Source organism: Nitratireductor aquibiodomus NL21 = JCM 21793 (genome assembly GCF_000615975.1).
Lineage (GTDB): Bacteria > Pseudomonadota > Alphaproteobacteria > Rhizobiales > Rhizobiaceae > Nitratireductor > Nitratireductor aquibiodomus.
Genome location: NZ_BAMP01000017.1, coordinates 1 through 57671 on the forward strand (window position 1 = coordinate 1; position 57671 = coordinate 57671).

Consider the following 57671-nt stretch of genomic DNA (forward strand, 5'->3'; position numbering starts at 1 on the left):
TATGGCAATGCCGAGCAATGCCCTTCGCCTCGCAACCTGAGCAATGCCAGGCGTAACCGCCCCGATGTTATCAATCATCCCCTGGACCTAGCACGCAATGCGCTCCGCATTCAGCTCACCCGGGGACCGGCGCCGAGCGGGCTTGTGAGCGTGTGGCGGAGAACCTGCCGTGGTGGGCGCCGGATCGCGCGAGCGCCGCTGAAATATCTTCCACAATGCAAAAGAAATGCCTCAACGCACGGGAAGATATTCCACCGTGGCACATGAAGCTGTGCAGCATGCCCGGAAAGCATTCCGCCTGAGCCTCCACGCCGGCTTCAATGAGGCATGTCGCGAAAGCGAGGCCCATATCGCGCAGGGGATCGCATTCAGCGTTGTAAATTCGCGTGGGCGGCAGCAGATGCAGGTCCGGCTGGAAAAAAAGCGTGTTTTCCGGCAACACGCCTTCGTCACGCACTTTCAGGTAGGTCTCACAGAACCAACGCATCTCGTCCGCATCCAGGTTCATGCCTTTCGCATAGGTCTCGACGGAGGGGTAGATCTGATCCGCGCCTGTAAAAGGACGCATGTCGGTGACGGGATAGATCAGTGCGAGGCTGCGAAGGGAAAGGCAATTGGTGCGATGCGCATGGAGAGCCGCGTTGACCGCAAGATTGCCGCCGGCGCTTTCTCCCATCAAAACGAACCTGTCCGGATCGAGACCGAGGGTTTCAGTGCGCTCCGCCAGCCACTCCATCGCATCTGCCGCGTCTTCCACGGCGGCCGGGAACGGATGTTCCGGCGCCAGACGGTAGCCGATGAAGACCACCACGGCCTGCGTGAGATGCGCCAGAGCGCGCGAATGCACATCGTAGGTTTCCGCATCGCCGAGCACGAAGCCGCCGCCGTGAAAATAGACGATGGCCGGTTGCGGCCCTTCTGTTCCTTCGGGTCGGTAGAGGTGGATATCGAACGTGCCCCGGCAGTCTGATGCCGCGATATGAACCGCTTCGACCTCGTGGCGGGTCGGATAGCCATTGTTGCGGAACATGGTGCGCATGGCCGAGCGCGCATCTTCCACCGCCATGTCCTGGAGCGGAGGTCCGCCCGCTGCCTGGGAGCGGTCGAGCATACGGCGGAGTGCCGGATCAAGCGTCATCGGTTTTCTCTTCCTGCCGCCGCTCACCGGCGATATGGGCCATGATGCGGCGGCGCAGCAAATTCAGATCCCTCTGCTCGATCGCATCGACTATGTCGAAATGGTCCTGTGTCGCGCGCTGCAACTGGGCAAGCGTCTGCCATTGCCCCACGGGAGCGGCAGGCCCCTGCTGACGCATGTCCAGCATCAGTTCGCGCAACACGGCGTTGCGGCAGAAACCATAGAGAACCGCGTGAAACGCATAGTTGGCCTCGATCTGCGAAAACGAGGTGCCATTGAATGCGGCCTCGCGAAAGGCCTCGGCGAGCTCGCGCAGACGGGCGACATCGCCATCGGTCGCCTGATCGATCACATCGGCGGCCGCATGGGCTTCAAGAAGTGCGCGAACCTCGCCGATCTCACTTTCGCGGACGGCGTCCGGCTCGGGCACACGATAGCCTCGGTTGGGAATGTGCTCCACCAGCCGCTTGGAATGCAGATAGGCCAGCGCATCGCGCACCTTGATCCGCGTGCAGTCGTAACGGCGCTCGAGATCAATCTGCTTCAGCCACTCTCCTGCGCAGGACGCCGGCATTGATGTCCGCCATGATGCGCTGGGAAATTTCGTCAGGCCGGGTCTTCTCGCCATTTGGATCTTGTTTTCGCGCCATCGCCCAGCCGGCCCCCACGTTTCTTTCGTGGCGAACATAATCGGGAAAAATCGGCGAAGCAATATCATCTTCAAAATTGGCGCCAATTTGTAAAATTATTTTGACACCAAAAAATCCCGCGGTTAACGTCCCCTACGAATGAGTTCAGGAGGCTTTCCACATGCTGCCACGCGTGCAGGACAGTCCGCAGGAGCGGGCCCGCGCATTGTATTTGACCGGTGAGACGACGATCATCGCCTGCCGGCAGGATCCGCGGTTTTCGTTCATGCTCTACGTTCCTGAAAGCGCCTGGAGCGAGCCGGAGCGCACGCTTGACCTGCTGGTCTCCGTGCATGGGACCATGCGGCTGCAGTCGCTTTATCGCGGCGCGTTTTCCGGCTTCGGCCGTTTCAACAACTGCGTGATTCTTGCGCCGCTGTTTCCCGTTGGCGTGCGGGGCGACATGGAAGCCGGCGGCTACAAATACATGATCGAGGGCGACATTCGCTATGATGAGGTTCTGCTGGCCATGGTCGAGCAAGCGGGCGAACTCATCAATCGCAGGTTCGAGAAATTCATGCTCTTCGGCTTTTCCGGCGGAGGGCACTTCACGCATCGCTTCCTTTATCTGCATCCCGAGCGGCTCAAGGCCGTCTCGATTGGCGCCCCTGGATCGGTGACGCTGCTCGATGAAACGATGGACTGGTGGCCGGGTATTCGCAATTTCGGGGAGGTGTTCGGGCGCGGCATCGACTTCACGGCCTTGAAAGATGTCAGGGTGCACATGTCGGTCGGAGCGCTGGATACCGAGGAATGGGAAATCACCTTTCCCGAGAATTCACCCAAATTCATTCCCGGTGCGAACAGCGCAGGCCGCAACCGCAACCACCGCCTGCACGCCCTGCGCGAAAGCCTGGAGGCGCGCGGCGTGGATGTCTGGCATGACACCGTGCCCGGTGTCACACACGATATGATGGGCGTTTTTCCCTATGTCGAGAGCTTCTTCACCGGCGTGTTGCGGGATCGACTGCCCGCTCCGGGAACGCGCTGATGGTGGCCGCTCCCAAGCTCGTCGAGATCGAAGGGCCGGCCTTCGAACGTGGCCTTTCCTACGGGCGGCAGGCCGATGTGCAACTGCGTCACGGGCTCGCCGTCTATCAGGATCTGTTCCGGCAGCACGAACTCGGCTGGGACAGTGTGCTCGGCTATTCCGCACGCTTGCGCGAGGCGCTGGCCGTTCAGGTTCCAGACGCGGTTGAGGAACTGCGCGGCATTGCCGAGGGCGCGGGGGTAAAGCTTGAGGAAGTTCTGGTCATCAATGGCCGGAGCGAAATCATCAACCTTCATGCGCAGGCCCCCAAGGACACCGCTTCGCTCGATGACGGATGCACGGCTGCCGTCGTGCTCCCCGGTCTCTCCGAAAACGGCCGCCTTCTGCACGTTCAGAACTGGGACTGGCTGCCGGAATGCGCCGAAAGCACGGTTGTTTTGAAGATCCGCTCAGACCGGCACCCGGATATTCTCACCTATGTCGAAGCCGGAGGCCTCGCGCGCGCCGGGTTCAACGATCAGGGCGTGGCCATAACAGGAAACAATCTGGTCAGTGCGCAGGATGGAACCCGCCCTTATGGGATTCCCCTCTCCGTCATCCGGCGGCGTGTTCTGGAGGCAGGCGGCTATTCCCAGGCCCTGACCGAGCTTTATCGCCTGCCGCGCACGGTTTCCAACAACATGACAATCAGTTGCGCTCGCAGCGGCGACTGCCTGAACTTCGAAACCACTCCGGACGAAATTTACTGGCAGGCGCCGGACGGAGCGTGTCTGACTCACTCCAATCATTTCGTCACGCCTCAGGCGCGGATACGGGAGCGCGACAGGGGCATTGCCCGTGGTGCCGACACGCTTTTCCGGGACAGGCGCCTGCGCCAGCTCATCGAGAAAGATGGGCACAGGCACGACCTCGACAGCCTGAGCCGCGCGCTTGACGACCGCTTCGGTTCGCCGCGCGGCATCATCCGCACGCCGGAGGGCAATGAAGGCGAGACCAACGCCTACCTCTCCGCCACCGTGGCGATGATCCTGATGGACGCCGGCGCCGGGGAAATGCGTGTGCGCCAGTTGCCCTACACGTCCGACGAAACGGTGCGCTATCAGCTCCACTGACAATAAAAACCATAATGAAAACAAGAGGGAACAGCATATGAGACAGAGAACGACAAACTTCCGTTCAATTGCGCTTGCGGCAGCAGTCGGCCTCGGCGGCGTCGCGCCGGCCATGGCCGACAGCATGGTGAGGACATCGCTCAATGCCGACATTCGCGGCACCAATCCGGGTGTGACGCGCGACGGCAACACCGATGAAGTGCACGGTCACATGATCGAAGGGCTCGTAACCTATGCGAGCGATTTCAGCATCATCCCCATGCTGGCCGAGAGCTATGAGATTTCCGAGGACGGACGCACCTACACATTCAAGCTCCGAAAGGGCGTGAAGTTTCACAATGGCGAAGAAATGACCGCCAGTGATGTGGAATGGTCCTGGAACCGGCTCGCAGGAGAGGCTTCCGAATCCCACTGCAAGAACTTCTTCAATGGCGAGAACAACATCAAGGTGACGTCCGCCAAGGCACAGGCCGACGACACTTTCGTCATCACGCTTGCCGAACCCTATGCGGTGTTTCTGGCGACAATGGCACGTTTCGACTGCGGTTCGATGGCGGTGCTGCATCCCGATTCCGTCAACGCCGACGGCAGCTGGAACAAACCAATCGGCACCGGCCCCTACATGATGGGAGACCACGCTCCGGGGCGCTATGTCGAGCTGAATCGCTTCGAGGACTATTCCAGCCGCGACGGGGCGCCCGATGGCTATGGCGGCGGCAAGAACCCTACGGTCGACGTGCTGCGCTGGGAGATTGTGGGCGAAGGCGCGGTGTCGAAGACGGCGCTGCTCGCCGGGGATCTCGATCTGGTCGATATTGACGCCATGACTGCGGCCGAGCTCAAGGACCAGCCGAACTTCAGCGTTGACGCTGCGGAGTCGGCCGTCTGGGACACCTATCTCCTCAACTCCGACGACCCGGTCCTTTCGGATGTCCGCATCCGCCGCGCCATGGCGCATGCGATCGACCCGCAGCGCATCATGGCGGCCATCACCGAGGGTTTCGGCAAGGCGTCGCCATCGCCGGTGCCGCCGATGTCGGCCAATTACACCGACGTGCAGGCGAAGTATCTGACCTATGACGTGGAGAAAGCCAAGGCACTGCTCGAAGAAGCCGGTTACAACGGAGAAGAGATCACCATCCTCGCAACCCGCCGCAACGGCGCCTATTACGAACGGGCCCTGATGGCGCAGGCGATGATGATGGATGCGGGCATCAATGCCAGGCTCGAAGTGGTCGAATGGGGCAGTCAGCTCGAAGCCTATCGCAACGGCTCCGGCTACCAGATGCAGAGCTTCACCTTCTCGCCGCGCCTGCACGCCGGGCTAAGCTTCGAGATGTTCACCGGAGACGCTGACCGCAAGGCATGGAAGAACCCGGATGCAGTGGCGATGATGAACGAATCCCTGCGGACGGGCGATCCAGAAGAACTGCAGGCGATCATCGACAGACTGCACGAAGCCTTCATCGCGGAAGTTCCGGCGATCGGCCTTGGGCACCGCACCCTTTTCACCGGCATGTCGAGCAAGATCGACGGGTTTGAAAACTGGGGCGCTGGGCTGCTGCGCGGCTGGATGCTCAAGGTGAAAGACTGACCGCAGGCCAGGGAGGCGACCATGCCCATCTTCGTGCTCAAGCGCGTGCTGATGTCCATCCCCACTTTCGTGATCGTGGCGGTGATCATCTTCGCGCTGGTGCGGGCGCTGCCCGGAGACCCGGCATTGATGATGCTGGGCGGCAATATCGACGACGAGGCGACGCTGGAGCAGATGCGCAGCCAGTTGGGGCTCGACCAGCCAATGCCGGTGCAGTTCATTGTCTGGCTGCGCGAGGTTTTCTCCGGCAATCTGGGAACCTCCATCATGACCGGGCAGGAGGTGGGCAGCCTCCTGTGGCAGCGCTTCGGTGTGACGGCGACGGTCGTGCTCCTGGCTATGGGATCGGCACTTCTGGTGTCGATCCCCGCCGGGCTTCTGGCTGCGCACCGCCATAACAGCCGCACGGACTACGCCATCGTCTTCTTGACCATCCTCAAACTCTCGATGCCGAGCTTCTGGGTCGGGCTGATGCTTCTTGTCCTCTTCGGGGCGATACTGGGCTGGCTACCGACCGTCGGCTTCGTTTCGATCAGCGACGATCTGGGCCGGGGCATGCTCTATCTCATTCTGCCGGTCACATCGCTGGCCCTTTCGGAGATAGCGGTTCTTACCCGCATGATGCGGGCTGGAAGCCTCGAGATCATGGGCCGGGATTACATCACGCATGCCCGCGCCAAGGGCCTGCCGGAGCGCAAGGTCCTGTGGCGCCATGTCTTTCCGAACGCTTTCGCGCCAACCCTCACAATGGTGGGCGTGATGCTTGCGGGACTGCTGGCCGGCGCAGCGGTGACTGAGACGGTGTTCACGCTGCCCGGCCTCGGCAAGCTTCTGGTCGATTCGATCTACGCCCGTGACTATCCGGTGCTGCAGGGCGCACTTCTGTTCATCGCCGCGGTCTATGTGCTGACCAATCTCCTTGTCGACATAGCCTATTCCTTCTTCGACCCAAGGGTGCGTCTTTCATGAGTTTCGCGAACCGTATTCTGGGCAAGGCCAACGGACTGGCCGGCGTCATTCTCGTCAGCCTCGTTCTGGGTGTGGCAGTGCTGGGCAACGTCTATACGCCCCATGACCCGCTCAAATCCGACCTGTTGAACCGCTTCGCCGGAAGCTCCCTGTCGCATCCGCTGGGCACCGACATGTTCGGCCGGGATATTCTGTCGCGCCTCATGCGTGGCGCGTGGGTTTCCGTTTCGATCGGTCTTTCCACCCTACTGATCCCGGTGGTTCTGGGAACACTGCTCGGTGCGGCGGCGGGCTATTTTCGCGGTTGGTTCGACCGGGTGCTGATCGTCGTTCTGGATGCGCTGATGGCCTTTCCGGGGTTGCTTATCGCGCTTGGGCTGATGGCGATCATCGGCCCGAACCGCTACGGCGTCATCCTCGCGCTTTCCGTGGCCTACCTGCCGCCGTTACGCGCGTGGTGCGCGGCTCCGTCCTCTCCGTGAGCCAGTCGGAATTCGTCGAGGCTTCGACGACCATGGGAAACTCGCGCTTCTATACGCTCCTGGTGCATGTGCTCCCCAACTGCATTGCGCCGCTCATCGTGCTGACCACGATGATGTTTGGCTGGGTACTTCTGGCAGAAAGCGCCCTGAGCTTTCTCGGCCTCGGCGTACCGCCACCGGAGCCGAGCTGGGGCAACATTCTCGCTGAAGCAAAGGCGCATCTGATGCGCTACCCGATGCTGGGGCTCTTGCCGGGGCTTTGCATCTCGGTTGCGCTCCTTGGCGTGAATTTCCTCGGCGACGCCCTCCGTGACGAGCTGGATCCGAAGTCCACCACCTCGAAGGAGGTTATCTGACATGGCAGAAAGCACTGAACACACGCCCGTTCTTTCAGTCGATGATCTGGAAATCTCCTTCGGCGCGCGGCCGGTGGTGAAGGGCGTAAGCTTTCAACTCGCCCCCGGAGAGATCATGGCGCTGGTCGGCGAGAGCGGCAGCGGCAAGAGCATGCTCGGGCGGGCTATCATGGGGCTTTTGCCGGGCGGGGGAGCGGTCACCCGCGGGCGCATTCTGTTCCAGAACCAGGAGGTGACGTCACAGGGATCGCAGGAAGAGCTCCGGCTGATGCGTGGCAGGCAGGTCGGGCTGATTTTTCAGGAGCCCCTCTCCTCGCTCAATCCGAGCATGCGGATCGGTGAGCAGATGTATGAGGCGATGCGAGAGCATACGGACCTGACCGAGGCGCAGATCCGCGAACGCGCACTGGAGATGCTGCGGCAGGTGAAGCTGCGAAACCCGGAAGCGCTTCTGAAGCGCTATCCGCACGAGTTCTCCGGCGGAATGCGGCAGCGGATCATGATCGCCTCGGTGATGATGCTGAAACCGGCGCTGCTGATCGCCGATGAGCCGACCACGGCGCTTGATGCCGTCGTGCAGAAGGAGGTTCTCGACATCATGGCCGAGGTTGCCCGCGCCAATGGCACGGCGGTCATACTGATCTCGCACGATCTGGCGGTCGTGGCGGCCTATGCGGCACGGATTGCGGTCATGGAGCGGGGCATCCTTGTCGAGGCGGGCACCACGCAATCCGTGCTCGCGCGCCTGTGCACGACTATACCCGCAGACTTCTTGCCGCCACGCAGCTTGGGGAGCCCAGTCCGGTCAAAGGTGAGGAAGGTCCTCCCCTGCTTGCCGTCGAGGGGTTGCGGGTGGAGTTCCGGGAAAAGCGCTTCTTCGGCCTTATGGCAGACACGACGACCCATGCGGTGCGCGATGTGTCCCTGACGGTGCAACCCGGCGAGTTCGTGGGGCTCGTGGGCGAGAGCGGCAGCGGGAAAAGCACCATAGGCCGCGCGGTCGGCAAGCTGGTCTCCAAGGCCGGGGGCCGGATTGTCTTTGACGGGCAGGACATGGATGACTGCCCGCCGGCGCTGGAGCGCCGGCTTCGCCGCCGCATCCGCTTCGTGTTTCAAGACCCCTATTCCTCCCTCAATCCGCGCATGCGGATCGGGCGCATCGTGCGCGAGGGCCTGCGGCAGGACAAGACCATGTCCGAAGCGGCCAAACAGGCAAAAGCCGAAGAGATGCTGGAGGCGGTGGGGCTGCCGCGTGAAATGGCGCAGCGCTTTCCGCACGCACTTTCCGGCGGCCAACGCCAGCGCGTGGCCATCGCCCGGGCCCTTATCAGCAAGCCTGACCTCGTCATCGCGGACGAACCCGTCTCGGCGCTCGACGTCACGATCCAGGCGCAGATACTGGCGCTCTTCAAACAGCTGCAGAGCGAGTTCGGCTTCGCCTGCCTTTTCATCAGCCACGACCTCCATATCGTCGAGCAGCTTTGCGCGCGCCTCTATGTGCTCAACAAGGGGCGCATCATGGAACAGGCGGAAACCGGTGCGCTCTTCGATCTACCGCGCCACCCCTATACACGGCAGCTGCTGTCGGCTTCACCACGGCTGGAACGGGCGCAGGACGGGGTGCGGCTGGCATCAAGCGACGACATTTGCGGTGCCGCGATGGACAAGCTCCCCTATTACGACGCGGCTGGCGCCGAGGCCCCGTATCATCTCACCGAGGCAGCCCCCGGGCACTACGTTGCACTGCGTGGTGCGGTGGCCCAGAAGGAATGGCAATGACAGGGAAAATCCAGCGGCCCTACGTACCGCCTCTCTATCGAGCGAGTGACGCGGAGACACGGGACCTTGTGCGCGCGTATCCGCTCGCAACGATCATGACCTCCCGCCGCGGCACGATGGAAGCAACACAGACACCGCTTTTCTTCGAAAGCGACGCAGACGATTGCAGCACCGTTATCGGCCATATCGCGCGGATCAACCCACAGGCCGAAGACGTCATGGAACCGGGGCCGATGCTGGCGGTGTTCAACGGCCCGTCAGCCTATGTATCACCAGAGTGGTATGTGGAAGACGAGGACGTGCCCACCTGGATCTATCAGGCGGTGCATCTGCGCGGGGAAATAGAGCCGGTGAGCGGTGCGGATATGCGCTCCCTGATGGAAGACATCGTTCGCCTGTCCGAGCGCCGCATCGGCGGCACTTGGCGGCTCGACAGGATTTCTGAAGCGGACATCGCCCGCATGATGCCGAGAATCGTGGGCTTCCGCGTTCACATTGAAGCGCTGACCGGAATCTCCAAAATGGAGCAGACACGGTCATTGAAAAATCGCGACGGTGTGGCCGGAGCACTGGAACGCGGACGAGAGATCGGGCGCGACGTCCTGGCTGGATTGCTGTCAAAGTCCGTCTGAAGACCTTTTCAACCTCCCAGAACTGACAAAGCGGTTGACCATAAGTCCAACCTGGGCAGTGCTGTACACCCCAGGTAGATGGGCCAGTCGCGCACGGGCTTTGGCTGGCGGCACGAATCAGTCGTGCACCGGCCGCGCTCATCGCCTCCTATCTGACGACCGCGCGGTCCTTAAGACGCAAGGCGAAGCCAACAATTGCGTCTCGGCTGGCAACGGGCGACGGTGAAAGAGCGAACGCAATTGCATCAATAACTGCCCAAACTCCCTGTTGAAGCGGTTGGTCAAGGCCTGAGCGGAAACCGCAGTAAGGAAAACCCAAGCAATGCTGGAAACCCGGCGCTGGCGACAACAGGCGTCAGGCTTTCATGCAGGTCGCAGCCACGGTCGGCTTCAGTCAATGTTCTTTAGCTATTGACTCTTTCAATACGATCATTAACGATCAAAGAAAGGGAGGCAGTATGCACCACCGGTTTCCGCAAAAGCGACAGCAGCAGATGATTGACGTCATCATCGAGCGCAAGCGCGTGAGCAATGCGGACCTATCCGCCATTCTGGACATCTCCCTCCCCACCGTGCGCCGCGATCTTGCCGTGCTCGAACAGGCGGGCGTGGTGACGCGAACCCATGGCGGCGTTGTCGCGCGCGGTGTTGGTGAGGATGCTACCGAGCCGCTGTTTTTGGAGAAGGTCCGACAGAACCAGAATCTCAAGCAACGCATCGGTCAGGCCGCTGCCGCAAAGGTTCTTGACGGCCAGGTGGTGCTTCTCGATTCCGGCACCACCGCGCTCGCAACCGCACACGCGCTTGCAGGCAGGCGTGTCACGATCGTGGCGATCGATCTCAAGGTGGCGGAGGCAGCCTCGGTGGGGGCGACAGAGGTGCACATTGTCGGCGGTCGGGTGAGAAATGGCTATTTCAGCCTTGTCGGCAATTGGGCCAAGGAGGCGCTTTCCAGCATCAGGGCAGACATCTGTTTCCTTGCCGCAGACGCAGTCGACCATGACGGCATCACCACCGCCACATTTGAAGAAGCCGAAACCAAGCAGAAGGCCATTCAACGCGCGAAGCGCATTGTCGTGATCACGGATCACGGCAAGTTCGGCAAACGCGCCTTTGCGCAAGTTTGCGGGCTCGATGCCATCGACGAATTGATCACCGACAGAGGCGGCGCGGATCTCGTCGCATCCTATCGACCACTGATACCGGCCATCACCCTCGTCTGAGGGGATGGCCCAAACAAAGAAAGAAAGGCACGGAATGTCAAAGTTCAAGCAGCTCTTCGGCGACAAGAAACCCATCATCTCGATGGTGCATCTTCTGCCGATGCCCGGCTCGCCGCTCTATGATGCGGATGCGGGCATTGACGGCATTGTCGCCGCAGCGCGCAAGGATCTCACCGCCCTGCAGGAAGCCGATGTCGACGCGGTGATGTTCGGCAATGAGAACGACCGCCCCTATGAGCTGAAGGTCGATATCGCCTCCACCGCCGCCATGGCCTATGTGATCGGCCAGCTGCGCAACGAGATCAAGAAGCCTTTCGGCGTGAACGTTCTGTGGGATCCGATGAGCACCGTCGCGCTTGCAACGGCAACCGGCGCTTCCTTCGTCCGCGAAATTTTCACTGGCACCTATGCCTCCGACATGGGCCCGTGGACGCCGAATGCCGGCGAGGCGCTGCGCTACCGCAACCGCCTTGGCCGCGACGATCTGGTGATGCTCTACAACGTGTCGGCCGAGTTCGCCGATTCCATGGACAAGCGCCCGCTGGCCGATCGCGCCCGCTCTGCCGTCTTCTCCTCCATTCCCGATGCCGTGCTCGTTTCTGGCGCCATCACCGGCGAGGCCGCCGAGATGACCGATCTCAAATCGGTCAAGGAAAAGGTCACCGGCACACCGGTTCTGGCCAATACGGGCGTGCGCCACAACACCGTGGCCGACATTCTCAAGATCGCCGATGGCTGCATCGTGGGCTCGTCGCTCAAGGTCGACGGCAACACCTGGAACCCGGTCGATCCAGAGCGGGCCAAGGAGTTCATGCAGATCGTAAAAGCCGCCCGCGGCGGCTAACCATCGGGACCTGGGGAGGAAGACCATGGACGCAAGACAGGACACCACAGGCTCACACTTACGAAGCCTTGGTATTTTGACGGCGCTGATTTTCGTTGCGCTCGCAATCGCCAGCCCGACATTCCTGTCATCGTCAAATCTGCAGTCCATGGGCTTCCAGTTCCCCGAGTTTGGGCTTCTGTCGCTGGCAGTCCTGCCGACGATGATTTCCGGCGGCATCGACCTTTCGGTGGTCGCCATCGCCAATCTGGCCTCCATCGTGGCCGCAGTGACCATGAAAGCCGGACCGGAAGTGGCATGGCTCGCCATCCCTGCCGGTCTCGCTGTGGGGCTCGTCTGCGGCGCGTTCAACGGCTTTCTCATCGCCTATCTGCGGCTGCCACCCATCCTCGCGACGCTCGGCAGCATGCAGCTCTTCGCCGGCATCGGCATCATCATCACGCGCGGCCCGGCCATCACCGGTCTTCCCGACTGGTACACGGCGTTCGGCAACTGGACGATCGGCGGCGTGCTCCCGCTTCCGCTCGTGCTGTTTGCGCTCGTTGCATCGGGCCTCGCCTTTCTTCTGCGCCGCACGCCGGTGGGCATGCGCCTGCGCCTGTTCGGCGCAAACCCGGTCGCCGCCGATTTCGCCGGTGTGCCCGGAAAGAAGCTGATCATCCAGATCTACGCAATCGCCGGCTTTATCGCCGCACTTGCCGGTCTGGTGGTTCTGGCACGCGTCAACTCGGCCAATGCGGACTATGGCAGCTCCTATCTGCTGCTCGTCATCCTCATCAACATCCTTGCCGGCGTCAGCCCGGCCGGCGGCTTCGGCACCGTCACCGGCGTGGCCCTGGCCGTGATCTGCCTGCAGTTCATCTCCAGCGGGCTCAACATCCTCTCCTTCAGCGCCTTCTCCCGCGACCTCTTCTTCGGCGGCCTGCTCATTGCCGTCATGTCCTATCGCGCGGCTTTCGGTTCCTTCGATGTGAAGGCGTTCTTCAAACGAAAGGCTCACCAATCATGAAAGAGCGTCTCCGCTCCCTGCTCAAAACCCTGATGCTGACGCCGGGCCTGTCCGGTCATGAAGACCGCGTGCGCCGCCGCATCGAGAAAGAGCTCGCCGATCTGCCGCTTGTCCTTCGCACGGATCGCCTCGGCAACCTGATCGCCACACTGGAAGGTGACGAAGGTGCGCCCTCCGTCATGCTGTTCGCCCACACCGACCAGCTCGGCTTCATGGTGCGCAAGATCGAGGATAACGGTCTGGTGCGCATCGAGCGGCTGGGCGGCATCCCGGAAAAGGCCCTGCCCGCGCAGGCCGTTCTGTTCTGCGTCGGCGAGGGTCGCGACGTGCAGGGCGTCATCGCCAACAAGAGCCATCACGCCACGCCGCCGGACGAGAAATACAAGGTTACGCCCTATCAGGACGTGTTCATCGATGTGGGCGCGGAAGACGCTGCGGGCGTCAAGGCGCTGGGCATCGAGATCGGCACGCCGGTGGTCTATGACCCGCGTGTCATTGAACTCAATGAAAACCGCCTGATCGGCACCTCGGTCGATGACCGCGCCGGCTGTGCTGTCATCGTCGAGGTCGCCCGCGCACTCGCCGCAGAAGGCCCGCGCCCCACGGTGCATTTCGTCTTCGCCGTGCTTGAGGAGTTCAACCTTCAGGGGGCGATGGTCGCGGCCCGCGCGATCAACCCCGACATTGCCATCCAGCTCGATCTGGCGCTCAACGCCGATACGCCCGACATGACCCAGCGCGGCGAAGTCGCGCTCGGCAATGGCCCTGCAATGAGCCTCTATTCGTTCCACGGGCGCGGCACGCTGAACGGCACCATTCCGCACCCGGCCCTGCCGAAGCTCTTCTCTGACACGGCTTCAGCCGAGGGGATCAATCTGCAGCGCACGGCACACACCGGTGCACTGACGGATTCCTCTTATGTGCAGCTCGTCAATGAGGCGTCGCCTGTATCGATATGTGCTTCCCCTGCCGCTACACGCACACTTCGCTTGAAATGTGCGACCTGCGCGATCTGGAAGCCCTTACGAAACTGCTGATCGCCGCGATCCGCCGGGTCGACGCCGATTTCAGCCTGAACCGGGATGACTACACCTGATGGATTGCTATCTCGGCATCGACATCGGAACCTTTGAGACAAAGGGCGTTCTGGCCGATGGTCAGGGACGCATTCTGGCCACGGCGAAGCGACGACACGACATGATCGTGCCGCAGCCCGGCTGGGCCGAACATGACGCCGAGAAAGACTGGTGGGGCGAATTCTGCGCCATCAGCAGGGAACTGATCGCCTCCACCGGCATCGCCCCTGAAAGCATCAAGGCGGTGGCGGCGAGCGGCATCGGCCCCTGCATGCTGCCGGTCGATGAAGACGGCAAGCCGCTGATGAACGCCGTGCTCTATGGCGTCGACACCCGGGCGGCGGAAGAGATCGAGGAACTGACCGCCGAAATCGGCGAAGAGAGGCTGCTTGCCGAATGCGGCAACGCCCTCACCTCGCAGTCGGTCGGTCCGAAAATCCTCTGGCTGAAAAAGAACCGGCCGGAGATCTACGCCCGCACCCACAAGGTGATGAACTCGTCTTCCTTCCTCGTGCACCGGCTGACGGGACGCTTCGTCATCGATCACTACTCTGCCGCGTCTTCCAGCCCGCTCTACGACATCCACACCAACCGGTGGACCGATCGCTACGCCGACCGCATCATCGCGCCGGAGCGTCTGCCGGAGCTTCTCTGGAGCACCGAGATTGCCGGCCATGTTACGGAACAGGCGGCGAAGGAAACCGGGCTTGCGCCGGGCACGCCTGTAACGGCCGGCACCATCGATGCGGCTTCGGAGGCCGTCAGCGTCGGGGTTCTGGGAACCGGCGAGATGATGATGATGTATGGCTCGACCATGTTCATCATTCTGGTGACCGATCACCGCGTGGAGGATGGGCGGCTGTGGTATGCGCCATGGCTTTTCGAAGGACAGCACGCCTGCATGTCCGGCACATCCACGAGCGGCACGCTCACCCGCTGGTTTCAGGAACAGTTCGCCCGCGAGCTGGATTCCGAGGAGGCGCTGCGACTGCTCGCCGAAGAGGCGCAGGGCGCGCCGGTCGGCGCAAACGGCATCGTGGTCCTGCCCTATTTCTCCGGCGAACGCACGCCGATCCACGATCCGCACGCGCGCGGCATCATTTTCGGCCTCGACCTCACCCACACACGGGCAGACATCTATCGCGGTTTCCTCGAGGGCATCGCCTATGGCGTGACTTCGGTGATCGAAACCTATGAGGGCGCCGGCGCATCGATCAAGCGCATCGCCGCGGTCGGTGGCGGCACCAAGAACGCCGTCTGGTCGCAGGCCATCTCGGATGCGAGCGGCAAGACACAGGACGTGGCCGCCAACACGGTCGGCGCAGCCTTCGGCAACGCGTTTCTCGCAGCCGTCGCTGTAGGAGCGGCCGGTCGCGAAGACATCCGGCGCTGGAACCCTATGGAGCGGAGGATCGCACCGCAGGAGGAGAACCGCGCCGTCTATGACGCGCGCTATCGCACATTCAAGGAATTGTACGCCCGCAACAGCGATCTGATGAAGGGGAGCTCAACAGCGGACGTCCGATGAAGCCTGACTGGCGGCCATCCTGGCCGGCGGGGCGCATGAGAAGTGTATCAAGAGGAGGAAAAACATGGCTATGAATTTGAGGAAACTGACCGCCGGCGTGGCGCTTGGCGCCGCGCTGATCGTCGGGGCCGGCGCCGTTACGCACGCGCAGGATGCCAAGCACTCCATCGTGACGGTGGTGAAGCTCTCGGGCATTGCCTGGTTCAACCGCATGGAAGAGGGCGTGAATGAATACGCCGCGGAAACCGGCCACGATGCAACGCAGGTTGGACCGGCTTCCGCCGACGCGGCGCTGCAGGTGCAGATGATCGAAGACCTGATCGCCAAGAAGGTCGACGCCATCACCGTCGTGCCGAACTCGCCCGAGGCTCTGGAGCCCGTTCTCGGCAAGGCGCTCGACGCCGGCATCAAGGTCATCGGCCACGAGGCGTCCAGCCTCCAGAACATCACCTATGACGTGGAAGCCTTCGACAATGCGGCCTATGGCCGTCATCTGATGGAAGCGCTCGCACAGGCCATGGGCGGCGAAGGCGAATATGCCGTGTTCGTCGGCCATCTGACCGCCAAGACCCACAATGAGTGGGTCGACGCCGCCATCGAGTACCAGAAAGAAAAATACCCGAACATGACGCTTGTCACCGACAAGCTGGAGAGCAACGAGCAGCAGCAGACCGCCTACCAGAAGACCAAGGAGCTTCTGCGCACCTATCCGAACCTGAAGGGCATTCAGGGCTCGGCTGGTGAAGATGTCGTGGGTGCGGCTCTGGCCGTTGAAGAAGCCGGTCTCGACGGCAAGGTCAAGATCGTCGGCACCAGCCTCGTTTCGGTCGCCGGCCCCTATCTGGAGACCGGCGCCATCGAGATGATCTCCTTCTGGGATCCCGCGAAGGCCGGCATCGCCATGAACAAGGTCGCTTCCATGGCCATCGCAGGTGAGGAGGTCACCGACGGCATGGACCTCGGCGTCGAGGGCTACAACGCCATCAAGCTCGACGGCAAGGTGCTCTACGGCCAGGCCTGGGTCGATGTCACCACGGACAACATGAGCGAATACGACTTCTGATCGTAGCGTGTTGACGTGACCGGAAACGAGAGACGCATGGAGCCCGTCTGCGGTCCTGCCATCAGGACCGGCAGTCGTCTGCGCGCCTCTCGATCCAACCGCCGCCGGGCCTTGTCCGCCCGGCGGCCTTGCCTGAACAACAGAGATTTCCCATGAACGACGAAGCGAGCGGAAGCACGCCCATCCTGCAGATGCGGGACATCCGCAAGGCCTACGGGCCGGTGCGCGTGCTCGAGGACGTCAATCTCGAACTGAGCACCGGAGAGGTGCGCTGTCTGGCCGGCGAGAACGGCTCAGGCAAATCGACACTGATCAAGATCCTGTCAGGCGTGGTGAGCGCAGACGCAGGCCAGGTTTCGCTGAACGGCCGCCAGTTGGGCAACGACCCGATGGGCGCCATCACCGCCGGCCTTTCGGTCATCTATCAGGACTTTTCGCTGTTTCCCAATCTGAGCGTCTGGGAGAACATCGGCTTCCTGACCTCGGTTACCTCCGCAGACGTGCTGCACAAACGCAGCGCGCGCCGCAGACTGGCCATCGACACGCTGAAGCGCATGCAGGTGGAGATCGACCCCGACGCTCCGGTTGAACTTCTCCCCGTCGCATCCAAACAGCTCGTCGCCATTGCCCGGGCGCTCGCCAACAGGGCGCGCATCATCGTCATGGATGAGCCGACCACCGCGCTGACGCGCAGCGAGGTCGCCCATCTTCTCGAGATCGTCAGCGCACTGAAGAAGGAAGGCGTTTCATTCCTGTTCGTCAGCCACAAGATCGAAGAGGTCTTCGCCGTCTGCGACACAGTCACCGTGCTGCGCGATGGCTCCGTGGTGGTAGAAGGCCCCATCGGCGAGTTCGATACCGAGCGCCTCGTCGAGGCCATGACCGGCCGTTCCGTGGACAGCCAGCGACTGCCGCGTGAGGAAAGCCAGGTCCAGCGCCCGTTCCTCGCCGCCAGCGGCCTCGGTCGTCGCGGCAATTTTGTCGATGTGGATCTGGAGCTGCGCCCGGGCGAGATCGTCTCCGTGGTCGGCCTTCTCGCTCCGGCCGAACCGAACTCGCCCAGACCCTGTTCGGCTACATGAAGCCGGATGCCGGGCGCATCGAGATCGATGGCGAGGCCGTCACCTTCAAAAGCCAGCACGACGCCATCGAGCGGGGCATCGCCTATGTGCCGGAAGACCGGCTGACGGAAGGTCTCTTCCTCAACCAGCCGATCCGCGACAACATCACCGTCTCCAGCCTTGAGAAGTCGACCCATTTCGGCATCGTCAGCGCCGCAAGCCTGTTGCAGCGGGCACGCGACGCGGTGAAGAACCTACGGATCAAGACGCCTGACGTCACGCCCGCAGTGGCAACACTTTCGGGCGGCAACCAGCAGCGCGTCGTGCTGGCGCGCTGGATGGAGATCGATCCCCGGCTTCTCATCCTCAACGGCCCGACGGTCGGCGTCGATGTGGGGTCCAAACGCGAGATCCACGAACTGCTCGTTTCACTGAGCCGCAACGGCACGGCGGTCATGGTCGTTACTGACGACATTCCCGAGGCGCTCGCGCTCTCCGACCGCATTCTGGTGATGGTGCGCGGGCGCATCACCGCAGGTTTCGACGCTGCAACGGTGGACGAAGACACACTCTACAACGAAGTCATCAGGGAGGACCGGACATGAACGCGCTTGCCCGCATCTTTGCAACCCCGCAGGCATCGTGTTCCTCGTCGCGGTGCTTTTCGCAGTCGTTCTAGGCCTCATCAACCCGGCCTTTTTCACACCCGCCACGCTGATCGATCTTGCTCGCAACGGTCTGGTGACCGGCATTTTTGCGCTTGGTGTGATGATGGTTCTCGCCTCCGGCGGTATCGATGTCTCGCACACCGCCATCGGCGCATTCGCCATGTATGCGACCATGAAGATCGTGCTGGGCATCGATCTCGACCTGCCGATCATCGCCTATTTCGTCATCGCCGCCGCCATTGGCGCGGGGCTGGGGCTCATCAACGGCCTGCTCATCGGCGGGCTGGGTCTCAACACGCTGATCGTTACGCTCGGCACGCTCTCCTTCTTCCGCGGCGCGCTGCTCACCTTCCTTGGCACCACCTACATCACCTCGGTGCCGCGTGAAGTGATCAATTTCTCCCGCACCATCCTCATCCGCATCGAGAACGCGGTTGGTCAGATGGTGTCGCTTCCCGCCTCCTTCCTCGTGCTCGTGGCGGTCACCATCGCGCTCGCCATCATCATGAACTTCACCCTGTTCGGGCGGAAGGTCTACGCAATCGGCGGCTCGGAAGAAGCAGCCCAGCGCATTGGCATCCGCATCAAGCGGGTCAAAGTGCTGATCTATGTGATTGCCGGCGCGATTGCCGGTCTTGCCGGCATGACCCATGTGACGCTCTCGCGCATGGCCAATCCGTTCGACCTCGTCGGCATGGAGCTTAACGTCATCGCCGCCGTGGTTCTGGGCGGGGCGCGCATCACCGGCGGGCACGGAACCGTGCTCGGCACGCTTCTCGGCGTGTTCGTGATCACCATGATCAACACCACGCTGCTGATGGCCGGTGTTCCGTCCTACTGGCAGAAATTCGTCATCGGCTGTCTGATCATCGTGGGCACCGGCCTGCCGATCGTCTTCGACCGTCTCGCAAAACACCGCCAGCGCATGGCGCGTCCGCTGGAAGCCTGAACGCCGGCTTGAACGCAACCCCCTGGGAGCACAAGGTATGAAAAAGATCCTGAACAACCCCGCAGACTATGTCGATGAAATGCTCGAAGGCATGGTCGCAGCCCATCCCGGAACCTATGCGCAGCCGGTGCGCCGCGTGATTGCCCGGGCAGCGGGCGCGAAAAAGGGCAAGGTCGGCATCGTGACGGGCGGCGGCTCCGGCCATCTCCCGATCTTCACCGGCTATGTGGGCACCGGCCTGCTCGATGCCTGCGCCATTGGCGACGTGTTCGCCAGCCCCTCCGCCGAGCAGATGGCGGAAGCCATCCGGCTGGCCGATGGCGGCGCGGGCGTGCTGCGCCTCTATGGCAATTACGGCGGCGATGTCATGAATTTCGACATGGCCGGCGAGATGGCCGAGATGGAACACGACATCCGCACCACCACCGTGCTTCTGACCGACGATGTGGTTTCGGCCCCGAAGGAAGAGGCCGAGAAGCGGCGCGGCGTGGCCGGCATGGTCTATGCCTTCAAGATCGCGGGCGCTGCCGCCGAGCGTGGCGACGATCTGGATGAAGTCACCCGCATCGCCCAGATAACCGCCGATGCCTGCCGCTCCATCGGCATGGCGCTAACGCCCTGCACCATCCCGCAGGCCGGCAAGCCGACCTTCGAGATCGGCGAGACGGAAATGGAAATGGGCATGGGCATCCATGGCGAGCCCGGCATCTGGCGCGACGCGATCAAGCCCGCCGACGAGATTGCAGAAGAAATGCTGGAGCGCCTCATGGCCGACCAGCCTCTGGCAAAGGGCGACCGCATTTCCATTCTCGTGAACTCGCTTGGCGCAACACCCGCCGAAGAGCTCTACATTCTCTATCGCCATGCAAGAAAGAAGCTTGATGCGCTCGGTGTCGAGATCGTGATGCCGCTGGTTGGCCGCTACGCGACCTCCATGGAGATGACGGGCGCGACCATCACGGTCATCAAGCTGGACGAAGAGCTTGAAAGCCTGCTCAAGGCCCCGGCAGAATGCGCCTTCTGGCGCGTATAGGGAGAGGACGATGATTTCGAGCAAAACACTGTCCGCAGCCCTCGCGCGCATCGCGTCTCACACCGAAGCAGCAAGTGAAGAGCTTTGCAGCGCCGATGGTGCGCTTGGAGATGGAGATCTTGGGATCACTGTCTCCAAGGGATTTGCGGAAGCCGCCGCCACCGACCTGCCCGAGGATATCGGTATGGCTCTGCTTGCGATCGCTAAGGCATTCCAGCGTGTATCTTCTTCTTCCTACGGGACACTGCTCGCGACCGGCTTCATGGCGGCGGCAAAAATGGAGAAAGGCAAGACAAAAATCGATCCTGCAGGCATTCCCGGCCTCGTCGCTGCCGCCCGCGATGCCATGATGGCGCGGGGCAAGGGACATCTCGGCGACAAAACGGTGCTCGACAGTCTTGACGCTGTAGCCAATGCCCTGGATCACGCTCCCCTTGAAGAGATGATCAATGTGGCGATTGCCGCTGCGGCGGAAACAGCGGAGCAATATAGAGGCAAACCCAACAAGCTCGGGCGGGCTCGAATGTTCGGTGAGCGAAGCATCGGCCTGCTCGATCCCGGTCAACTGGCGTTTCTGCGCATCGTCGAGGCTTTGCGCGCATAACTCTAAAAACGCAAATTCCCTTCCAGCAGTTGGTGTGCGGGTGCCCCTTCACGCCACGGGCTCTGATCAGGGGGCTCCGATCAGGCGGATTGAGAAACCTGCCCGTCGCGCGGCCGCCTTCACGCATACTGTAGTGGAGTTCGAGAGGCCGCCGCTCCAGTATACCCTATGCGCCGTTGCGATCGTTGGCATGATCCCCCGCCGGGCTTCAATGGCGGAAACGGTCCGGCCCAACCACGGTCTATGAAGTAACCCTGTCGCCTTCACCATCAAAGAGATGAAGATGCCCGGGCGGAAATGAGACCTTCACCGCCGGCCCCGCGTTCAAATGCGTGCGGTCGACAGTGAACACCTTGAACGGCAATCCATGATGCGTGAGATGCAGGATCGTGCCGAAACCGGTCGGCTCGATCAGTTCCACGCCGGCATCCACACCTGTTCCGTCTGCATCGGAAAGTTCCACGTGCTCGGGACGAATTCCCACTGTAACCGGCTCATCGGCCGCAAGCGTATATTTCTGCGGGAGTGCGATCAGCGTGCCATCCCCCAGGCGCACCGACGCTCCGTTCTCGCCCGGAACATAATGCGCAGAAAGAAAATTCATCCCCGGCGAACCGATGAACCCGGCCACGAAGAGGTTTGCAGGCCGGTCATAAAGGTCGAGCGGGCTGCCCACCTGCTGCACCACCCCGCCATGCATGGCGACGATGCGGTCGGCCAGTGTCATGGCCTCGATCTGGTCGTGGGTGACATAGATGGACGTTGCGCCAAGGTCGCCATGCAGCTTTTTGATCTCCGCGCGCATCTGTTCGCGCAGTCGCGCATCGAGATTGGACAGGGGCTCGTCGAACAGAAACGCCTTGGGCTGGCGAACGATCGCCCGCCCCATGGCGACACGCTGACGCTGACCGCCCGAAAGTGCTTTGGGGCGCCGCTCCAGCAGCGGGTCGAGCCCCAGTTTCGACGCCGCTGCCGACACGGCAGACTGGATGCGCTCGCGCGGCGTTTTGCGTAGCCGGAGGCTATAGCTCATGTTTTCCGCCACGCTCATATGCGGATAGAGCGCATAGGACTGGAACACCATGGCAATGTCGCGATCCTTGGGCGCCAGGTCGTTGACCCGCTTGCCCGCGATCGCGATATCGCCGCCGGTTACCTCCTCCAGCCCGGCAATCATGCGCAGCAGCGTGGATTTTCCGCATCCCGAAGGTCCGACAAGAACGATGAATTCACCATCCCTGATGTTCAGGTCGACGCCATGCAGAACCTGCACGGCGCCATAGGATTTGCGGATATCCTGAATGTCGATGGAAGCCATGACGTTTCCTTTTCAACCTTTGACCGCGCCGGCGGTGAGCCCCTGCACCAGATACCGCTGAATGAGGAAGAAGAAGACGCAGGCCGGTATGAGCGCCAGCACGCCCGCGGCCATCATCTGCCCGAAATCGACCGAGAACTTCGATACGAACGAAAGAAGCCCGACAGGGAACGTCGCCGCATCATTGCCGGAGATCAGCATCAGCGCGAACAGAAGCTCGCTCCAGGCGGCGGTGAAGACGAAGCCGATGGTCGCAGCGATGCCCGGCAGTGTCAGCGGCAGGATGATCTGCCGGAATGCCGTGAACTGTGTTGCCCCGTCGATTTTGGCAGCCTCCTCCAGATCTTTCGGGATCCCGTCGAAAAAGGACTGCATGAGAAAGGTGGCAAAGGGCACGTTGAAGGCCGAATAGACGATCACCAGTCCAGTCAGACTGTTGGTCAGACCCAGCGGCGAGAGCATCTTGAAGATCGGCGCGACGAGCATCACCAGCGGAAACATCTGCGTGAGCAGCATCAGGGCGACGATCCAGTATTTCGCCCTGAAGGCGAAGCGCGAGAGCGCATAGCCGGAAAGCGAGGCGAGGATCGTCACCACGATCGCGGTGGAGCCGGCCACGATCAGGCTGTTGCGGAAAAAGATCGGGAAATCGCTGTGCGCGACTACGAAGCGAAAATGATCGAAGCTGACCCTGGAGGGCCACATGCGCACGCCCTCCGAATAGAGAAGGTCGTTGGGCGTCAGCGACACCTTCAGGAGCCAGAACAGCGGAAAGAGCGCAAAGACGATATAGGCCAGAATGGCAAGCCGGTGCGCGACGGTGAGAACCATGGATTTTGCCGTCATGCCGTCAGTCCCTGTTCAACATGGTCTGCCGCAGCAGCACGATCAGCATCGAATAGACGAGCAGCAACACCAGAAGCACCATCGAGATCGCCGATGCATAGCCGAAGTCGAGCCGCTTGAAGGCCTGTGTGAAAATGTAGCTCGCCACGATCTGCGTGCGGTCGGCCGGTCCGCCATTGGTCATGACAATGATCAGATCGGCGAAATTGGATATCCAGACCGTCCTCAGAAGCACGGTGATGGCAATTGTCGGCGCGAGGAAAGGCAGCGTGATCGAGCGGAAACGCTGGAAAGGCCCCGCCCCGTCAATGGCCGCGGCTTCATAAAGGTCGCGCGGAATTGCCTGAAGCGCCGCAAGCAGCGTAATCGCAAAAAACGGAATGCCCCACCACACATTGGCGACAATGGGGCCCCACATGGCCAGTTGCGGATCGGAAAGAATGTTGCCTGGCTCATCCAGAAGCCCGAGCGCAAAGAGCCAGTGCGGCAGCGGCCCGATCACGGGATTGAAGAGCCAGGCCCAGTTGAGACCGGTCAGGAAGGTGGGCACCGCCCAGGGCAGAAACACCAGCGCCTGCGCGATGCCCCGGCCGCGAAACGGCTTGTCCAGAAGCAGCGCCAGGATCAGGCCGAAAAAGAACTGCAGAAAGACCGACGCGCCGGTCCACCACAGCGTGTTGCGCAGGGCACGGTAGAACGCCTGATCCTGCGAAAGCGCGCGAAAATGGTCGAGGCCGATGAAGCCGCCTGAAAACGGGTTGAGAATCTGTACGTCGCGAAACGCATAGGATAGGCCCAGCGCCAGCGGCACCAGCATCACAGTGGCAATCAGAACAAGCGACGGGGCGCTGTAGAGATAGGGCTCGCAGGCACCCGCCAGCCGCTGCAGGAGGGGGCGCTTTGGCTGAACTCTCATATCCGTCGAACTGGTGTGGGTCATCGGCAGGTTCCGGCTGAACGGGTCGCTGTCACACCCTCGCGCCGGGGCGCGAGGGTGCCGGTGAAGACGACCGGGCATGGGGAGAATTCATCCCCGGCCGCAGGTCCACCGCAGGAGCTACTGCTTGGCGAGAAACTTCTGCTGCGCCTTGGTCAGATAGTCCGCCCACTGGTCGGCGAGCTGTTCCGGCGTGATATCGCCGAGCAACGCTTCCTGAGTGGTCTTGATCGCCAGCGAATCCTTGAAGAAGGCGAACTCTTCAAGATAGGTCGGCATGGAGATCGGAATCGCATCCGGGTCTTCCAGCTGTTCGAACCAGCCCTTGAACTGCGCACTCGCATAGAAGGGATCCTTCTCCGCCGAAGTATGCACGGGAAGCGCGCCGGTGCGCTTGTTCCACTCATTGTTGCCTTCCGGCCCGTCCAGCGCGGAGATGAGCTTCCAGGCTAGATCCTTGTTCTCACTCGCCGCCATCATCGACCAGCCGGCATAACCGATGGTCGGGAAGGTCTTGCCAGACGGTCCCTTCGGCATGGTCGTCACACCGAAATCGTCCGCACTCATGCGCTCCGAGATCGCGATGAGCGCATCCGGATCCTGGTCCAGGAAAGCGCAGGTGCCGGAATAGAAGCCGGCGACGATCTCGTTAAAGCCCCAGTTGACGCTGTCCTTGGGCGCAAGACCGTCCTTGTAGATGTCGATCAGCCAGGTGAACCCGTCGACCCACCCCTCGCTGTTGGCGGTGGATGTGCCGTCCTCGTTGAAGAAGACATCCGAGCCGGACATGATCGCCCCGAACATCATCCAGCCGTTCAGGCCACCTGAACCGCCGCGCAGGCAATACCCATATTTACCCGGCAGTTCGGAGATCTTTTCCGAAGCGGTGCGGAACTCGGCCATGGTCTTCGGCGGTTCGGCAACACCCGCTTCTTCGAGCAGCTTCTTGTTGTAGAACATGGCCCGCAGATAAAAGCCGTAGGGCAGCATATAGGCCGTGTCGTCGATATCGCGGCCGAGTTCGAGCGCCCGCGAAGACAGGCTCTCCGTGTGCTCCCACTTTTCCAGATAGGGCTCGAGGCTCTCCAGCATGCCGTTGTTGGCGTAAAGCGAGAGCCAGGTGTCGGGCATCTCCACCACGTCGGGGATTTCCCCGGCGGACACCATGGTGGCGAACTTCTGGAACGCCTCGCCCCATGGCAGCGATATGATCTCGACCTTCGTGCCCGGATTGGCCTCTTCGAACTTGCCGACAATGGATTTCAGCGTCTCGGTGCGCGCCGGGCTGGTAATGACCTCCACCAGCTTCAGCGTCGTGTCGGCCAGGGCTGTTCCCGTCATCAATGTGGCGAAACTGGCCGCCAGCAGTAACTTTTTCATCGGATTCCCCTTTTCTTGTTTCATTGCTCTCTCCCATTGGGCACGCGGCCGATGCCTCCACATTCGACCGATGCCCCACTCTGCTTCATGATCCGGAAGCCGCGTTGATCGCTCCTTCCAGGTCGCGCCAAAGAGCCTCGGTTCCCTCAAGGCCCACATGCAGCCGCACCGATCGCGGATCGATGCCAAACGCTCTTGCCGAATTGGGCTGTGCCTTCTGCTGAAGGACGATCTCCGCCGGCACCACGAGGCTCTCATGCCCACCCCAACTCACGCCGAGCTTGAAGAGCCGAAGCCCGTCGGCGAAAGCACGGATGTCGATCCCTTCGTGGAAGATGAAGGAAAACAGCCCCGATGTTCCCTTCAGACCCGGCGGCAGCGCATTGGCCAGCCCTGGGTGGCACACGGTCTTCACGACCGGGTTTGCCGCAAGCCGCCGCGCGATCTCCAGCCCTGCTTCCTCGTGCGCCCGCATGCGCGTTGGGAGCGTGCGCATGCCGCGGATGAGCAGCCACGCATCAAATGGCGAAAGCTTTCCACCCAGATAGGCATAGGTTTCACCGCGAATGCGCTCGATCATCGCTCTGGAGCCGGCAACCACACCCGCCACCACATCGCTGTGACCGCCAGATATTTGGAGGCGGAGTGGACCACGAGGTCCACGCCCAGAGTAAGCGGCTGCTGGAAAACGGGGCTCGACCAGCTGTTGTCGATCACGCTCACCACGCCCTGCGCCCTGGCGAGCGCCGCGAGCGCTTTCACATCATGCGTTTCCATGATCCAGCTCGTCGGGCTTTCCATATAGAAAAGGCGCGCGCCCGGCAGGGCCTTCGCCACCGCCGCCTCGTCACGACCGTCCACATAAGTCACCTCGACGCGCATGCGTTCAAGCAGCGTGCCGAACAGCCGAAACGTATCGGGATAGAGATGGCGCACGGCAACGATGCGGTCGCCTGGCTTCACGAAGCTCAAAACCGTGGAGGATATGGCCGCCATGCCGCTTGCAAACCCGATGGCGTCCTCGCCACCCTCGAGCTTCGCCAGCATCTCCTCGAACATGCGAACGGTCGGATTGAGCCCACGGGTATAAACAGGCCGCACCTTCTCGCCGCGATAGGTCTGGAGCATCTCGTCATAGCTGGAGAAGGTGAAGAGCGAGGTTTGCACGATGGGAGGCACGACGGCATCGAAGGCATTCGTCTCGTCATGCGCGACGATCAGCGAAGCCATGTCATCGGGGTGCAAACTGGCGCTCATCTGGACATTTCCCTGATATCTTCCTCGACCACTTCGAGGATGCGTAGTGTTTTCTCGCGCGCCATGGCGGTGTCCTGGTCGACAATCGCGTCGAACAGCTCGCGGTGGAATGGAAACGAGCGCCGGGCGAAATCCTCGCGGTCGAACGGGTGATCCCAGAAACGCTCGAAGGCCTCGCGCATCTGTTCGAGAAGCTGGCGGAAGAGCGGATTATGGGTCGCATCGTAGATGGCAAGGTGAAACGCCAGATCCTCTGGCCCGGACGTGCCCTTTGCCAGATGCACGCGCTCCATCTCGTCGAGTTTTTCCTCGATATTGGCGAGATCGGCTGCGGTGCGCCGGCGTGCGGCCACCACGCTGGCCTCGGCCTCAATGCCGCGCCGCACTTCAAGCGTCTGCAACAGGGCGTCGCGCTGGCGCGCGGTGTTCAGGGAAAGCGACATGTGAACGGTGCCGGCCGCCACCGGCTTCAAGAGATAGCTCCCGCTTCCCCGCCGGGTCTCGATCACACCCAGCGCCTCGAAGCGTCTGATGACCTCGCGGATCGTCGACCGCCCGACCCCCAGCGCAGACATGAGCTCCCGCTCCGCCGGGAGACGGTCTCCGACTTTCAGCTCGGCCCGCTCGATATAGGCGGCAACAGCATCTGTGACCTGGCGAACCCGGTCCTGCGCCGGTAATGCGGTTATGATCGAGGTGTCTCTGATGCCTGCCATATCACCATCCAAATTGGTCTGACATCATAGCAATAGGATCGCGATTGTAAATCTGTTCTCGTCCGCTCCCTTGACGGATTCGTCGGAGCCACGCGCAAACCGCGCACACGATGACGGAGGCGCCGAACAAGATCACAGCGGGAGGTCCGGCCGCTGACAAATTCGCAACCAATTGAAAGATCGGGGACATTTCAAACGGCAATGGCTAAAGAGCCCGCGAAGAGCAACCACTCAGGTTGCACCAGCCCCGCCCCCTGCCGCCGGCAAGCGGGTCTTCAACAGCGTGTGTCGGATGTCGTACGTCTCTTTGCCTGCCTGGCCCACTCTGGGTGCCTGCCTGTTCAGCAGGCATCAGCCATCCAGAACCGGCACCTGCCCCTGTGCAAGCTTCAATCGAGTCCACAAATTCATGTTGATCACGATTGCGGCAATCTCGGCGATCTGCTTCTCATCGAAATTAGCTGTCAGCGCTTCGTGCAGCGGTGCGAAGCCCGGCAGATCGTAGGCGGTCAACCCTTCGCAGTAGGCGAGCGCCGCCTTTTCAGGCTCATCGAACATTGTGCTTTCTCGCCAACTCGGTAAGTGAGCGACCTTTGCTGCCGGTACGCCCTGATCATGTGCAGCCTGCGTGTGCAGGATGAGGCAGTATGAGCACTCATTCATTTGCGCCACCCGCAGCCGCAAGAGCTGGGCGAGCTTTTTCTCGATGTTCAAATCCGCCGTGTATCCCACAGACCGGGCCATCTGCTGAGCGATGCATGAAACTCTATCAAATCGGGATCGAACCGGGTGTTCTCGAAACGAATACCTTCCATTTGCTTCTCCTCCGGATTGCAGCTTCAACCTGTGTCGGATGCGCCTCTCCAAAAAATGTCGCCACGGACAAAGATCGCGTTGCCGAAGTGCTCCCTCACTTCGGCCCCAAACATCAGGCCTCAGTCTTCAACAGCCGGTCTGCCACGAGTTGCGCCACCTGCCTGAACGGCAGAACGCCGGCACTCCCGCTCCACGGCATTCTGTCTCCGGCGAGAAGCAGCGGAACGCGTTCGCGCGTGTGGTCCGTGCCTGTCCAGGTCGGATCGTTGCCGTGATCGGCGGTCAGCATGAGCAGATCGCCGGGGCGCAGTTTGGGCAGGAACGCGGCAAGGCGGCGATCAAACCACTCCAGCGCCCGCGCATATCCCGCCACATCACGGCGATGACCGTAATGGCTGTCGAATTCGACGAAATTGGCAAAGACGAGATCGCCATCGGCGGCACTTTCGACGGTCTCCAGAAGCCGGTCGAACAGCGCATCGTCGCTCGGTCCCTTCAGCACACGGGAAATGCCCTTGCCGGCGAAGATGTCGCCGATCTTGCCCACGGCATGGACGGTGCGGCCGGCGGCGACAAGCCGGTCGCAGATTGTTTCTCCGGGCGGTGCGATGGCGAAATCGCGCCGGTTGGCAGTGCGGGTAAAGCCGCTTTCCGCATCCCCCACGAAAGGCCGGGCGATGATGCGCCCGACATTCATGGGATGGAAGATTTCGGCCGCCGCCTCACAGAGTTGCAGAAGCCGTTCGAGACCAAATGTCTCCTCATGCGCGGCAATCTGCACCACGCTGTCCGCAGAAGTGTAGACGATTGGCGCGCCGGTCTCCATGTGCTCCGCGCCAAAGCGCTTCAGCACGTCCGAGCCCGAGCCATGCGCGTTGAAAAGCGTGCGTTCCAGCCCGCCGGCCTCACGAAGGCGCGCCATCGCTTCCTCAGGAAACGCCGGAACCTCATGGGGGAAATAATGCCAGTCTCTCGAGAGCGGGAGGCCGGCCAGCTCCCAGTGTCCGGTCTGGGTGTCCTTGCCCGCACTTTCTTCCTGAAGGGCGGCCCAGGAAGCGCCGGCCTCGGGCGCGGCAAGCCCCGGAGCGGACTGGCCGCAGGCCAGTTCGAGCGCGGCCCCAAGACCGAGCGCAGAAAGACTGGGCAGATGAAGCGGACCGGAGCGTCCCTCTTCCGCTCTGCCGGTGGCGCAGGCTTCGGCGATGTGCAGAACCGTGTTGGAACCGGCATCGCCGAACCGCTCAGCATCCGGCGCGCCGCCTATGCCCACCGAATCGAGAACGCACAGGAAGACACGACCGTTCGCAGACATCCGTCACCCTTCCATGCAGCGCACCGCCATGCGGCGCCGCAGCACTTCGAATATTTCGTTAGAGCTCCAGAGGAGCGGCACCATGGCGAGCAGTGTGGCCGTGTCGGCGCTCTCCTGTCCAGTGGAAAGGAGACAACTCGCGCTCTCAATGGCGCTCGTCAGCGCGTTCAACACGGCAGCCGTCATGGCAAGTGTGGCGGTCACCGCCGCGCTGGCAGGAGTTGAGATCCCCGCCCGGCACCGTCGCCTTCATTGCTGATCGATAGCAGGTCGCATGGGTTTGCGCGGCTCAACCGGGCACCTCAGGACATCATGGCTTTCGTGCGCGCGTTTGAAGGACGGCACATCGCCGGAATGGAGCAATGCGCCGTGCCCTTTGGACAGTGGCTCTCAGACTGGCGGAGGCAGGATTATGACCCTATGGCGTCCGCCAGCCTCGAAAGACCGTGTGGCCAGATCAGCAGTGGCCGATCATCCATTTCTTGCGCGGAGAAGGCGGGCCCTTCTTGCCGATATTGCACAGCGAGCAGCCGCAGCCGGCCAGATGTTCCTTCTTGACCACGCGCGGCTCGCTGCCGCTTTTTTCAGAGCGGGCAAGCGCGCGCCGGAGCGTGCCGTTCATGAGGCTGAGGCTTGGCGCGGCCACATCGCGGCTGCTTGGCGTCTGGCAACTCGGGCAGGCGCACGCATTGCCTGCATCAGCCATGGACGTCCACTCGTCGAAAGGTCCGCAATCTTCGCAAACATAATTGTAAAGCGGCATATTGGTCTCCGAAAATTCTGTCTCGCATGGTGCGGCGGCCTGACGCCGCCGCACGAAAAAGCTCAGAGCATTCCCTGAAGCAGCAGGAACCCCGGCAGCCAGCCGGTGATGATGCCCGTGAGGAGCGTGACGACCGCAGTGGCCTGCAGGATCGGACGCTTCAAGGCAAGTAGCAGGAAATACATGAACCAGAGCACCGCCCAGATGGCCCAGTTGAGGCCGAGCCAGGTGTCGGTGAAGGTCTGTGCACCGGCCAGCCCTTCAATCGCGATGGGCACGACGGTGATCGCCACGAACAGGCTGAACCAGCCGAGCCCGCGGCCATCGACCGCGACCACGCGGTTGTAGGCGACCCAGAGATAGGTGGTGGTGAACAGCAGTGTCAGCGCCGCAGACTTGATCGACGCCGCATCGGCCCCGGCACCGAACGCCGACGCCAGCGCGACACAAAGCGTGACGAAGCCGGACACCACATTGATGACGACAATCTCCTTGTCGTCGATCTTTCCCATCAGCCACAGCCCGTTGAGAAACAGGACCGCGCCGACGTAAAGCAAGGCAAATCCGAGCAGCATGGCAGCTCTCCCTCCCGAAAGGCGGGTTCAGCCGGGTCCCACCCCGGCTGTCCCACTCGTTTCTTCTGAAAACGACAGCAGCGAGCATCAGCTCGTTCGAGCGACATCCACGCCGGAGACCTGTTTGGTCGGACCGGTCGAGTTTGGATTGATGTCGAAATCGAAGATCGCTGTCGGAATGGCCAGGGTGGCGCACACATTCGGTATGTCCACGATGCCGGCTATTCGGCCCTCCACCGGCGCTGTGCCGAGGATACTGTAGGCCTGCTCGCCCGTGTAACCGAACTTCTTCAGATACTCGATCGCGTTGAGACAGGCCCGGCGATAGGCCACATGCGCGTCCAGATAATACTGTTCGCCCGTGTGCTCATCCACCGAGATGCCCTCGAAGATCAGGTAATCGTCGAAATGCGGATCGATCGGGCTCGGCTTGAAGATCGGGTTGACGACACCGTATTTCGCCATGCCGCCCTTGATCACATCGACGCTGATGTCGATCCAGCCGGCCATTTCGATGGCGCCGCAGAAGGTGATTTCGCCATCGCCCTGCGAGAAGTGGATGTCGCCCATGGAGAGACCGCCACCCTTCACATAAACAGGGAAATAGACCTTCGAGCCGCGCGACAGGTTCTTGATGTCGCAATTGCCGCCATGTTCGCGCGGCGGCACGGTGCGCCATGCTTCTTCCGCCGCCTTGCGTGCTGCATCACCCGACATCTGGCCCATGAGCGCCGTGTCGGAATAAGGCAGTGCTGCGAGCGGCGGCACCCGGTTCGGATCGGTCGAAACCAGTTCTTCCTCACGGCGGTTTGCTTCGGCCAGAAGCGCATGATCGGGCAGACAGCCGATCAGGCCCGGATGGATGATACCCGGATAGCGCACGCCCGGAATGTGGCGCGAGGTCGTGTAGATGCCCTGGAAATCCCAGCACGACTTGGTTGCGTTCGGATAGTGCTCCGTCAGGAAGCCGCCGCCATTTTCCTTGGCGAACAGGCCGTTGAAGCCCCATTCGGATTCAGGCATTGCGCCGATATCGAGAATGTCGACGACCAGCAGATCTCCTGGCTCTGCGCCCTCGAAACCGAACGGACCGCTCAGATAGTGAACGCGGGTCAGGTCGACATCGCGCACGTCGTTGGCGCTGTCATTGTTGCCGATCTGACCACCGGTCCAGTCGTAGCACTCGACGCGGAACACTTCACCGCGCTTGAAGGTCTCAACCATCGGAATGTCGGGATGCCAGCGATTGTGCGTCTTGATCGCCTGATCCTCGGGTGCCTTGTTGAGATCGACTGAAAACACTGTTTTAGGCATAGGTCTCCTCCTCTTGAACGGCCAGTCGGAGGTTTTGCATTTTGAGCCCCCCGTCATTTTTGCGCCCGGCAACAAGATGCAGCCGGACGAAACCGTGCCGGAGAAGATTAGGTCTGGACTGTAAGCCGATTGGCTCTGGAGAACGCCGGATTTGTAATTTTTTGTAACCGGCCGGGGACATTCCAGAGAATTCGTTTGCGCTTGAACATCCGGAAATAAGCACGGAATTTCAGTTGCTTGCCATCGGCGCATCCAGAGCCGCCAGCGCCGTGCCCGCCCCGGTTACCTTTGGCCGGATACAAAAGGCGCATTTTCCAGAAAGCCGGAGCAAACTCCCTTCTCGACCGATGCAACCGTTTGCGACTATCGTATGAGCCATGGGGATCACGGACGAAAAACATCGCGTACTTGTTGTCGATGATGATCAGCGTCTTCGGCGCTTTCTTCAGCGTTTCCTCACGAGCGAAGGCTATGCCGTGACGGGTGCCGAGGATGGCCGCTCCATGCGCCGCGCAATGGCGGATGAGGACTTCGATCTCGTCATTCTCGATCTGACCTTCCCGGTCGGCGAGGACGGTGTCTCGCTGGCGCGTGGTCTGCGCGCCCAGCACGACCTGCCGCTGATCATGCTTTCAGGCAAGAGAAACACGATCGACAAGGTGGTCTGCCTAGAGCTTGGGGCAGACGATTACGTGACCAAGCCGTTCGAGCCGCGCGAACTTCTGGCCCGCATCCGCACCGTCATGCGCCGCTTTGCCAAGCGCATCAGCATGCCGGAACCGCAGGAGAAAAGCCGCTCGCCGGTCATGTGTTTTGCCGGCTGGCAACTTGATCCTGCGCGGCATCAGCTTTCCTCGCCCCGTGGAGAATCCGTGCGTCTGACAAGCCAGGAATTCCAGCTTCTGGCGGCGCTGGTGGAGCGGCGCGGGCGCGTTCTTTCGCGCGAGCAGATCCTCGACATCGTCGCCAACCGCAACTGGAACCCCTATGACCGCAGCATCGATGTGATGATCGGCAAGATCCGCCGCAAGCTGCGGGACAATGCCCGCGACACGCAGTTTATAAAGACCATTCGCGGTGTCGGTTACATGTTCGCGCCTCAGTCCGAGGAATAGTGCGCCGGCAAATAGAGATTGACGCTGGTGCCCTTGCCGGGCGTGCTGAGAATGCCGAGGCGGCCACCGGCCTGCCGCACGAAACCATCCACCATAGACAGGCCAAGACCGCTGCCCTGCCCCGGCGGCTTGGTGGTGAACATGGGCTGGAGCGCGCGGCGGCGCACCGCCACCGGCATGCCTTGACCTGTATCGCGCACCGACAGGAGCACATAGCGCCCCGGTAACAGCCCCGAAGCGACGCGCGCATCCTCCGGGCGGACGATCACATTCGACGCGTCGAAATGCAAGCTGCCGCCGCCCGGCATCGCATCGCGCGCATTGAGCGCCAGATTGACGAGGCTCGGCTCCAGCTGGCCGGCGGGAATGAGCACGCTGTTCAACCCGTCTGCGACATTGAGCGTGACGGATACCGTGTCCCCCAGCGTGCGCCCCAGAACCCGCATCAGGGGCGGAAGCGCCTCGCCAAGCTGCACCACGGCAATGTCTTTTGCGCGCTGGCGGCCAAAGCGCAGCAGGCGGTCGGTGAGTTCGGAACCGGATCTGGTGGCCTCAAGCGCATCGGTGACCAGCTCAGCCAGTTCCGGCTGATCGGCCAGCCGCTCCTCCAGCCAGCGCAGATTGCTCAGGAGAACGGCGAGAATGTTGTTGAAGTCGTGCGCAATGCCGCTGGTGAGCTGGCCCATCGCCTCCATGCGCTGCTTCTGCCCGAGCCGCTCGGCGGCCAGCCGCTTTTCTTCCAGAAGCCGGATGCGCTCGAAGCAGCGGGCCAGCGTGGCAAGCAGATCTTCGCTGTGGAACGGCTTGCAGAGATAGTCATAGGCGCCGGCCTGCAGCGCCTCCACCGCCGTGTCGATAGAAGCGTAGGCGGTGACCATCACGCACACCACATCCGGTTCGCGCTGGCGGATCTGGCGCACCAGATCGACGCCATTGCCGGTGCCGAGCCGCACATCGACCAGAGCGACCGCAATCCGCGCTTCTTCGAGGAAGGCGAGTGCCGTCTGCGGATCGTGGGCGACCACGATCCTGTAGCCTTCGAGTTTCAGGAGGCCCGACAGGCTTGCGGCGAAATCCTCGTCATCGTCGACGATCAGGACGCAATGGTCTTCCGCCGGCGTGGTCTCGCGCAACGGATGTTCGCCGATGACTTCTGCGGGGAGGTCGAGTTCACGATCGGTCATGCTTTACGCACTCCCGCACATGGCAGAACGAGCGAGACGGTGGTGCCGACACCCTTCTGGCTTTCGATGAGCACATCGCCGCCATGCTGCTCCATGATGCGCTTGACGAGCGGCATGCCGAGCCCGACGCCGAACGCCTTGGTGCTGAAGAGCGGCTCGAACACGCGCTCCGCCACATCCTGAGACATGCCGCCGCCATTGTCGGACACCGACAGGTAGACGCGGTCGCGCAGGCGCTGCGTGGAGATGATGATCTGACCGCTTTGCTTCCCGCGCTCCTCGCAGGCCTGCGCTGCATTCTGCAGAACATTGGAGAAGGCCTGCCGCAGACGCTCGGCATCGGCAAGGACATCACACCCGGCATCAAGCTTGAGCGTGATGAGATGCGCGATCTCCTGATCCTCTTCGCTCAATTGCTGCTTGACCCAGCGGTCGATGGCGACGGGCGACATGACGGGCGCGTGCTTGCGCGAGAAGTCCAGAAGATCCTCGATGATGCGCACGCAGCGCCAGGCATTGCGTTGCAGGCGCTGCAATTCGCCGGTGACGGGCTCGTCCGCGTTCTTGAGCGAGCGGCGCAGAATGTCGGCCGAGGTGACCATCGTGCCCAGCGGATTGCGCAGCTCATGGCTGACCGTGGCGGTGATCTGACCGATTGCCGCCAGACGTTCATTGGAGGCGAGTTCCTGCTGCGCCTGACGAAGCTTTTCAAGCGAGGTGACGAGATCGCGTTCCGCCAGTTCCCGGCTTTCATGCGAGAGAACGATCCACCACGCGCCGATGGCGAGCAGCGGCAAAAGCGCCAGAAATACCCGCAGGAGAAGCGCGCCGCTTTCCACATGCGGCTGGAGCGCGGTGGGCTCTATCAACCGGTAGGTGAGCAGGAACACGGCCGCCGTCATGACCGCCAGCGAGAAGAGAACGCCGCTCACCTTGAGCAGGCGCTGCGTCATGCGTGGCGCGATCTTGCTGCGCAGGGCGCGGCCCAGATAATGCGGCGCTTCCAGATTTGCGCCGGGAGCCTTGCAGGCATCGTGGCAGTGGGAATCGAGACTGCAGCAGAGCGAGCAGATCGGCCGCCGGTAGAAGGTGCAATGCACCATGTCCGGCCTTTCATATTCCAGCTCGCAGATTTCGCAGCGGACCACCGGCTTGTCGGGCTCGGCGAGCGGCACGCGCGAGCGGGCGAGATAATACCGCCCCCCGGTCACCACGCCGATCAGAACAGCGCTTGAAAGCGCGGTGAAGAAGGCGATGGGGGCGGCATAGGCTTCCGCCAGATCACCGAAACTGCCCATGAAGCAGATGATGGCGAACAGCGAGGCGAACGCCATCGACCCGCAGCCGACCGGATTGAAATCGTAGAGATAGGCGCGTTTGAACTCGGTGAAGGGCGGGCTGACGCCCATCGGCTTCAAGATGGCGAGATCGGCAAAGATGGAGCCGATCCACGCGGCGGCGATGACCGAGTAGACCGCCAGCACCAGCTCCAGCGTCTGGAAGATGCCGAGCAGCATCAGAAGCAGCGAGATCAGGATGTTGAAGATCAGCCAGACCACGCGGCCGGGGTGATAATGCGTGACGCGCGAGAAGAAATTGGACCAGGCGAGCGAGCCGGCATAGGCGTTCGTCACATTGATCTTGACCTGCGAAATGAGAACGAAGATCGCCGCCAGCGCCAGCACGGTGCGCGGATCGTCGCTCACATATTCATAGGCCTTGATGTACATGTGGATCGGCTCAAGCGCCGTCGACGGCGAAAGGCCAGCCGAGACCGCAAGCACGGCCAGAAGGCTGCCGCACAGGATCTTGAAACCGCCGACCACGATCCAGCCGGGGCCGGCGGAGATGACCGCCGCCCACCAGCGCCAGCGGTTTTCGCGGGTCTTGTCGGGCAGAAAGCGCAGGTAATCCACCTGCTCGCCGATCTGTATCGAAAGCGCGCACAGAACGCCGATGGCCGAGCCGAAGGCGAGCACATCGAAACCGCCATCCGCCGTTTCGCTGCCGGCAAAGGCCATCCACTGATCGAGCGTTTCGGGATGGCCGACCGCGATGTAGATGAAGGGCGCGAGCAGCATGGCAATCCAGATGGGCTGGGTGACCATCTGCAACTTGCTGATCATCGTCACGCCCATGAAGGTGATGGGGATGATGACGAGCGAGGAGATGATGTAGCCCAGCACAAGAGGCACATCCGCAAACAGTTTTAGCGCCTGCGCCATGATCGCGCCTTCGAGCGCGAAAAAGATGAAGGTGAAGGTCGCATAGATCAGCGACGTGATGGTGGAGCCGATATAGCCGAACCCCGCTCCGCGCGTGAGCAGATCCATATCGATGTTGTAGCGGCTCGAATAATAGGCGATGGGCAGGTTCGTCACGAAGACGAACAGGCAGGTGATGAGAACGGCGGGAAACGCATTGGCGAATCCGTAGCTGAGCGTGATCGCCCCGCCGATTGCCTCCAGAGCCAGAAACGAGATGCCGCCGAGCGCGGTGTTGGCGATGACGAACGGAGACCAGCGCCGGAACGACCGCGCCGCATAGCGCAGCGAATAGTCCTCCAGCGTCTCATTGGCGATCCATGAATGATAGGACCGTAAGGCAGGCGATTGCGGTGTTTCCACTAACCCGCACTCCGCCCTGTACACCGCCGGTCAGGCGAAGCCTGTGCTTTACGCATCTTGTTGAGGTTCTCCCGTTCTCCCCTTCTGGATGATCACACAAAGCCGGCTTCGAGACCAGTCCACGGACCTGCCGACGATCCAGTGGCTGCACATTCCCGTCAATAGGTGACCGTCACGACCACCGTATCCACATAGGTTCCCGGCGATGGGGTGTGTTGCGGGGGCACACGTCCGTAGACTGTAAAACTCTGGCCGCTTCCACTGCCGCTGCCGGACACCGTCGTGCCTGCCGTGCTCCCCCAGGGCTGGCTGCGGGCGGCATCCCTGTAGAGGCCGTAGATCACGGTTTCCGCTCCCTTCGACATTTCCCGCTGTGTTGGCGGAGCACCGGCATTGCCGCCATCCAGAGAGATCGTGTAGGCGCTGCCAGGCGTGCATGTAACGTCGACCCCGCCCGTCGCATCGACATTTGTGGCCAGCACGCCCTGTGCACCGAAGTCGACATCCTGCGTGTTAACCTGGCAATTTGCCGGCACCGTCGCTGACACGGTAAAGCCTGGCCGCTCGACATTGCCAAGGGACGTGCTGCAGTCGCTGGAAGCGGTGTATCGGTAGCGAACCTCGACGTCGCTTCCGGAGAAGGACGACAGGTAGGATCCGGGCGGCGCGCTTGCCTGGCCGCCAAACAATCGTCCGTAGATCATAACGGTTCCGCTGCCCTGCCCCAGAACACCGAGTGTCAGCGGATAGGCCGGCGGACCTGGCGCAAATGGCCATGAATTTGATCCCCAGACCACACTGCGTCCGGAATCGACGTAGAGCTGGTAGTCGAGCTGGTTTCCGCCAGAAGCCAGTTGCCGTGCTAAAGCCGTTGCACCGCCACTGCCGCTGCCAATTCCCGGGCATATGAGTATGCGCGTCAACGGCAGGCCGCTACAGTTGATGCTCATTGAGGTGGAACTGTCGGCTGGTGCGCCGGACAGCGTATCGATCTGACCGAAACTCATGCCGGATATGCCAAAGCTGCAGCTTTGTGCTTTTATCTGGCCACTGGCCAGGCAGGCGAGCATTGCCGCAGCGAGCATCGGTTTGCTGAGGAAATCTATCTGCATGTGACACCCTGGATTGTCACCTGACTGCCCGGGTCGGGCTCGTAGGAAAATTCTGCGGAACATGACGTACCGTCCTGTCGTAGAACCGTGAGGGCATTCCGGGCTCGAAGTCCGGTCAGATAGGCCTGACCGTCATACCCCACGACGAATTCGTCCCCACCGCGAAGCCTACCGGAAAGGCCCACCGGGAGAGGAATGCCATCCGCATCGACCAACTCCACAAGGGCTGCGTTCGGGCTGTCCGAGACACCAAAATCCAGCACAACACCGCTGCCATATGCCGGCACCACAATTTCTCTGGTGGCTGGCACACTGGCGTCCACCGGGAGATTTTCCGGGTCGATCGACACGGTGTTGCGCTCATAGGAATTCAGGCGGGGAACAAGGATTCTGCCCTGGCGATTGGTCCTGCCCACCGGCCTGTTCTGGTGCTTCACGACAACATCGCTCGCTCCGACATCAACAACCGCGAACGCATCGTCAATACGGGTCGTGGCGAACACGCCTCCGCCGGCCACCACGATGGCTCCATCGACCTGCGCTGTCGCCCTGACCTTGTCGTCGTGCTGCTGGATCGCCGCCTCGAACCGCGCAAAGGACGCGCGATAGCTGGCGGATGCCCTGCGGTCCGGCGTTTCTCCTTCAGAGGTGCGGAGCCGCCAGCCGAAACTGCCATTCTCCAGCTTTTCGGATTTGGCGAGTTCGACAAATCCGTTCACGCCAGCGGGCCTGCTTTCGACGCCGGTGGTCACATTTACATCGCCGCCGAGAGGGAAGGACACACCGGCGAAGATACCGAAACTGTCGTCGTCTTCCAGATCCGTGAAGGCACTGGCATAGAGGTTGCCCCTCTCGAATATTCGCTGGCTGTATGACAGGCCGAGGATCTGGCTTCTGTCCCCGTCGGCATCCTTCAGATGCGTATAGGAAAGATTGAGACTGGACAGGTCCAGTGGCATAGGCACACCGATGGCGACCTGATCGACAGCCCGGGGCACGCCCGCGCTGAACACCGGAAGCCCACTTCCGGCCGAGGTCCGGTCTGCGGTGATCGATGCCACATCCTGATAGGAATCGAACGCGCGCTGGATGCGCCCGTAAAAGCTCCAGTCGTTGTGGCGCAGTTCGAGCGTTGCGTTGACCAGCCCGCCTGTCTGGCCGCCGCTGCGGCTTCCCGCGACGGCAACGGAGGCAGCGCCGTAGGTTCCAAGTGGGAATGCCACTCCTGCGCCTGCATTCACGAGGTCTTCTCCAAGCTCGACATGCCCCTCAAGCGTCAACCAGTTGGTGAGCCCGTAGCGAACGCTGGCAATGCCATAGACGCGTTCGTCGTAGTCGCTGGATCTGAGGCCGAAGTTGCGCCGCGGGAACCCGGCTTCAACCGAGAAGTCGAGCAGGCCTTCACGCAGGAGCATACTGGAGGTGTAGAAGGGAAGGGTCGTCACCGTCTCCCGGCCAAACCGGTCGCGGAGAACGACGCGCGCTTCGCCGGAACCCGTGAAGACCGGCAGGTTGACCACCCTGAATGGCCCGGACGACACGTCTCCAGAATAGGTTCTGGCGTTCTGCGTATAGACTTCGAGCGTCGAAGGCACGGCGGCAGTCCCGGAGAATGACGGCAGGGGCAGACTGACCAGATCGGGCCGCAGTGAAAAATTGCGCCGCATCTGGAGACCGCCGAGATAGACCGGCCGGGTCCAGGACAGTCCTCCGGAAATGAAATCCCCTGCCTTGAAGGTGAGCATGCGCTCCGGGTCTGAATACGCCCAGGTGGTGTTCAATCGGGTGAAGCCGTTGAAAGCACCGTCGGAATACTCAGCAATGAATGACTGGTTCAGCGTTCCGAACCGGCTGAACAAGCGGCCATCGAAGCTGCCTGAAACACCCCGAAACAACGCGCCATCGCCTTCGAACAGCGCGTTCGAACCTGCAAACAGCGCGTAGTTTAGCACCGCGCCAGTGTCGGACCGGGGCTTGAGTCTTTCCTGATCTGCCGTAACCGAAAGATCGATCACCCTGGGAGCCCGACCCGCATCGCCGGTCGACACGTAAAGTCGCTGTGCAGCTTCGTCGAGGCGATAGGTGAGGCCCGGCAGCCTGTCGAGGCTGATGAGGCCGGTGCGATCCCGCGCCGTGGTGCGTGGCCTGATGCCCAGCTCAGCCAGCTCTTCCTGCGACGAAGCCAGTTCTCCATCGGATCGATGCACAAAGGCACCGATCAAATCGGTCGGCTCCTCATTGATGAAGACCTCAAGATAGAGTTCCCGGTCGGCCATTCTGGTTGCCCCCGTTTCCAGAGCCGGCGCATCGGTTGCCTGAGTTTCCGCGATTGCGGGTGATGCGACCAGAGCAAGGAGAGCGAGAACAGTCAGTCGGCTAGCGAACCGGGACCGTTGCCTCGACAGGTCCAAGATGGCTCTGTGCCCTCAGCGCCGCCGGCCCGCCCCCAACGCTACCGGCACTTCCAATCGGCCATTGCATCGTTGCCCCGCCCAGGACATAGCCGACTAACCCGTCGCGTCTTCCTATGCGCCTTGCGCCCTGGCTGACCCTGACGTCCGAAAGCCGGAGCCTGCCAGCTCCGTTGTTCCGGGCGACAAGCATCAGTGTCGCTCCACTCCGGCTGACACTCCAGGCAACCTGAGGCGCGCCCGCATCCTCACTTCTGAAGAAGACCGGGATCGAATGTCGGACCACCAGGCTCACCGTTCCGGCCCTCTGGCGGGCCCGGTCTGGCAGTTCATCGACCACCACGCGATAGCTCTCCTCTCCCTGCACGGGACGCCTGGCCACCCGCACAATGCGGAGAACATAGTCGGCTCCAGCAGGCAATTGGGTCGCGGGAGGGCTTGCAACGACGTCCCTGGTCGGCTGGAGTCGGTCGATACCGCCTTCCTGGGTCCATCTGTAGACGCGCACCTGAACGTTGATGGGTCGATTTGCTTCGTTTCGAAGATTGAGAACTGCGGCGCTGTCGGGTGCGATCATGTCGACGGTCGTCGGCGCAACCCGCAGCGAGGCCGCACTCGAAGGCGATAGACCACACAGCGCGAAAAGTGCGATCGCACCGAGGCCTGTAAGCAGGGTTCGCATGGCGTTTTCCCTCCTGACCCTAAATCAGTACGTAACAGTAACGGTGACGCTATCAGTATATGTGCCGACGCCCGGCGTTGCCTGCGCGGGCACCCTGCCATACACCGTAATTGCCTGAACGTTGCCGTCTCCGGTGCCGGCAACCGTATCGGTACCGACCGTTTCCCCCCAGTTCTGCGTTCGTCCGGAATCCCGGTAGAGCGCATAGCTGATCGTGGCGGAGGCCGGTCCGGTCATCAGTCGGTTGGTGACGGTCGCGCCACTGCCGGCTCCCGCTCCGAGCCCTACATTGTAAGGGGTGCCGTCAGTGCATTGAACCGAGATCGTGCTGGTCTGGTCAATATTGGAAGCAATAATGCCTTCAGTGCCAAAGTCGAGATCCGTAGCCGACGTGACGAGACACTCGGCAATGATCTGTATCTGGACATTCATCGAGCCAGTGGCAGTGGCTGGGAAAGCAGGCTTCAGCGTTACTAAGAATACACCCAGGGCGGTCATAGCGAATAGGAAATGAGTCCGCATGCTGTCCCCTCATGGTTCAGCTAATTCCCGAATCAGGAATTCATTCAGCCACCCACCCGCATAGAAAGGCTGCACAACAATTGTAATGATTCGATTAAATCGGCAAACTATTTTATTCTTATAGTACGAATGGATCGGTCGTATTTTTGATTCTTTAGTATTTTTATCTGAGCATATGTTCAAATTTATATAAATATTTATTGCAGCAAAGGGTTCCGCATTGCTGCAACGATCCGCACGATCTCGGACTGGCGGCGGACTTCCATTTTACTCATGGCATTATGAATCTGGTTTCGCACCGTGTGGACACTGGTACCGCGAATTTCGCTGATTTCTTTTGCCAGCAAACCAGATGAAACATGCAGAACCACCTGTGCCTCATGCGGGGTCAGACCAAACCGGTTTCGCAGCCTTTCACCAATATCGGGAACGTCATGTTCCTGCGAAATCGTCAGCAGGAAGCAGGGTTCCTCTCTGCCGAAAAGCATACCGGAAGACCGTGTGCCGAGATCGTCGCTTCCCAGAGGCGCGATCCGGCATATGAACGGCGTGGGTAGATCGTTGAGCAAGCGCAACGTCTGCGGTGTCGTCAGAATCCGGCTCGCCAGTATTTGACCAAGACGCTGGTCCCAGGTCGGGTCCGCAAACAGCAGCCTTTGTCTGAAATCGCTGCGGACAAGCTCCCCGGAATCCAGCATGTTTTCCGCCTGCCGATTGGCGAACACGATCCTGCGATCCCTCGACACCACCAGACAGCCTGTTCTGGCAGGGTTTTGAACGTTCACCATCGCTTTCTTTTCGAGTTCTGCACCAGCCAGCGCTCTTGCCACCTCGAAGGCCTGGCGCAAATGCGGCGTCAGATAGGTGACAATCCGCTGCCAGGGTCTTTCAAGTTGATCGGAATCCCGAGAGCGAATGCTTCCACTGAAGGCGAAAAGGCGCTTCTCCTGCTTGAACAGAAGCACCGAGCAGCCGCCGATGATGTCCTCCTGCGGCCGCACCCAATCATCATAGAATTCCGTGTTGCGCAGACCGAAGTCGTTCCAGACCTCTCCATAAGGCACAACCCGTCCCGGGCCTTCTTCCATCAGCCGGGCTGCCAGAAAGTCCTTCTGGGAATAGTAGGCCGCATATGAGAGCTGATACGCGGGATCATATCCAAACTGCCTGGCGCCCAGTTCAATGCGGGCATCTGCATCATAACCAAAAAGGCAGGTCCTGACGCCGCCACCGACCAAATCGGAACACGCCTGCAGAAAGGCGTCCCATTTTTCGTCGTCAAGCGCTGCCCCATAGGCCAGCGTGGTCAGTATAGCGAGCCGGTCTTCCAAGTTCCCCCTCCGCTCAGGCAAGCCGATATGCGCGGTCACCCCCAGTGTATCCGAAACGCCAAGCGCGCTCGTAGTGAATGTGCATCATGAGGCATGTTTTCCTCACATGTAAACAGTGCGGAAAAGCGTCGGGGGGACGCTTGCCGGGGTTGGTCGTGCCTGAAACAGGCAGCCCGCTTCGGCTTTCGCGTCCCCGCTAATCGAGAGGACACGATTTCATGACCATGTTTTCCGCCCCGGCGAAAAACGCTTGCAAATCCGTTTCAACCGGATCGACCCTCGGCAGAACCATGCGTGCGGCGATGCTGTCCGCCAGCGCCATAGCAATCGGCTCGGTCTGCGCTCTGCCAGATGCGGCGTTGGCGCAAACCAACACGTCCTGGGTGGGCGGGGTGTCCTCGGACTGGTTTTTGGCTGACAATTGGGGTGGCAGCGTGCCGGTTGCCGGAGACACCGCCCATATCTCCACGCCGCCCGGCAGCAACGTGCCGATCCTTCAGGGGGCGACGCCCGGCTATGCGCACGAGGTGCATGTCGGGTTCGACGGCAGCCAGCCCTCCAGCGGATATCTGCGCATCGAGAATGGCGGCGTCCTCAACAGCACGCACGGCCTGCTCGGTCACAAGGCAGGCAGCACCACCGGCAAAGGCACAGTGCAGGTCTCAGGACCAGGGTCCGAGTGGAACAACGCCGGAAACATGACCGTGGGAGACACCTACGACGGCACGTTGCGCCTGCGAAATGGCGCCAAGGTTACAAGCCAGCAGGGCTTCATCGGCAATGCAGCGCTCGTCAACGGATTTGCGGACCTACGTGACAACAACACCAAATGGATCAACACAAACGATCTGTCGGTTGGCGAAAAGGGCATTGGCGTTCTCTTCATCGTCGACGGCGCGACCGTTGAGAACAGCGATGGCTATGTGGGCTCGGCCGCCGGCGCGCAGGGGCGCGTCTCCGTCGGCGGTACCAATGCGAAATGGATCAATGCCCAGACGCTGACAATCGCCTATGAAGGTGTTGGAAGCCTCGCCATCAACAGCGGCGGCGCGGTGAGCAACACGGATGGCTATGTCGGTTCGGAAACGGGATCGGATGGTTCTGTCTATATATCCGATACCGGATCGACATGGACCAGTTCGCAGAATCTGTATCTGGGCGACGAGGGCAAAGGCCGCCTTACCGTCGAGAGTGAGGGTGTCGTCTCTGCCGCCTCGATCTATCTTGGCGACATGCCGGGGTCGGAAGGGCAGGCCATCATCAGTGGCGCCGGTTCCCAATTGAACGCAACCTATGAGCTGGATGTCGGCAGCGGCGGCAAAGGCACGCTGACACTCACCGACAATGGGACGGCGTCCGCAGGCACGGAAGTCTATGTCCAACGCAGCGACGGCTCCAGCGGAACGCTGAACATCGGCGCGGCTTCCGGCGACGCGGCTGCGACAGCCGGCAATCTCTCAACGCCAAAACTCTATCTGAACGAGCCCGGCGCGAGGCTGGTCTTCAACCACACCAATACCGGTTATCTGTTCAACCCCGATATGTTCGGGACGGGCCAGTTCCTTCAGGAATCCGGAGAGACCATCTATACGGGCGATGGCGCGGCCTTCACGGGGAGCGGTACGGTTTCCGGCGGGCGGTTTCTGGTCAATGGAACGCTCGGCGGCGTAATCACCGTCGATGGTGGCGTTCTGGGCGGGTCGGGAACCCTCGAAACCGCGACGATCAATGCCGGCGGCACGCTGGCGCCCGGCAATTCGATTGGCACGTTGAACGCGGCGAGCGCCAATTTCCACGCCGGCTCCGTGTTCGAAGTGGAATTGAACGATGGCGGCAACACCGCCGGAACGAACAATGATCACCTGAACGTTTCCGGCGCCGTCGCAATCGACGCGGGCACGATCCATGTCAAACCGGAGAACGGAACCGATGACGGATCGACCTATACACCCGGTCTGACCTACACGATTATCTCGGCAGGCAGTGTGGCCGGCCAGTTTACTGCCGTCACCGACGATTATCCCCTGCTGGACTTCACCGACAGCTACAGCGGAACCAATGTCTTCCTCACCTCTTCACAGAGCACCGGCTGCCCGGCCGGCATGACATTCAACCAGACGTCAACATGTGGCGGCGTACTCTCGATCGGATCAGGCGGCCTGCATGCCGCAGTGCTCAATCTGGGGAGCGCGGAATTGCCGGGCGCGCTGGATCAGCTCTCAGGCGAGATTTACGCTTCCAGCACATCCGCGCTCCTTGAAGACAGCCGCTTTCCGCGAGAGGCCGCAAATGATCGGCTGCGTAGGGGCTATGCAGCCGCCGGCACCCTGTCCACCCCGATCCTTGCCTATGGCGAGGATGCCCGCGAGATGAACGAAGCCCACCAAAGGCCCAGCCTGTGGGCACATGCCTTTGGCGCCGACGCAAAATGGAAAAGTGACGGAAACGCCGCAAAGACAGATCGCACCATTGGTGGCCTGCTCGTGGGCGCGGATGCCTTCATCGCCGAAGGCCTGCAGCTCGGTCTGCTTGCAGGCTATAGCCGTTCGGCCATTGATGTAGACGACCGTTCGTCGTCAGGCGATGCCGACAGCTGGCATCTCGGCCTTTACGGCGGCAAGCAGTGGGGCGATTTCAGCGTGCGCGGCGGTGCGGCATTCGCCTGGCACGCGCTCGACACGAGCCGCGCGGTCGCATTTACCGGATTCAATGATGCGCTCGCCGGGGAATACAATGCTTCGACCATGCAGTTCTTCGGCGAGGCGGGCTATCGGCTTGAGGCCAATACGATGCGATTTGAACCCTATGCCGGCGTTGCGCATGTGAGGCTCAAGACCGGAGACTTCTCCGAGACCGGTGGTGGAGCGGCCCTGACGGTTGCTGGAACGACAATAGGCACGACATTCACCAACCTCGGTCTTCGCGCCGGGACCGAGCTCGCCCTTGGCGGAAAAGCCTCCGTTGAACTGACGGGCGGCATCGGCTGGCAGCACGCCTTCGGAGACACGGATCCGGCAACACAGATGCAGTTTGCCGGTGGCGATGTGTTCACAATAGCCGGGGTGCCCGTGGCCCGGGACATGCTGGCGCTCGACCTGGAGGCACGGGTCGCGCTCACGCCGGCGGCAAGGCTCGGACTTTCCTATTCTGGAAGGATCGCATCCGATGCCGGCGACCATGGGCTGAAGGCGACACTCGGCGTCACGTTTTAAATGTCTTGCCAGCACGGGCGCCATGCCTGCCTCGCGCCGGGTTTTTTGCCCGGTGCGTCGACAGAAAGCCGTTTTCCGTCTTTCCTGGAACTGCGCTAAACACGCACCTGTTTCGGCGTAACGCCATATGCCCTTCGAAAGGCCGTCGTGAAGCTCGAAATGTTGTTGTAGCCAGCCAGATGCGCTGCGTGCGAGATCGGGATACCATCGTCGGCGAGTGCCGTGCGTGCGGCCTCGAGACGCTTCTGCCTTATGAAGTCGAAGACCGTCATCCCGAAATGCGTCTTGAAATGCCGCTGCAGGGTGGACGCGCTGCAGCCAACCTCGCGGGCTATCAGGCCTATCGTCAGTTCCCGGTCCAGATTGCCAATGACAAAATCACGTGCGCGCTCGCAATAGCGCAGGCTCATGAGTGTCGGCGCGGGAAGATGTTCCTTCCTGTCAGCAGCATGGTGAGCAATGACTGCCACATCAAGTCGAGCCCCTGCGCTCTCAGATAAAGGGAACTCAACTCTCCCTCCAGTGCGGGCGGCGGATGCATGATCTTCTGCGCCGATTGCACGATGTGTTGACCGGGCTCAAACGAAAAGTGGGCGAGGTGCTGCGAAAAAAAGCTCTGCAACACCGATTTCTGCGCCTCACCCTGCGTGTCGAAGAGACGCTGCAACCAGGGTAATGGCGCCGAAATCATGACCTTGCGCAGCGGGGTACGGCTGTCGTTGAAGAAACGTAATCGACTGTCCTTGGCCACGTTCAGCATGAACACAACCGGAGAGCTCGCCTCTTCCGTGCCTGCGTCGATCTCGAAATGCCTTTCATCGACCACGAAGTGCTGAGCGCCCTGCAAGAGCACCATCAGCATGAATTTCGGCCAGATGTGCAGCTCACGCGTATCGGACGTGCAGTTCGGCACTCCCTCAAGGGCACCCACAAAAAGTTCCTGTGATGTGTACTGCATTCAATGACCCTGACACCGATCCGGCGCAGCTGCACCAGGACCGGCACAATGCCGTTTGAGCCTAAGAAATTGCGGTTCCCGACAAACTCTTTCGGCTCGACTCCTTCTCGTGGCCAAACATATACATGACCGATCTTCTCAAGATTAAGCCGTGCTGGTGCGAGAAGCAAGCCCGCCGCCATAAACAGGCAACGGGCACCCGGCACGGGGCTTGGGAAGTCCGCATGCAAGGGGGCGACTATGATGGGGCATGGACGCAGCACGGTTGCATCAGCCTGCACGGTCTCAGCGCCTCATCCGGTTCCAGCCCTGTGCATCATCAGACTTATGGCCGCCAAGCCGGGGCCAAGCGCTTGCCGGCCGGGGATTAACAGGGAAAGAAAATGACGTTCACGCGGATACTGCCGCTCACCGGCGTTTCGTTGCTTGCGCTTTCATCAGCATTGCAGGCGCAGGAAAACAGCCCGACCACAACCGTCCTCGATACAATCACCGTCATCAGCGACGGCAAGGAGAACATTGAGGCGACGGGCGGAACCGTCGTCACGCAGGAAGACCTGGAGATCCTGCAACCGAGCAACGTTTCCGAGCTTTTCACGCGTGAATCCTCCATCAGCGTCTCGGGCGGTGGCGGCCCTTCCAAGCGCATTCACGTCCTCGGGATGGAACAGTCGCACCTGGCTGTCAGTGTCGACGGCGTGCCGCAGACCGCGACAAGCTGGCATCACACGGCTCCAACGTCGTCGATCCCGTGTTCCTCAAGCGCGTCGAGGTAGAAGCCGGCGCCGCCGCCGCCGATTCCGGCTTTGGCGCGGCAGCGGGTGCGATCCGCTACGAGACCGTCGGCGCACTCGATCTGCTTGAAGACGGAAAGAACCTGGGTGCGCGGCTTGGCCTCTCTTATGGCACGAACGGCCGCGGCTTATCGGGCAGTGCCGCCGGTTATGGCCGGCATGAAGGGTTCGACTGGTTCCTCATGACCCATGGTGCAACCGGCAAGAACTATGAGAATGGCGACGGGCTGGAAATCCTCGGCACCGAGCCCGCGGCCCGCAACATTCTCGCCAAGCTCGGCTATGAAGCAGAAGGTCATCGCATCGAGCTTGGTTATGAGCGCAGCCGCGACAAGGCCGACCGCCTGATCAAGATGAACATGGGGCTCGCCGGCGATACGGTGCATCCGCTCGAGGTCGCGCGGGATGCCGTGAACCTGAAATACACCACCACCGCCCCCACCGACATGTGGGACCCGGAGGTGACGCTCTATTACAGCGAGAACGATTACTGGCGTCCGAACTACCAGAACCGCACCAACGGCAACATGGCCCTGGACGAAGATCTGTTCGGCGGTAAGGTGCAGAACCGTTTCACCTTCGACTACGGCAACATCACGACCGGTGTCGACTTCGGGCGGCATGGCTATTTCACCGACAATTACGGCAACAACAATCGCCGCTACCGCGACTTCTCGACCTTTCAGCTCGGCGCTTTCGCGCAGGGGCGCTTCGAATTCGACAACGGCCTCAACCTGTCGACCGGCGTGCGCTATGACGGGCATCGCTTCACCGACTGGAACGACAACAAGTTCTCCGACAGCGGCGCCAGCGTGAACGCAACGGTCTCCTATAAGTTCAACGATCATTTCGAGGTGTTTGCAGGCGCCTCGCGCACCTGGCTTGGCTATGTGATCGGCGACTATGGCTATGTGCATGCCCGAGACGACAGTTTCACCACGGACCCCGGTTTCAGCGCCGGCACGGCGCAGAACCTGAAAGTGGGTGCGAATTTCGGCGGCGAGAACTGGAACGCCGGCGTGACCTTCTTCGATACGCGCATTGACGGCCTTCCCGTTTATGAATGGGGAACGGGCGCCACGCTGCACAATTCTCCAAACGAGGCCCGCTCACGCGGTGTGACGCTGAATGCGGGTTACCGTTGGGAGAATACGAAGATCGGTGCCACGTTCACCAAGGCCAAGGTGACAGTGGGCGGTGTGTCGGCACTGCCCAACAGCGGAACGTTCATGCCGATTGGCGACATGGCCACGCTCTACATCGATCATGAAATCCCCGACTACAATCTGAAGCTCGGCGCATCGCTGGCGTGGGCGGGCAAGATTTCCGATGCGTATGCCACGGCAGAAGGTTTTTACGACCAGCCAGCCTACACGGTGGTCAACACATATGCCGAGTGGACACCTCCGTCCTATGAAAACATGACCATCCGCGTCGGCGTCGAGAACCTGTTCGATGAAACCTACTTTGAGCGCACCGGCTTTGCCGCAAGCTCGAACCGCGGTGGCATTGATCCAGTTTACGCGCCAGGCCGCACCTTCACCTTCCACACCGCGGTGAAGTTCTAGTCTCTCCGAAACCGGTAATGCGACGATCATCTGAAAGGCCGACCGTACGCCACGGTCGGCCTTTTCAGTTCAACGTCAGTCTCGCCGTCTGGACACAGTGATGTAACAATCCTGTCGCAAGCATTCGCTACGACTACCGGCAGATGCCGCCACAGGCGGCTCGATCCAGCCAAACAGCCAGAGGACTGCCGTCATGAACAAGCAGGATATCGTTCGCCTGTCGTGGGACGAATTCGACGAAATGCGCGACCCGCGCCCTGACAACAACGCCTTTGATGCCGTTGTGGAGCGCGCCATTTCGCGTCGCGGGTTCCTGGGCGGTGTGCTGGCCTTCGGCTCTGCTGCAGCCGTTATGGGAACGGGCGTTCTTTCTTCCACGTCGTCTGCAAAGGCGGAGGGCGCGACGTTCAGTTTCGAGCCAATCGGGATTGCCACCGACCATGAAATTCACGTTCCTGCGGGTTATGGCTGGAAGCCACTGGTGCGCTGGGGCGACCCGCTCTTCAAGGATGCGGAAGGCGCCTACTCACCCGAAACGGGCGTGCCGGTCGAAATGTCGGACAGGGTGTTCGGTGAGAACACGGACGGCATGGAGACCTTTGTCGATGGCGACAGGACGATCCTTGCCATCAATTCCGAATATGTGAACCCGAAGATCAACCTGCCGGCAGAAGCAGAAGGCATGCCCCGCAATGCCGACGAGGTGAAACTGCTCAAGAACATGCAGGGCGTGACGGTGCTGGAAATCGCCGACAGCGGCGATGGCTATGCCGTGGTGCTCGACAGCCCCTACAACCGCCGTATCACGCATGAGACGCCGATGACCATGGACGGCCCTGCCGCAGGCTCCGATCTGGTCAAGACCAATGCCGATCCGGAAGGCCGCGCGCCGAAAGGCACCATGAACAATTGCGGCTCCGGCAAGACGCTCTGGGGCACCTATCTGACCTGTGAGGAGAACTTCAACGGCTATTTCGGCACGACCGCCAGACGTGAAACCACGGAAGGCCAGGTTCCCGATCACGAAGCCACGGAAGGCGAAGTGCGCTACGGCATCGGCGGCGAAGGCCGCTACGCCTATGAGAAGTTCGACGAGCGTTTCGACCTGTCCAGGGAACCCAACGAGCCGAACCGTCACGGCTGGGTGACGGAGATCAACCCGCTTGATCCGGAATCGACACCCGTCAAGCACACCGCGCTCGGGCGTTTCAAGCACGAAAACGCCGAGATGGTGCAGGCTGCCGACGGGCGCGTCGTGGTCTATATGGGCGACGATGAGCGCGGCGAGTTCATCTATCGTTACGTATCCAATGGCACCTGGGCCGAGGGCCAGCCAACGGATGGGCTGCTTTCGGACGGCACGCTCTATGCTGCCAGGTTCAATGACGACATGACCGGCGAATGGCTGGCCCTGACGCCGGAGACCACCGGCATGCCGATCGAGGAAATCCTCGTCTTCTCACGCATGGCAGGATCGAAAGTCGGCGCGACCACAATGGACCGTCCGGAATGGGTGGCCGCCAACCCCCTGCGGGTCGAGGCCTATTGCGCCCTGACCAACAACAAGAACCGCGGCGTCAAGGCCAATGCCGGTGGCGATGAACAGCCCGTCGGGGGCCCAACCCGCGCGAGACCAACAATTTCGGCCAGATCGTTCGCTGGCGGCCGGAAGGCGAGGACCATGGCGCCGACACGTTCACCTGGGACCTTTACGTCATGGCCGGCAACCCGAAGGCGTATAACAATGTCTATGCCGGGTCGGACAATGTGAACGAAGGCAATATGTTCAACTCGCCCGACGGCATGGCTTTCTCTTACGACGGTATGCTGTGGATCCAGACCGATGGCGACGACAGCAATGAAGGCGAGTTCGAGGGGCAGGGCAACAACCAGATGCTGGTGGGCAATCCCGAGACCGGCGAAATCGCCCGCTTCCTCACTGCGCCGAACGGCGCCGAAGTGACCGGCCTGACCTGGTCGGCGGATAGGAAGGTCGCGTTCGTCGGCATCCAGCATCCGGGCGGCAACTGGCCGGACGGCAACGGAAAGCCCCGCTCGGCGGTGATCTCCGTCTGGCGCGAAGATGGTGAAGCCATCGGCTGAGAACCGCCAACACAAATGAATGATGAACGAGGCAGGGAGCACTGCTCCCTGCCTCTTTTTTTGACGTGACAAAGCGTGGTGCGTTTGCATGTCTGCACGCATGAAGCATACGCTTGTGGCCAGACTGTTATGGACGGCTTGACGTCGCCCCATTTCCATCCCACCTGTTTGCCGCTCAATTCTACAAATCACCAATCGGACTGCCAAACGTGCAATCGCTCAAGAGCCTGATCGAATCCCGCCGCTTCGAAGCGGTCATTACCGTTCTCATCATCATCAATGCGGTTACGCTCGGTCTCGAGACCTCCGAGCGGGCCATGATCGCTTTCGGCCCACTGCTCCAGACGCTGGATCAGGCAATTCTTGGCGTGTTCGTCGCCGAGCTTCTGGCCCGTTTGGTGGTTTATCGGCAGAACTTCTTCCGCGATCCCTGGCGCGTTTTCGATCTCGTGGTGGTGGGCATTGCCCTCGTGCCCGCAACGGCTGGGCTCTCGGTGCTGCGGGCCCTGCGTATCCTGCGCGTTCTGCGACTGGTCAGCATGGTGCCGTCACTGCGCCGGGTGGTCGGAGGCCTCATTGCGGCCCTGCCGGGCATGGGCTCCATCATGCTGCTTCTGGGTCTCGTCTATTACGTGTTCGCCGTCATGGCCACCAAACTGTTCGGCGCTTCTTTTCCGGACTGGTTCGGCACGATTGGCCTCTCCGCCTACTCGCTGTTCCAGATCATGACCCTGGAGAGCTGGTCGATGGGCATTGTCCGTCCGGTGATGGAGGTCTATCCCCTCGCCTGGATGTTCTTCATCCCCTTCATTGTCTCGACCACTTTCACGGTGCTCAACCTGTTCATCGGTATTATCGTCTCGGCCATGCAGGCGGAGCATGATGAAGAGGCTTCGGCAGAACGCACGGCCCTGCAGGCCGAGCAGGAAATCATCCTCAATGAAATCCGCGCCCTGCGCAAAGAGGTGCAGGCACTGACTGTCGAGAAGGCGCGCGAAAAGCGCTGACCCCTACGATCAGCGCATGCGAAAGTGCTTGGAGAGCTTCAGCGACTGGCCCTGATAGTTGGACTTCAGGTCTGCGCCGTAGAGCGCGCGGGGGCGTGAAAGCATCCGCTCGTAGACGAGACGGCCGACGATCTGGCCGTGTTCGAGAATGAACGGAACCTCGTGGCTGCGCACTTCCAGAACCGCACGGCTGCCGGTTCCGCCAGCGGACGAATGCCCGAAGCCGGGATCGAAAAAGCCCGCATAATGCACGCGGAACTCGCCCACCAGCGGATCGAAGGGCGTCATCTCGGCAGCGTGGTGCGGCGGCACATGCACCGCTTCCTGCGACACGAGAATATAGAACTCGTCAGGATCGAGAATCAGGCCGCCCGCACCGTCGCCGGTCAGCGGCTCCCAGAAGTCCGCGATATCGTGCTGATCGCGCTGGTCCACGTCGATGAGCGCCGTATGGTGTTTTGCGCGATACCCGATCAACCCGTTTTCGCCGCCGCTCAGATCCACCGAAAGCGCGATACCGCCGCCGGTGATGTTGGGCTCGTCCGAAGCGACAAGCGTCTCCCGCGCATGCAGGTCCGCCAGCGCGCTTTCATCGAGCAGCGCCTTGCCGGTGCGGAACCTTATCTGCGAAAGGCGTGATCCGGTGCGCACGACGATCGGGAAGGTGCGCGGGCTCACCTCCATGTAGAGCGGACCGGAATAGCCGGCGGGGATCTTGTCGAACTCCTGCCCGTTGTCGGTCATCACACGGGTAAAGATATCGAGCCGGCCCGTCGAACTCTTGGGGTTGGCAGAGGCAGAGATGCCATCTGGCAGATCGAGCCCTTCCAGCAGCGGCACGATGTAAACGCACCCGGTCTCCAGCACGGCGCCCTCGCCGAGCTGGATTTCGTGCAGCTTGAGTCTCTCGAGCTTTTCGGAAACGCGGTGGTTCGGCCCCGGCAGGAAGCTGGCGCGCACGCGATAGGCAATGGTGCCAAGCCTCAGATCGAGACTGGCCGGCTGAATCTGGTCGCCATCCAGCGGGCGGGCCGAGGCGAGCGCCCCATTGTCGAACAGTGCCGCAATGTCCTTGTCCGGCAGAATTCCCGCTTTTGCCAACGCCCCTCTCCTTGCACAGGGTTTGATTGAACGAGGTTTAGCGCCGCTTGTCGTTGACGCAAGGCGCCTGAAGGTCTAATGGACCTTTATCCCGTGGTGATTTGGCCGGTCGGCTTGCAGCCACGTTAAAGAAGTCGCTAAAAGGCCGCGCTCGATCACCGGACCGGCATGCGGCTTTTCGCGGCCGGTTTTTTTGTTGGGTGTAGAAGCGATGACAGAGAATTCCGAGAACGACTGGAAAGCACAGACGGCGCTTGTTCATGGCGGGGTCACCCGCTCGCATTTTGGCGAAACCTCCGAAGCGATCTATCTGACGCAGGGTTTTGTCTATGACAGTGCGGAAGCTGCGGAAGCCCGCTTCAAGGGCGAGGAACCGGGCTTCGTCTATTCCCGCTATGCCAATCCGACCGTCGACATGTTCGAGCGCCGCATGTGCGCGCTGGAGGGCGCCGAAGAGGCGCGCGCCATGTCTTCCGGCATGGCCGCTGTCACCGCCGCGCTGCTTTGCTCGCTCAGGGCGGGCGATCATGTGGTGGCGGGCCGCGCGCTTTTCGGATCGTGCCGCTGGGTGGTTGAAACGCTGATGCCCCGCTACGGGATCGAGACAACGCTTGTCGACGGCGCGAAGCTTGAAAACTGGAAGGCCGCCGTGCGGCCGAACACGAAGCTTTTCTTCCTTGAAAGCCCCACCAACCCGACTCTGGAAGTGGCCGACATCGCCGGCGTAGCGGCCCTTGCCAACGAAGTTGGTGGGCGGCTTGTGGTCGACAACGTCTTCGCCACCCCCCTTCTGCAAAAGCCGCTTGAGCTCGGTGCGCATGTGGTCGTCTATTCCGCGACCAAGCACATTGACGGTCAGGGCCGATGTCTGGGCGGTGTCGTCCTTTCGGACAGGGAGTGGATCGACGAGCAACTGCAGGACTTTTTCCGCCATACGGGGCCAAGCCTCTCGCCCTTCAATGCGTGGACTCTGCTCAAGGGGCTGGAAACGCTGCCGCTGCGCGTGCGCCAGCAGACCGAGAGCGCCGGCCGTATCGCCGATCTGCTCGCCGACCACCCCAAAGTCGCCCGCGTCATCTACCCGGGACGCGAGGATCACCCCCAGGCAGATATCATCGCCCGGCAGATGAAGGGCGGTTCGACCCTGATCTGCGCTGAACTGAAGGGTGGCAAGAAAGGCGCGTTCGCTTTTGAGAATGCTTTGAAAATCTTCCAGATTTCAAACAATCTGGGTGACGCCAAGAGCCTGATTACCCATCCTGCCACGACGACGCACAAGAATCTGTCTGACGAGGCACGCGCCGAGCTGGGCATCGGCGACGGCACGCTGCGCCTTTCGGTGGGTCTCGAGGACGGCGACGATCTTCTTGCCGACATAGAACGGGCGCTGGACGTGATCTGAAGCGGGCTTAGCCGAACCGTCTGCCCGCCAGAACAATGCGTGACACGGTGGTGTAGGCGGTCAGAACGGCAAACCCGTAGGCAAGAACCGGGAACCAGGACGGTAAGAGACACATGGCCACGAATACGGCCAGTGTCTCACTCGCTTCGGCCAGCCCGGTGGTGAAAAACAGCGATTTCTCACCGCGCGCATCGCTCTTGAGCCTGTGCTTTTCCGCCATGATCGCATAGGCGAGAAAGCTTGCCCCATTCACGTAGAACGCCAGCAACAGGACCGCGCCGGCGATTGCGTTGGCGCCGGGATCGGCAATGATGAAGCCGAGCGGCACGGCACCGTAAAAGGCGAAATCCAGAACGATATCGAGATACCCCCCGAAATCGGTCTTGCCGTGAATTCGGGCGATGGCTCCGTCCAGCCCATCGCATAAGCGGCTGGCCAGGATGAGGGCGAACCCGGCCCAGTAAGCCTGAAATGCAATGGCGGCAGCGGCGGCAAACCCCAGGACAAGCCCCGCATAGGTGACAGCGTTGGCGCGGACCCCCGCTGCCGCAAGCTGCGCGGCCATGGCCGATAATCCGGGATCGATCTTTCGGTGTGCCCAACCGTCAAGCATGTTTCACCAGCACGTTGTCCTCAATGCCCCATGCTTATCGCCATTCGACCTCTCATGCCGCTCACAATGGTGTCATGGGAGATCATTGAACCTCATACATGAACCGCCATCTCATCTCTGCTATGCTCTTGATCTTTCACGGGAAGGGCCCATCCTTCCTGCGTTGAGTGCGCGCAAGGCGAGTTTGAACCATGTACAGAGCCGTTACCCAGTCGATCGAAGTGAGCGCCGAACCCAGCTACCTGTCCGCGCAGTCGGACCCCGAAAACGGGCATTTCGTCTGGGCCTACCGGATCACGATCACGAACCATTCGCCCGAGACCGTGCAGCTCGTCGCGCGCTACTGGCATATCACCGACGAAACGGGACGGGTGCAGGAAGTGCGCGGAGAGGGTGTCGTGGGAGAACAGCCGGTGCTGCAGCCGGGCGACAGTTACACCTACACATCCGGCTGCCCGCTAACCGCCCCCTCGGGCATCATGGTCGGGCGCTATACGATGCGCGGGCCGCGCGGTGCGTTTTTTGACGTGGACATCCCGGCATTCTCGCTCGATCTGCCGGGTGCCGCCACGCGGATCAACTGAAATCGCCGGGATCGAACACGTATTCGGTCGAACAGAATTCGCAGGTGACGCGAATGACGCCATCCTCGATGCTGTCGGCCACCTCTTCCGGCGTGAACCCGTCCAGAACGGACCTGATCTTGTCGCGCGAGCACGAACAGTCGTCGCGCACGTCCGATCCCTCATAAACGCGCACGCCATGCTCATGAAAGAGACGGTAAAGCAGGCGCTCGGCGCCGACCGTGGGGTCAACCAGCTCGGTCATCTCCGCGGTGGCGAGCAGCATACGCGCTTCCTGCCAGGCGTCGTCTTCTGGATGGGTCGAGCCGTCGTGGTCCTCGTCGCCGTCGCCACCGGGAAGGTCGACGCCGCGCATGCGCTCTGGAGACCCCGGCAGAAACTGCAGAAGTAACCCGCCTGCACGCCAGTGTTCCTGCCCGCTCTCGCCCCCCGGAAGCACCATCTTGGCAACGCCGAGACGCACCTCGGTCGGGATCTGCTCGGATTGACGGAAATAGGTGCGTGCCACTTCTTCGAGTGTGGTGCCGTCGAGCTGCACGATGCCCTGATAGCGCTGCATGTCGGAGCCCTGATCAACCGTCAAAGCCAGAACGCCGGCGCCAAGCAGATCCTCGGGAGCGTCCCTGCCGGCGGCGATCGCTTCTTCAAGGCGCGCCTCGTCAAAGCGCGCATAGGCCCGCATGGAACTCGGCGTGGAGAAATCCGCCACCAGCATGTCGACCGGCCCGTCGGAGCGGGTCTGGACGATGAACTTGCCCTCGAATTTGAGCGAGCTTCCCAGAAGCACCGTCAGAACGATGACTTCGGCAAGCAGCCGCGCCACCGGTTCGGGATATGTGTGACGGGCAAGGATCTGGTCGAGCATGGGTCCAAGCTGGACCGCGCGACCGCGCACATCCAGCGGATCCACGTCGAACGGAACGACGTGATCGTCGCCGGCAAAGCCGAATTCGCCCAACTGCCTCGTTTCACTCGTCACCGGTTGAGACACCATGCAAGTACCGCTTTCTGCGCATGCAGACGGTTTTCCGCCTCGTCGAACACCACCGAGTGCGGCCCGTCGATAACCTCGTCCGTCACTTCCTCGCCGCGATGCGCGGGCAGGCAATGCATGAACAGCGCATCGGATTTCGCGTGCTTCATCAGCGCCTCATTCACCTGGAAGGGCTTGAACACGTTATCGCCGCGCGCGCGATGCTCCTGTCCCATCGATACCCAGGTGTCGGTCACGACGCAGTCGGCATCGGCCACCGCTTCCTCGGCGGTTTTCGTGAAAGTCACCCGGCCGCCATTGGCGCGCGCCCAGTCGAC

Annotated in this window: 45 protein-coding genes, 6 pseudogenes and 1 riboswitch (1 of these 52 running past the window's edge); of the genes and pseudogenes, 25 read left to right on the top strand and 26 right to left on the bottom strand. The window is 61.4% G+C overall.

Translation table 11 applies throughout. From position 1 onward, the window contains the following. Positions 1 to 115 precede the first annotated feature (115 nt). Together JCM21793_RS06925 and JCM21793_RS24575 are read right to left on the bottom strand one after the other, a co-directional pair. Positions 116 to 1138: an alpha/beta hydrolase gene (locus JCM21793_RS06925; RefSeq protein WP_025029899.1), complete on the bottom strand. Its 1023-nt coding sequence runs from the start codon at positions 1136 to 1138 to the stop codon at positions 116 to 118. Next, positions 1128 to 1712, bottom strand: coding sequence for a GntR family transcriptional regulator (locus JCM21793_RS24575; RefSeq protein WP_051556131.1), 585 nt, complete (start codon positions 1710 to 1712; stop codon positions 1128 to 1130). The genes JCM21793_RS06925 and JCM21793_RS24575 overlap by 11 nt, the downstream gene beginning before the upstream one ends. Before the next feature lie 236 nt (positions 1713 to 1948). Here JCM21793_RS24575 and JCM21793_RS06935 point away from each other — a divergent pair, with 236 nt between their 5' ends. From JCM21793_RS06935 to JCM21793_RS07015, 18 genes and pseudogenes are all read left to right on the top strand, one after another. After that, a complete protein-coding gene (locus JCM21793_RS06935) occupies positions 1949 to 2818 on the top strand; it encodes an alpha/beta hydrolase (RefSeq protein ID WP_025029900.1) in 870 nt (289 codons plus the stop codon). Beyond that, positions 2818 to 3930, top strand: coding sequence for a C45 family autoproteolytic acyltransferase/hydrolase (locus JCM21793_RS06940; protein WP_025029901.1), 1113 nt, complete (start codon positions 2818 to 2820; stop codon positions 3928 to 3930). Before JCM21793_RS06935 ends, JCM21793_RS06940 begins: the two co-directional genes overlap by 1 nt. A gap of 37 nt (positions 3931 to 3967) precedes the next feature. Beyond that, a complete protein-coding gene (locus JCM21793_RS06945; protein WP_025029902.1) occupies positions 3968 to 5524 on the top strand; it encodes an ABC transporter substrate-binding protein in 1557 nt (518 codons plus the stop codon). 21 nt (positions 5525 to 5545) lie between these two features. After that, a complete protein-coding gene (locus JCM21793_RS06950; RefSeq protein WP_025029903.1) occupies positions 5546 to 6493 on the top strand; it encodes an ABC transporter permease in 948 nt (315 codons plus the stop codon). Further along, a pseudogene (locus JCM21793_RS24580) lies at positions 6490 to 7331 on the top strand (ABC transporter permease). Before JCM21793_RS06950 ends, JCM21793_RS24580 begins: the two are co-directional and overlap by 4 nt. A gap of 1 nt (position 7332) precedes the next feature. Beyond that, positions 7333 to 9110: pseudogene (locus tag JCM21793_RS31410) on the top strand (dipeptide ABC transporter ATP-binding protein). Then, entirely contained in the window at positions 9107 to 9742 is a 636-nt protein-coding gene (locus JCM21793_RS06965; RefSeq protein ID WP_162175217.1) for an FMN-binding negative transcriptional regulator, read from the top strand. The pseudogene JCM21793_RS31410 and the gene JCM21793_RS06965 overlap by 4 nt, the downstream one beginning before the upstream one ends. Before the next feature lie 458 nt (positions 9743 to 10200). Continuing rightward, entirely contained in the window at positions 10201 to 10965 is a 765-nt protein-coding gene (locus tag JCM21793_RS06970; RefSeq protein WP_025029905.1) for a DeoR/GlpR family DNA-binding transcription regulator, read from the top strand. Positions 10966 to 10999: 34 nt separating this feature from the next. Then, on the top strand, positions 11000 to 11809 hold the full coding sequence (locus tag JCM21793_RS06975) for a BtpA/SgcQ family protein (RefSeq protein WP_025029906.1): 810 nt from the start codon (positions 11000 to 11002) through the stop codon (positions 11807 to 11809). 25 nt (positions 11810 to 11834) lie between these two features. Then, positions 11835 to 12818: an ABC transporter permease gene (locus tag JCM21793_RS06980; RefSeq protein ID WP_025029907.1), complete on the top strand. Its 984-nt coding sequence runs from the start codon at positions 11835 to 11837 to the stop codon at positions 12816 to 12818. After that, on the top strand, positions 12815 to 13855 hold the full coding sequence (locus JCM21793_RS24595) for a M42 family metallopeptidase (RefSeq protein ID WP_244439686.1): 1041 nt from the start codon (positions 12815 to 12817) through the stop codon (positions 13853 to 13855). The genes JCM21793_RS06980 and JCM21793_RS24595 overlap by 4 nt, the downstream gene beginning before the upstream one ends. A 58-nt stretch (positions 13856 to 13913) precedes the next feature. Further along, positions 13914 to 15422, top strand: a complete 1509-nt coding sequence (locus JCM21793_RS06990) for an FGGY-family carbohydrate kinase (RefSeq protein ID WP_025029908.1) — start codon at positions 13914 to 13916, stop codon at positions 15420 to 15422. A 70-nt stretch (positions 15423 to 15492) separates the two neighbouring features. Further along, positions 15493 to 16485 carry an autoinducer 2 ABC transporter substrate-binding protein gene (locus tag JCM21793_RS06995; RefSeq protein WP_007007614.1) on the top strand — a complete coding sequence of 331 codons (993 nt, stop codon included), beginning with the start codon at positions 15493 to 15495 and terminating at the stop codon, positions 16483 to 16485. Between the two features lie 152 nt (positions 16486 to 16637). After that, positions 16638 to 17567, top strand: coding sequence for an ATP-binding cassette domain-containing protein (locus tag JCM21793_RS30140; protein WP_244439687.1), 930 nt, complete (start codon positions 16638 to 16640; stop codon positions 17565 to 17567). Continuing rightward, complete coding sequence (locus JCM21793_RS30145; protein ID WP_244439688.1) at positions 17564 to 18151, top strand: ATP-binding cassette domain-containing protein; 588 nt, start codon at positions 17564 to 17566, stop codon at positions 18149 to 18151. Before JCM21793_RS30140 ends, JCM21793_RS30145 begins: the two co-directional genes overlap by 4 nt. Before the next feature lie 37 nt (positions 18152 to 18188). Continuing rightward, positions 18189 to 19163 carry an ABC transporter permease gene (locus JCM21793_RS07005; RefSeq protein WP_025029910.1) on the top strand — a complete coding sequence of 325 codons (975 nt, stop codon included), beginning with the start codon at positions 18189 to 18191 and terminating at the stop codon, positions 19161 to 19163. A gap of 37 nt (positions 19164 to 19200) precedes the next feature. Further along, positions 19201 to 20196: a dihydroxyacetone kinase subunit DhaK gene (locus tag JCM21793_RS07010; RefSeq protein WP_007007617.1), complete on the top strand. Its 996-nt coding sequence runs from the start codon at positions 19201 to 19203 to the stop codon at positions 20194 to 20196. Positions 20197 to 20206: 10 nt separating this feature from the next. Beyond that, positions 20207 to 20800: a dihydroxyacetone kinase subunit L gene (locus JCM21793_RS07015; RefSeq protein WP_007007618.1), complete on the top strand. Its 594-nt coding sequence runs from the start codon at positions 20207 to 20209 to the stop codon at positions 20798 to 20800. Positions 20801 to 21041: 241 nt separating this feature from the next. On the opposite strand, the gene JCM21793_RS07025 is transcribed toward JCM21793_RS07015, so the two are convergent. From JCM21793_RS07025 to fmdA, 12 genes and pseudogenes are all read right to left on the bottom strand, one after another. Continuing rightward, on the bottom strand, positions 21042 to 22118 hold the full coding sequence (locus JCM21793_RS07025) for an ABC transporter ATP-binding protein (RefSeq protein ID WP_025029912.1): 1077 nt from the start codon (positions 22116 to 22118) through the stop codon (positions 21042 to 21044). A gap of 12 nt (positions 22119 to 22130) precedes the next feature. Then, the gene (locus tag JCM21793_RS07030; RefSeq protein WP_025029913.1) at positions 22131 to 22964 is read right to left on the bottom strand and encodes a carbohydrate ABC transporter permease; all 834 of its coding nucleotides are present in this window, start codon (positions 22962 to 22964) and stop codon (positions 22131 to 22133) included. A 4-nt stretch (positions 22965 to 22968) separates the two neighbouring features. Next, the gene (locus JCM21793_RS07035; RefSeq protein WP_007007620.1) at positions 22969 to 23904 is read right to left on the bottom strand and encodes a carbohydrate ABC transporter permease; all 936 of its coding nucleotides are present in this window, start codon (positions 23902 to 23904) and stop codon (positions 22969 to 22971) included. Between the two features lie 117 nt (positions 23905 to 24021). Beyond that, positions 24022 to 25281, bottom strand: a complete 1260-nt coding sequence (locus tag JCM21793_RS07040) for an ABC transporter substrate-binding protein (RefSeq protein WP_025029914.1) — start codon at positions 25279 to 25281, stop codon at positions 24022 to 24024. Positions 25282 to 25366: 85 nt separating this feature from the next. Beyond that, positions 25367 to 26538: pseudogene (locus JCM21793_RS24605) on the bottom strand (PLP-dependent transferase). Then, positions 26535 to 27254, bottom strand: coding sequence for a FadR/GntR family transcriptional regulator (locus tag JCM21793_RS07050; protein WP_007007623.1), 720 nt, complete (start codon positions 27252 to 27254; stop codon positions 26535 to 26537). Before JCM21793_RS07050 ends, JCM21793_RS24605 begins: the two are co-directional and overlap by 4 nt. A gap of 351 nt (positions 27255 to 27605) precedes the next feature. Next, complete coding sequence (locus tag JCM21793_RS24610; protein ID WP_202901405.1) at positions 27606 to 27968, bottom strand: carboxymuconolactone decarboxylase family protein; 363 nt, start codon at positions 27966 to 27968, stop codon at positions 27606 to 27608. A gap of 214 nt (positions 27969 to 28182) precedes the next feature. Next, entirely contained in the window at positions 28183 to 29382 is a 1200-nt protein-coding gene (locus JCM21793_RS07060; RefSeq protein WP_025029915.1) for a phosphopentomutase, read from the bottom strand. 3 nt (positions 29383 to 29385) lie between these two features. Next, complete coding sequence (locus JCM21793_RS07065; RefSeq protein ID WP_155983392.1) at positions 29386 to 29586, bottom strand: hypothetical protein; 201 nt, start codon at positions 29584 to 29586, stop codon at positions 29386 to 29388. 253 nt (positions 29587 to 29839) lie between these two features. Then, positions 29840 to 30145, bottom strand: a complete 306-nt coding sequence (locus JCM21793_RS07070; RefSeq protein WP_007007627.1) for an FmdB family zinc ribbon protein — start codon at positions 30143 to 30145, stop codon at positions 29840 to 29842. Between the two features lie 62 nt (positions 30146 to 30207). Beyond that, positions 30208 to 30720 (bottom strand): AmiS/UreI family transporter, encoded by a 513-nt coding sequence (locus JCM21793_RS07075; protein ID WP_007007628.1) that lies wholly within the window; start codon positions 30718 to 30720, stop codon positions 30208 to 30210. Between the two features lie 87 nt (positions 30721 to 30807). Next, positions 30808 to 32034 carry a formamidase gene (fmdA, locus tag JCM21793_RS07080; protein WP_007007629.1) on the bottom strand — a complete coding sequence of 409 codons (1227 nt, stop codon included), beginning with the start codon at positions 32032 to 32034 and terminating at the stop codon, positions 30808 to 30810. A 377-nt stretch (positions 32035 to 32411) separates the two neighbouring features. Between fmdA and JCM21793_RS07085 the strand changes: the two genes are divergently transcribed. Next, positions 32412 to 33149 (top strand): response regulator, encoded by a 738-nt coding sequence (locus tag JCM21793_RS07085; RefSeq protein WP_025029917.1) that lies wholly within the window; start codon positions 32412 to 32414, stop codon positions 33147 to 33149. On the opposite strand, the gene JCM21793_RS07090 is transcribed toward JCM21793_RS07085, so the two are convergent. From JCM21793_RS07090 to JCM21793_RS07120, 7 genes are all read right to left on the bottom strand, one after another. Next, positions 33134 to 34333, bottom strand: a complete 1200-nt coding sequence (locus JCM21793_RS07090) for a sensor histidine kinase (protein ID WP_025029918.1) — start codon at positions 34331 to 34333, stop codon at positions 33134 to 33136. The two genes, JCM21793_RS07085 and JCM21793_RS07090, sit on opposite strands and share 16 nt — an antisense overlap. Continuing rightward, a complete protein-coding gene (locus JCM21793_RS07095; protein ID WP_025029919.1) occupies positions 34330 to 36960 on the bottom strand; it encodes an ATP-binding protein in 2631 nt (876 codons plus the stop codon). Before JCM21793_RS07095 ends, JCM21793_RS07090 begins: the two co-directional genes overlap by 4 nt. 158 nt (positions 36961 to 37118) lie before the next feature. Beyond that, positions 37119 to 38045: a Csu type fimbrial protein gene (locus tag JCM21793_RS07100; protein ID WP_036539819.1), complete on the bottom strand. Its 927-nt coding sequence runs from the start codon at positions 38043 to 38045 to the stop codon at positions 37119 to 37121. A gap of 17 nt (positions 38046 to 38062) precedes the next feature. Next, complete coding sequence (locus JCM21793_RS07105) at positions 38063 to 40348, bottom strand: fimbria/pilus outer membrane usher protein (RefSeq protein ID WP_081784655.1); 2286 nt, start codon at positions 40346 to 40348, stop codon at positions 38063 to 38065. Positions 40349 to 40448: 100 nt separating this feature from the next. Continuing rightward, on the bottom strand, positions 40449 to 41165 hold the full coding sequence (locus JCM21793_RS07110; protein WP_007007636.1) for a fimbrial biogenesis chaperone: 717 nt from the start codon (positions 41163 to 41165) through the stop codon (positions 40449 to 40451). A gap of 24 nt (positions 41166 to 41189) precedes the next feature. Beyond that, the gene (locus JCM21793_RS07115; protein WP_025029922.1) at positions 41190 to 41687 is read right to left on the bottom strand and encodes a Csu type fimbrial protein; all 498 of its coding nucleotides are present in this window, start codon (positions 41685 to 41687) and stop codon (positions 41190 to 41192) included. Positions 41688 to 41884: 197 nt separating this feature from the next. Continuing rightward, positions 41885 to 43018, bottom strand: coding sequence for a helix-turn-helix transcriptional regulator (locus JCM21793_RS07120; RefSeq protein ID WP_025029923.1), 1134 nt, complete (start codon positions 43016 to 43018; stop codon positions 41885 to 41887). A 218-nt stretch (positions 43019 to 43236) separates the two neighbouring features. Here JCM21793_RS07120 and JCM21793_RS07125 point away from each other — a divergent pair, with 218 nt between their 5' ends. Beyond that, positions 43237 to 46230, top strand: a complete 2994-nt coding sequence (locus JCM21793_RS07125; protein ID WP_025029924.1) for an autotransporter outer membrane beta-barrel domain-containing protein — start codon at positions 43237 to 43239, stop codon at positions 46228 to 46230. Positions 46231 to 46325: 95 nt separating this feature from the next. Here the strand turns inward: JCM21793_RS07125 and JCM21793_RS31195 are convergent. Next, a pseudogene (locus JCM21793_RS31195) lies at positions 46326 to 47092 on the bottom strand (helix-turn-helix transcriptional regulator). Between the two features lie 479 nt (positions 47093 to 47571). Between JCM21793_RS31195 and JCM21793_RS30160 the strand changes: the two are divergent. The 3 genes and pseudogenes from JCM21793_RS30160 to JCM21793_RS07150 all read left to right on the top strand — a co-directional run bounded on the left by JCM21793_RS30160 (position 47572) and on the right by JCM21793_RS07150 (position 52660). Continuing rightward, positions 47572 to 49550, top strand: a pseudogene (locus tag JCM21793_RS30160) (TonB-dependent receptor domain-containing protein). A gap of 193 nt (positions 49551 to 49743) precedes the next feature. Then, positions 49744 to 51653 (top strand): annotated as a pseudogene (locus JCM21793_RS24625) (PhoX family protein). A gap of 209 nt (positions 51654 to 51862) precedes the next feature. Continuing rightward, entirely contained in the window at positions 51863 to 52660 is a 798-nt protein-coding gene (locus JCM21793_RS07150) for an ion transporter (protein ID WP_007007643.1), read from the top strand. Between the two features lie 9 nt (positions 52661 to 52669). Here the strand turns inward: JCM21793_RS07150 and JCM21793_RS07155 are convergent, their stop codons facing one another. Beyond that, the gene (locus JCM21793_RS07155; protein WP_025029926.1) at positions 52670 to 53761 is read right to left on the bottom strand and encodes a 2'-deoxycytidine 5'-triphosphate deaminase; all 1092 of its coding nucleotides are present in this window, start codon (positions 53759 to 53761) and stop codon (positions 52670 to 52672) included. An 83-nt stretch (positions 53762 to 53844) separates the two neighbouring features. Continuing rightward, positions 53845 to 53922: riboswitch (SAM riboswitch) on the top strand. A 50-nt stretch (positions 53923 to 53972) separates the two neighbouring features. Here JCM21793_RS07155 and JCM21793_RS07160 point away from each other — a divergent pair. Then, on the top strand, positions 53973 to 55163 hold the full coding sequence (locus tag JCM21793_RS07160; protein WP_025029927.1) for an O-succinylhomoserine sulfhydrylase: 1191 nt from the start codon (positions 53973 to 53975) through the stop codon (positions 55161 to 55163). A 7-nt stretch (positions 55164 to 55170) separates the two neighbouring features. On the opposite strand, the gene JCM21793_RS07165 is transcribed toward JCM21793_RS07160, so the two are convergent. After that, on the bottom strand, positions 55171 to 55776 hold the full coding sequence (locus JCM21793_RS07165) for a CDP-alcohol phosphatidyltransferase family protein (protein WP_025029928.1): 606 nt from the start codon (positions 55774 to 55776) through the stop codon (positions 55171 to 55173). 191 nt (positions 55777 to 55967) lie between these two features. Here JCM21793_RS07165 and apaG point away from each other — a divergent pair, with 191 nt between their 5' ends. Then, on the top strand, positions 55968 to 56360 hold the full coding sequence (apaG, locus tag JCM21793_RS07170; protein ID WP_007007647.1) for a Co2+/Mg2+ efflux facilitator ApaG/CorD: 393 nt from the start codon (positions 55968 to 55970) through the stop codon (positions 56358 to 56360). Here apaG and JCM21793_RS07175 read toward each other — a convergent pair. Further along, positions 56353 to 57354 (bottom strand): Hsp33 family molecular chaperone, encoded by a 1002-nt coding sequence (locus tag JCM21793_RS07175; RefSeq protein WP_025029929.1) that lies wholly within the window; start codon positions 57352 to 57354, stop codon positions 56353 to 56355. The two genes, apaG and JCM21793_RS07175, sit on opposite strands and share 8 nt — an antisense overlap. Further along, on the bottom strand, positions 57336 to 57671 hold the final stretch of the coding sequence (gene argF, locus JCM21793_RS07180) for an ornithine carbamoyltransferase (RefSeq protein WP_025029930.1). The gene runs 582 nt beyond the window's last position; the window shows 336 of its 918 coding nt (coding positions 583-918); the start codon falls outside the window, past its right edge; its stop codon occupies positions 57336 to 57338. The genes JCM21793_RS07175 and argF overlap by 19 nt, the downstream gene beginning before the upstream one ends.

Bases quoted from the DNA above. Each gene is read 5' to 3' on its own strand.
- JCM21793_RS06925 (WP_025029899.1), bottom strand. From the start codon at position 1,138: ATGACGCTTGATCCGGCACTCCGCCGTATGCTCGACCGCTCCCAGGCA.
- JCM21793_RS24575 (WP_051556131.1), bottom strand. From the start codon at position 1,712: ATGCCGGCGTCCTGCGCAGGAGAGTGGCTGAAGCAGATTGATCTCGAG.
- JCM21793_RS06935 (WP_025029900.1), top strand. From the start codon at position 1,949: ATGCTGCCACGCGTGCAGGACAGTCCGCAGGAGCGGGCCCGCGCATTG.
- JCM21793_RS06940 (WP_025029901.1), top strand. From the start codon at position 2,818: ATGGTGGCCGCTCCCAAGCTCGTCGAGATCGAAGGGCCGGCCTTCGAA.
- JCM21793_RS06945 (WP_025029902.1), top strand. From the start codon at position 3,968: ATGAGACAGAGAACGACAAACTTCCGTTCAATTGCGCTTGCGGCAGCA.
- JCM21793_RS06950 (WP_025029903.1), top strand. From the start codon at position 5,546: ATGCCCATCTTCGTGCTCAAGCGCGTGCTGATGTCCATCCCCACTTTC.
- JCM21793_RS06965 (WP_162175217.1), top strand. From the start codon at position 9,107: ATGACAGGGAAAATCCAGCGGCCCTACGTACCGCCTCTCTATCGAGCG.
- JCM21793_RS06970 (WP_025029905.1), top strand. From the start codon at position 10,201: ATGCACCACCGGTTTCCGCAAAAGCGACAGCAGCAGATGATTGACGTC.
- JCM21793_RS06975 (WP_025029906.1), top strand. From the start codon at position 11,000: ATGTCAAAGTTCAAGCAGCTCTTCGGCGACAAGAAACCCATCATCTCG.
- JCM21793_RS06980 (WP_025029907.1), top strand. From the start codon at position 11,835: ATGGACGCAAGACAGGACACCACAGGCTCACACTTACGAAGCCTTGGT.
- JCM21793_RS24595 (WP_244439686.1), top strand. From the start codon at position 12,815: ATGAAAGAGCGTCTCCGCTCCCTGCTCAAAACCCTGATGCTGACGCCG.
- JCM21793_RS06990 (WP_025029908.1), top strand. From the start codon at position 13,914: ATGGATTGCTATCTCGGCATCGACATCGGAACCTTTGAGACAAAGGGC.
- JCM21793_RS06995 (WP_007007614.1), top strand. From the start codon at position 15,493: ATGAATTTGAGGAAACTGACCGCCGGCGTGGCGCTTGGCGCCGCGCTG.
- JCM21793_RS30140 (WP_244439687.1), top strand. From the start codon at position 16,638: ATGAACGACGAAGCGAGCGGAAGCACGCCCATCCTGCAGATGCGGGAC.
- JCM21793_RS30145 (WP_244439688.1), top strand. From the start codon at position 17,564: ATGAAGCCGGATGCCGGGCGCATCGAGATCGATGGCGAGGCCGTCACC.
- JCM21793_RS07010 (WP_007007617.1), top strand. From the start codon at position 19,201: ATGAAAAAGATCCTGAACAACCCCGCAGACTATGTCGATGAAATGCTC.
- JCM21793_RS07015 (WP_007007618.1), top strand. From the start codon at position 20,207: ATGATTTCGAGCAAAACACTGTCCGCAGCCCTCGCGCGCATCGCGTCT.
- JCM21793_RS07025 (WP_025029912.1), bottom strand. From the start codon at position 22,118: ATGGCTTCCATCGACATTCAGGATATCCGCAAATCCTATGGCGCCGTG.
- JCM21793_RS07030 (WP_025029913.1), bottom strand. From the start codon at position 22,964: ATGACGGCAAAATCCATGGTTCTCACCGTCGCGCACCGGCTTGCCATT.
- JCM21793_RS07035 (WP_007007620.1), bottom strand. From the start codon at position 23,904: ATGACCCACACCAGTTCGACGGATATGAGAGTTCAGCCAAAGCGCCCC.
- JCM21793_RS07040 (WP_025029914.1), bottom strand. From the start codon at position 25,281: ATGAAAAAGTTACTGCTGGCGGCCAGTTTCGCCACATTGATGACGGGA.
- JCM21793_RS07050 (WP_007007623.1), bottom strand. From the start codon at position 27,254: ATGGCAGGCATCAGAGACACCTCGATCATAACCGCATTACCGGCGCAG.
- JCM21793_RS07060 (WP_025029915.1), bottom strand. From the start codon at position 29,382: ATGTCTGCGAACGGTCGTGTCTTCCTGTGCGTTCTCGATTCGGTGGGC.
- JCM21793_RS07070 (WP_007007627.1), bottom strand. From the start codon at position 30,145: ATGCCGCTTTACAATTATGTTTGCGAAGATTGCGGACCTTTCGACGAG.
- JCM21793_RS07075 (WP_007007628.1), bottom strand. From the start codon at position 30,720: ATGCTGCTCGGATTTGCCTTGCTTTACGTCGGCGCGGTCCTGTTTCTC.
- fmdA (WP_007007629.1), bottom strand. From the start codon at position 32,034: ATGCCTAAAACAGTGTTTTCAGTCGATCTCAACAAGGCACCCGAGGAT.
- JCM21793_RS07085 (WP_025029917.1), top strand. From the start codon at position 32,412: ATGGGGATCACGGACGAAAAACATCGCGTACTTGTTGTCGATGATGAT.
- JCM21793_RS07090 (WP_025029918.1), bottom strand. From the start codon at position 34,333: ATGACCGATCGTGAACTCGACCTCCCCGCAGAAGTCATCGGCGAACAT.
- JCM21793_RS07100 (WP_036539819.1), bottom strand. From the start codon at position 38,045: ATGCTCGCTGCGGCAATGCTCGCCTGCCTGGCCAGTGGCCAGATAAAA.
- JCM21793_RS07105 (WP_081784655.1), bottom strand. From the start codon at position 40,348: ATGGCCGACCGGGAACTCTATCTTGAGGTCTTCATCAATGAGGAGCCG.
- JCM21793_RS07110 (WP_007007636.1), bottom strand. From the start codon at position 41,165: ATGCGAACCCTGCTTACAGGCCTCGGTGCGATCGCACTTTTCGCGCTG.
- JCM21793_RS07115 (WP_025029922.1), bottom strand. From the start codon at position 41,687: ATGCGGACTCATTTCCTATTCGCTATGACCGCCCTGGGTGTATTCTTA.
- JCM21793_RS07125 (WP_025029924.1), top strand. From the start codon at position 43,237: ATGACCATGTTTTCCGCCCCGGCGAAAAACGCTTGCAAATCCGTTTCA.
- JCM21793_RS07160 (WP_025029927.1), top strand. From the start codon at position 53,973: ATGACAGAGAATTCCGAGAACGACTGGAAAGCACAGACGGCGCTTGTT.
- JCM21793_RS07165 (WP_025029928.1), bottom strand. From the start codon at position 55,776: ATGCTTGACGGTTGGGCACACCGAAAGATCGATCCCGGATTATCGGCC.
- apaG (WP_007007647.1), top strand. From the start codon at position 55,968: ATGTACAGAGCCGTTACCCAGTCGATCGAAGTGAGCGCCGAACCCAGC.
- JCM21793_RS07175 (WP_025029929.1), bottom strand. From the start codon at position 57,354: ATGGTGTCTCAACCGGTGACGAGTGAAACGAGGCAGTTGGGCGAATTC.